The 47709-nt window shown below is 67.5% G+C and carries 42 protein-coding genes; 16 read left to right on the top strand and 26 right to left on the bottom strand.

Going from position 1 to position 47709, the window contains the following annotated elements; all coding sequences use genetic code 11:
- A partial coding sequence (locus tag KDH83_RS08825; protein WP_212314516.1) for a pitrilysin family protein occupies nt 1–2717 on the bottom strand: 2717 nt, incomplete at its 3' end.
- 94 nt (nt 2718–2811) lie between these two features.
- Between KDH83_RS08825 and KDH83_RS08820 the strand changes: the two genes are divergently transcribed.
- From KDH83_RS08820 to KDH83_RS08810, 3 genes are all read left to right on the top strand, one after another.
- Nucleotides 2812–3414, top strand: coding sequence for a GNAT family N-acetyltransferase (locus KDH83_RS08820; RefSeq protein WP_212314513.1), 603 nt, complete (start codon nt 2812–2814; stop codon nt 3412–3414).
- A 251-nt stretch (nt 3415–3665) separates the two neighbouring features.
- Nucleotides 3666–4043, top strand: coding sequence for a hypothetical protein (locus KDH83_RS08815; protein ID WP_212314511.1), 378 nt, complete (start codon nt 3666–3668; stop codon nt 4041–4043).
- A gap of 106 nt (nt 4044–4149) precedes the next feature.
- The gene (locus tag KDH83_RS08810; protein ID WP_212314509.1) at nt 4150–4707 is read left to right on the top strand and encodes a GNAT family N-acetyltransferase; all 558 of its coding nucleotides are present in this window, start codon (nt 4150–4152) and stop codon (nt 4705–4707) included.
- Between the two features lie 36 nt (nt 4708–4743).
- Here KDH83_RS08810 and KDH83_RS08805 read toward each other — a convergent pair whose 3' ends face one another.
- Both KDH83_RS08805 and KDH83_RS08800 read right to left on the bottom strand, forming a co-directional pair.
- Nucleotides 4744–5916: a VWA domain-containing protein gene (locus KDH83_RS08805; protein WP_212314507.1), complete on the bottom strand. Its 1173-nt coding sequence runs from the start codon at nt 5914–5916 to the stop codon at nt 4744–4746.
- A gap of 19 nt (nt 5917–5935) precedes the next feature.
- Nucleotides 5936–6805: a MoxR family ATPase gene (locus KDH83_RS08800; protein ID WP_212314505.1), complete on the bottom strand. Its 870-nt coding sequence runs from the start codon at nt 6803–6805 to the stop codon at nt 5936–5938.
- A gap of 150 nt (nt 6806–6955) precedes the next feature.
- Here KDH83_RS08800 and KDH83_RS08795 point away from each other — a divergent pair, with 150 nt between their 5' ends.
- Together KDH83_RS08795 and KDH83_RS08790 are read left to right on the top strand one after the other, a co-directional pair.
- Complete coding sequence (locus KDH83_RS08795; protein WP_103272869.1) at nt 6956–7309, top strand: cytochrome c; 354 nt, start codon at nt 6956–6958, stop codon at nt 7307–7309.
- Between the two features lie 14 nt (nt 7310–7323).
- Nucleotides 7324–7686: a c-type cytochrome gene (locus KDH83_RS08790; protein WP_212314503.1), complete on the top strand. Its 363-nt coding sequence runs from the start codon at nt 7324–7326 to the stop codon at nt 7684–7686.
- 248 nt (nt 7687–7934) lie between these two features.
- On the opposite strand, the gene KDH83_RS08785 is transcribed toward KDH83_RS08790, so the two are convergent.
- Nucleotides 7935–8360, bottom strand: coding sequence for a DUF1841 family protein (locus KDH83_RS08785; RefSeq protein WP_103272871.1), 426 nt, complete (start codon nt 8358–8360; stop codon nt 7935–7937).
- Between the two features lie 200 nt (nt 8361–8560).
- On the opposite strand from KDH83_RS08785, the gene icd reads away from it, so the two are divergent.
- The 3 genes from icd to KDH83_RS08770 all read left to right on the top strand — a co-directional run bounded on the left by icd (nt 8561) and on the right by KDH83_RS08770 (nt 13181).
- Nucleotides 8561–9817, top strand: coding sequence for an NADP-dependent isocitrate dehydrogenase (icd, locus tag KDH83_RS08780; RefSeq protein ID WP_103272872.1), 1257 nt, complete (start codon nt 8561–8563; stop codon nt 9815–9817).
- Between the two features lie 321 nt (nt 9818–10138).
- Nucleotides 10139–11410 carry an O-antigen ligase family protein gene (locus tag KDH83_RS08775; protein WP_212314501.1) on the top strand — a complete coding sequence of 424 codons (1272 nt, stop codon included), beginning with the start codon at nt 10139–10141 and terminating at the stop codon, nt 11408–11410.
- Between the two features lie 229 nt (nt 11411–11639).
- Nucleotides 11640–13181, top strand: a complete 1542-nt coding sequence (locus tag KDH83_RS08770; RefSeq protein WP_212314499.1) for a methyl-accepting chemotaxis protein — start codon at nt 11640–11642, stop codon at nt 13179–13181.
- Here KDH83_RS08770 and dapA read toward each other — a convergent pair.
- The 9 genes from dapA to kdpF all read right to left on the bottom strand — a co-directional run bounded on the left by dapA (nt 13159) and on the right by kdpF (nt 23805).
- The gene (gene dapA, locus KDH83_RS08765; RefSeq protein WP_212314497.1) at nt 13159–14058 is read right to left on the bottom strand and encodes a 4-hydroxy-tetrahydrodipicolinate synthase; all 900 of its coding nucleotides are present in this window, start codon (nt 14056–14058) and stop codon (nt 13159–13161) included. The two genes, KDH83_RS08770 and dapA, sit on opposite strands and share 23 nt — an antisense overlap.
- 3 nt (nt 14059–14061) lie before the next feature.
- Nucleotides 14062–14331, bottom strand: coding sequence for a hypothetical protein (locus tag KDH83_RS08760; RefSeq protein ID WP_103276339.1), 270 nt, complete (start codon nt 14329–14331; stop codon nt 14062–14064).
- A gap of 201 nt (nt 14332–14532) precedes the next feature.
- The gene (locus KDH83_RS08755) at nt 14533–15294 is read right to left on the bottom strand and encodes a TorF family putative porin (protein WP_212314496.1); all 762 of its coding nucleotides are present in this window, start codon (nt 15292–15294) and stop codon (nt 14533–14535) included.
- 113 nt (nt 15295–15407) lie between these two features.
- Nucleotides 15408–16100, bottom strand: coding sequence for a two-component system response regulator KdpE (kdpE, locus tag KDH83_RS08750; RefSeq protein ID WP_212314490.1), 693 nt, complete (start codon nt 16098–16100; stop codon nt 15408–15410).
- A gap of 12 nt (nt 16101–16112) precedes the next feature.
- Nucleotides 16113–18899: a sensor histidine kinase KdpD gene (locus tag KDH83_RS08745; RefSeq protein WP_212314489.1), complete on the bottom strand. Its 2787-nt coding sequence runs from the start codon at nt 18897–18899 to the stop codon at nt 16113–16115.
- A gap of 57 nt (nt 18900–18956) precedes the next feature.
- A complete protein-coding gene (gene kdpC, locus KDH83_RS08740) occupies nt 18957–19568 on the bottom strand; it encodes a potassium-transporting ATPase subunit KdpC (RefSeq protein ID WP_212314488.1) in 612 nt (203 codons plus the stop codon).
- Between the two features lie 25 nt (nt 19569–19593).
- Nucleotides 19594–21753, bottom strand: a complete 2160-nt coding sequence (gene kdpB, locus KDH83_RS08735) for a potassium-transporting ATPase subunit KdpB (protein ID WP_212314487.1) — start codon at nt 21751–21753, stop codon at nt 19594–19596.
- A 166-nt stretch (nt 21754–21919) separates the two neighbouring features.
- Nucleotides 21920–23716: a potassium-transporting ATPase subunit KdpA gene (gene kdpA / locus KDH83_RS08730; RefSeq protein ID WP_212314485.1), complete on the bottom strand. Its 1797-nt coding sequence runs from the start codon at nt 23714–23716 to the stop codon at nt 21920–21922.
- Complete coding sequence (gene kdpF / locus KDH83_RS08725; protein WP_103272882.1) at nt 23716–23805, bottom strand: K(+)-transporting ATPase subunit F; 90 nt, start codon at nt 23803–23805, stop codon at nt 23716–23718. Before kdpF ends, kdpA begins: the two co-directional genes overlap by 1 nt.
- Before the next feature lie 743 nt (nt 23806–24548).
- Between kdpF and KDH83_RS08720 the strand changes: the two genes are divergently transcribed.
- Together KDH83_RS08720 and KDH83_RS08715 are read left to right on the top strand one after the other, a co-directional pair.
- Complete coding sequence (locus KDH83_RS08720) at nt 24549–24821, top strand: sodium/substrate symporter small subunit (protein ID WP_212314483.1); 273 nt, start codon at nt 24549–24551, stop codon at nt 24819–24821.
- Nucleotides 24821–26911 (top strand): sodium:solute symporter family protein, encoded by a 2091-nt coding sequence (locus KDH83_RS08715; RefSeq protein ID WP_212314481.1) that lies wholly within the window; start codon nt 24821–24823, stop codon nt 26909–26911. The genes KDH83_RS08720 and KDH83_RS08715 overlap by 1 nt, the downstream gene beginning before the upstream one ends.
- A gap of 184 nt (nt 26912–27095) precedes the next feature.
- Here KDH83_RS08715 and KDH83_RS08710 read toward each other — a convergent pair whose 3' ends face one another.
- Genes KDH83_RS08710 through trxB form a run of 3 tightly spaced genes read right to left on the bottom strand, consistent with a single transcriptional unit; the run spans nt 27096 to nt 29076 of the window.
- Nucleotides 27096–27425 carry an SMR family transporter gene (locus KDH83_RS08710; RefSeq protein WP_212314478.1) on the bottom strand — a complete coding sequence of 110 codons (330 nt, stop codon included), beginning with the start codon at nt 27423–27425 and terminating at the stop codon, nt 27096–27098.
- A complete protein-coding gene (locus KDH83_RS08705; protein WP_212314472.1) occupies nt 27422–28105 on the bottom strand; it encodes a Smr/MutS family protein in 684 nt (227 codons plus the stop codon). The genes KDH83_RS08710 and KDH83_RS08705 overlap by 4 nt, the downstream gene beginning before the upstream one ends.
- Complete coding sequence (gene trxB, locus KDH83_RS08700) at nt 28105–29076, bottom strand: thioredoxin-disulfide reductase (RefSeq protein ID WP_212314463.1); 972 nt, start codon at nt 29074–29076, stop codon at nt 28105–28107. Before trxB ends, KDH83_RS08705 begins: the two co-directional genes overlap by 1 nt.
- Nucleotides 29077–29118: 42 nt before the next feature.
- On the opposite strand from trxB, the gene KDH83_RS08695 reads away from it, so the two are divergent.
- Nucleotides 29119–31497: a DNA translocase FtsK gene (locus KDH83_RS08695; RefSeq protein ID WP_212314462.1), complete on the top strand. Its 2379-nt coding sequence runs from the start codon at nt 29119–29121 to the stop codon at nt 31495–31497.
- On the top strand, nt 31497–32132 hold the full coding sequence (gene lolA, locus KDH83_RS08690; RefSeq protein WP_212314520.1) for an outer membrane lipoprotein chaperone LolA: 636 nt from the start codon (nt 31497–31499) through the stop codon (nt 32130–32132). The genes KDH83_RS08695 and lolA overlap by 1 nt, the downstream gene beginning before the upstream one ends.
- Nucleotides 32133–32333: 201 nt before the next feature.
- Here the strand turns inward: lolA and KDH83_RS08685 are convergent, their stop codons facing one another.
- The 9 genes from KDH83_RS08685 to KDH83_RS08645 all read right to left on the bottom strand — a co-directional run bounded on the left by KDH83_RS08685 (nt 32334) and on the right by KDH83_RS08645 (nt 42220).
- A complete protein-coding gene (locus tag KDH83_RS08685) occupies nt 32334–32744 on the bottom strand; it encodes a RidA family protein (RefSeq protein ID WP_212314459.1) in 411 nt (136 codons plus the stop codon).
- A gap of 14 nt (nt 32745–32758) precedes the next feature.
- Nucleotides 32759–34234 (bottom strand): D-aminoacylase, encoded by a 1476-nt coding sequence (locus KDH83_RS08680; RefSeq protein ID WP_212314456.1) that lies wholly within the window; start codon nt 34232–34234, stop codon nt 32759–32761.
- Nucleotides 34235–34248: 14 nt separating this feature from the next.
- Nucleotides 34249–35124 carry a MurR/RpiR family transcriptional regulator gene (locus KDH83_RS08675; protein ID WP_103272892.1) on the bottom strand — a complete coding sequence of 292 codons (876 nt, stop codon included), beginning with the start codon at nt 35122–35124 and terminating at the stop codon, nt 34249–34251.
- A gap of 29 nt (nt 35125–35153) precedes the next feature.
- Complete coding sequence (locus KDH83_RS08670; protein WP_249204952.1) at nt 35154–36215, bottom strand: ABC transporter ATP-binding protein; 1062 nt, start codon at nt 36213–36215, stop codon at nt 35154–35156.
- Complete coding sequence (locus tag KDH83_RS08665) at nt 36212–37219, bottom strand: ABC transporter ATP-binding protein (RefSeq protein WP_103272893.1); 1008 nt, start codon at nt 37217–37219, stop codon at nt 36212–36214. The genes KDH83_RS08670 and KDH83_RS08665 overlap by 4 nt, the downstream gene beginning before the upstream one ends.
- 2 nt (nt 37220–37221) lie before the next feature.
- Complete coding sequence (locus tag KDH83_RS08660) at nt 37222–38094, bottom strand: ABC transporter permease (RefSeq protein WP_212314455.1); 873 nt, start codon at nt 38092–38094, stop codon at nt 37222–37224.
- A gap of 156 nt (nt 38095–38250) precedes the next feature.
- On the bottom strand, nt 38251–39192 hold the full coding sequence (locus KDH83_RS08655; protein ID WP_212314454.1) for an ABC transporter permease: 942 nt from the start codon (nt 39190–39192) through the stop codon (nt 38251–38253).
- A gap of 88 nt (nt 39193–39280) precedes the next feature.
- A complete protein-coding gene (locus tag KDH83_RS08650; protein ID WP_212314452.1) occupies nt 39281–40840 on the bottom strand; it encodes an ABC transporter substrate-binding protein in 1560 nt (519 codons plus the stop codon).
- A gap of 108 nt (nt 40841–40948) precedes the next feature.
- Nucleotides 40949–42220 carry an amino acid deaminase gene (locus KDH83_RS08645; protein WP_212314450.1) on the bottom strand — a complete coding sequence of 424 codons (1272 nt, stop codon included), beginning with the start codon at nt 42218–42220 and terminating at the stop codon, nt 40949–40951.
- Between the two features lie 216 nt (nt 42221–42436).
- On the opposite strand from KDH83_RS08645, the gene KDH83_RS08640 reads away from it, so the two are divergent.
- The 4 genes from KDH83_RS08640 to KDH83_RS08625 all read left to right on the top strand — a co-directional run bounded on the left by KDH83_RS08640 (nt 42437) and on the right by KDH83_RS08625 (nt 46642).
- Nucleotides 42437–43228 (top strand): deaminated glutathione amidase, encoded by a 792-nt coding sequence (locus KDH83_RS08640; protein WP_212314448.1) that lies wholly within the window; start codon nt 42437–42439, stop codon nt 43226–43228.
- 126 nt (nt 43229–43354) lie between these two features.
- Nucleotides 43355–44695, top strand: coding sequence for a replication-associated recombination protein A (locus tag KDH83_RS08635; protein WP_212314443.1), 1341 nt, complete (start codon nt 43355–43357; stop codon nt 44693–44695).
- 45 nt (nt 44696–44740) lie between these two features.
- A complete protein-coding gene (gene serS / locus KDH83_RS08630; protein WP_212314441.1) occupies nt 44741–46087 on the top strand; it encodes a serine--tRNA ligase in 1347 nt (448 codons plus the stop codon).
- Between the two features lie 306 nt (nt 46088–46393).
- Complete coding sequence (locus KDH83_RS08625; protein ID WP_212314439.1) at nt 46394–46642, top strand: hypothetical protein; 249 nt, start codon at nt 46394–46396, stop codon at nt 46640–46642.
- 274 nt (nt 46643–46916) lie between these two features.
- Here the strand turns inward: KDH83_RS08625 and KDH83_RS08620 are convergent, their stop codons facing one another.
- Nucleotides 46917–47255 (bottom strand): virulence factor, encoded by a 339-nt coding sequence (locus KDH83_RS08620; RefSeq protein WP_212314437.1) that lies wholly within the window; start codon nt 47253–47255, stop codon nt 46917–46919.
- Nucleotides 47256–47709 lie beyond the last annotated feature (454 nt).

The following is a 47709-nucleotide window of genomic DNA, read 5'->3' as shown; positions in this document are numbered from 1 at the left end:
GTGCTGAAGGCGTCCGGGCGCAGGTACTTGCGCATGGCCGCGTTCACCACGTCGGGCGTCAGCGCGGAGATCTTCTTGTCCATGTCGGCCGACCAGGCGAAGGTGCGTCCGCGCTCCAGGTAGTCCAGCCACACGCCGGCCACCACGTCATCCTGCGCGCGGGCGAGGTTGCGGTAGTTCAGCAGGGCGGTGATGCCGTCGGAGATCTCCTTGTCCGAGAAGCCGTCCTTCAGCACGCGGGCCAGTTCCTCGCCCACCGCCTTTTCCAGGCGCTCGCGGTTCTGCGGCGCGTAGATGGCGTAGATGCTCCACGAGGCGTTCGGCTCGAACGCCGACACCGACAGCGAGCTGCGCACGTTGTAGGACAGGCCTTCGGTTTCGCGCACGCGGTTCCACAGGCGCGAGGTTTCCGAGGCGCCGAACAGGTAGTTGGCCAGGTACAGCGCCGCGTAGTCGGCGTCGCTGTCCTGCAGCTTCAGCGGCATGCGCGACAGGTAGAAGGCGTTGGCCTTGTCGGGCGTCTCGATGTCGAAGCGCTGCGCGGCGATCTCGCGGTACGGATTGGCCACGCGCTCATAGGCGGGCGCGCGTTTCCAGCCGGCCAGGCCGGCCTTGATGGCCTTCTCGATGGCTTCGGGCTGGAAGTCGCCCACGGCCGAGTACTCGATGTTGCCGGCGCCGTAGAACCTGGCGTGGAATTTCGCCAGGGCATCGCGGTTCAGGCCGCTGGCGCTGGCCAGCGCTTCGTCGAAGGTCGGCACGTAACGCAGGTCATCGGCGGGCCACGGATTGTCCTGGCGGGCCAGGGCGCGCGAGGCCAGCGCCGAGGGCTCGGTCATGGCGTTGCGGATCGAGGTTTCGAGCTGGCGCTGGTACTCCTCCAGCTGGTCCTTCGGGAAGTTGGCGTTGCGGACGATGTCCAGCGCCAGCGTGGTCAGCTCGGGCAGGTTCTCGCCCTTGGTGGACATGGCGATGCGCAGCGTGGTGCCCGAGCCCGAGAAGCCCAGCTCGGCCTGCAGCCTGTCCAGGCGATCCTGGATGTCCTGGCGCGAGAGCTTGGCCGTGCCGCGGTTGAGCTGGTCAGCCACGGCGGCGGCATTGACGCGCTGGCCGCGCAGGTCCTGCGCGGTACCGAACTGAATCTGCATCTGCGCCTGCACGCGGTTGCCGCGCGTGGCCTTGGGCAACAGCGCCAGCTGCACGGGGCCGTTGGGCAGGTCCAGCTTCTTGCGCAGCGTCAGCTTGTCGATGTTGGCGGGCGAGGGATCGAAGGCCGACGCGCTCTTGAAGTCCGGGTCGCCCTTGTAGTCCTTGAAGACCTCGCTCAGGTCCACGCGCTGCGTCTGCGGCGCGCGCTGCGGCTTTTCGGTGGGCAGGTAGCGGCCCTCGATGCGGTTGCTCTGCACCAGGTAGGACGTGGCCGCCTTCTGCACTTCGCCCAGCGTGGCCTTGCGGGCGCGGTCGCGCTGCAGGAAGAACAGGCGCCAATCGCCGGCGGCGATGGCTTCGGACAGCGCCACGCCGACCTGCTCGGGATCGCTGTACACCTGTTCCCACGAGGTCAGCCACTTGCTGCGCGCGCGTTCCAGTTCCTGCGCGGTGAAGGGCTTCTTGTCCAGCGTTTCGAGCGTGGCGGTCAGCGTCTTGAGCGCCGCGTCCATGTTCTTGCCTGGCGACAGCTGCGCGCCGAACATGGCCAGGCCGGGATCGAGCTGCTCCATGGTGAAGCCGAACACGCCCGAGGCCATCTTGGTGGGCACCAGCGCGTGGTACAGGCGGCCGGAAGGCGTATCGGCCAGGATGGTGGCGGCCAGGTCCAGCGGCACGAAGTCGGCGCTGCCCGCGGCGGGGATGTGATACATGGCCGCGACCAGCGGCGTGCCGCCCGTGCGGCGCAGCGTCACCGAGCGTTCGCCGTCCTGCACCGGCTCCACCGTGTACTCGCGCGGCAGCGCGCGTTCGGGCTTGGGCAGCTTGCCCAGCGTTTCCTCGATGTCGGCGAGCGTGGCCTGCGGGTCGAACTTGCCGGCCACGATCAGCACGGCGTTGTCGGGCTGGTAGTACTGATGATAGAAGGCGCGCAGCTGGCCGATGTCGACGTTTTCCACGTCGGAGCGCGCGCCGATGGTGTTCTTGCCGTAGCTGTGCCACTGGAACGCGGCCGCCTGCATCTTCTGCATCAGGATGCGGGACGGGCTGTTCTCGCCGCTTTCCATTTCATTGCGGACCACGGTCATTTCCGAGTCCAGGTCTTCCTTGGCGATCAGCGAGTTGACCATGGCATCGGCCTGCCAGCCCAGGTACCACTTGAGCGTCTCGGGGTTGGCGGCGAAGCTGGCGAAGTAGTTGGTGCGGTCGCCGGAGGTCGAGCCGTTGGCCTGCAGGCCGCGGCGCGAGAACTCGCCCATCGCGTTGCGCGTGGTGGACGTGCCCTTGAACAGCATGTGCTCCAGCAGGTGGGCCATGCCGGTCTGGCCGTAGTTCTCGTTGCGCGAGCCGACCAGGTAGGTCATGTTGACGGTGGTGGACGGCTTGGATTCGTCCGGCACCAGCAGCACCCGCAGGCCGTTGCCGAGGCGGTACTCGGTGATGCCTTCGATCGAGGCGGCCTCCGTGACGCCGGCCGGCAGGCTGGCGGCGCCGGCCTGGAAGGCCAGGAAGGAGGTGAACAGCAGCGTGCCCAATGGGCGCGGCAGCTTCGACAGGGACAGGCGCATGGCGAATCATTCCTTTGTCATGGCAGAATCCGTTGGAGTGTATACGGTGCGATAGGTTCAGGCTGTTCCGGGCCGCGCATCCAAGGAATCCCGCATGTCCCTGTCTCTGGAAATCGAAACGCCGCGCCTGCTGCTGCGACAATGGCGCGCCGCCGACCGCCAGTCTTTCGCTGAGCTGAACGCCGATCCGCAAGTCACTGAATTCCTGGTGCCGTTGGACGCCGCGCAGAGCGACGCGCTGGCGGACCGGCTGGCGGCCGAAATCGATGAGCATGGCTGGGGCGTCTGGGCGGTCGAAGCGCCGGGCGTGGCGCCGTTTATCGGTTTCGTCGGCATCCGGCCGCTGTCGTCCGCACTGCCTTTCGCGCCTGGCATCGAGATCGCCTGGCGGCTGGCGCGCCCATACTGGGGGCGCGGCTATGCGGCCGAGGCCGCGCAGGCCGCGCTGAGGGTGGGTTTCGAGCAGTTGCGCGCGCCCGAGATCGTCGCGTTCACGGTGGTGGAAAACCGGCGCTCGCGCGCGGTGATGGCGAAGCTGGGCATGCGCGAGGATCCCGTCCCGTTCCGGCATCCCGCCTTGGCCGAGGACCATCCGCTCAGCCTGCATGTCCTGTATCGGTTGCGGCAGCAGGACTGGCGCGCGGCGTCCGATCGCGATGGTGATGGGGACCGCTACGCGCCGGTCGCGGCCGCATAACGGTCCGCGCGGCGCGCGGTCATACCGTGTTGCGATGCAGCAAGCAGGCGCGGCGCGGTGGATTTGAAGACCGCCCGGTCACGGGTGTAAGCTGTCCGCACCGTATCACCTGTTGCAGACGGGGTGCGCGACAGCCGCTTAGCAGGTTTCCCGTCCAACGCCAGACGCCGCTGGTTCATCGCGGCGCCGGTGCTTGTGTTCGCGCCTTCGCCGCCGGCATCCTGCCGGCGCATCTTTCGGAGGAACGACCCATGCTGACCGAGATCGTCACGCGTGCCTTGTCCCAACTGACCGGCCGGCCCATGAGCGGCGAGCTGATCAAAGGACAGTTTCAATACGCCTATGCCAGCGACGACGGCCAATTCGTAGCCATACTCACCCATGACATGACGACCTACGTGGTCGACCTGAGCGCGCGCCGCTACTTCGCCGAATGCGGCGGCTCGCCCAGGGGATTCGCCGGCCATGTGCTGGAAATGGAGGGATCGGCCGCGCGCCGGCATCCCTGGCCCGCCGCCAACGACCTGTTCGACCTGGACATGGACGCGGACGAACTGGCCTGGCGCAATTGCCCGGGCCTGCGCTCCGCTGGCGCGGCGGGAGGATCAGTGGAGAGCCGCGCCGCCTGACAGAGTGGCCAGAAGCGGCAGCATCTGCTTGAACCGGCGTCTCGCGCCGGTTTTTTTTCGCGCCGCGCTGGCATCGCGAGACGTGGGCCATCGCTACAATCAGCGCATGAACCCGTCCGCCGAATTCCAAGCGCCCGAGGGCGCCACGCTGGTCGACTGCACGCTCGAGCGCCATGCCGACCAGATCCTCGCCATCTTCAACGATGCCATCGCCACGTCCACCGCGCTGTACGACTACAAGCCCAGGCCGCGCGAGTCCATGGATGCCTGGTTCCAGGCCAAGCAAAAGGGCGGCTTTCCGGTGATCGGCTACGAGAACGCGGCGGGCGAGCTGATGGGCTTCGCCAGCTACGGCACGTTCCGCGCGTGGCCCGCGTACAAGTATTCGGTGGAGCACTCGGTCTATGTGGACGGCCGCCATCGCGGACTGGGATTGGGCGAGGCGCTGATGCGCGCGCTGATCGCCCGCGCGCGCGAGCGCGACGTGCATGTGCTGGTCGGCGGCATCGACGCGGCCAACCAGGGCAGCATCCGCCTGCACGAAAAGCTGGGCTTCAAGCACGCGGGCACGCTGCGCGAGGCGGGCTTCAAGTTCGGTCGCTGGCTGGATCTGGCGTTCTACCAGCTGACGCTGGATACGCCCGCGAACCCGGTCGACGGCTGACGGGTTGAACCCGCCCGGACGCGCGGCGCGGGCGGACTACTTCGACAGGATGCGCATGGCCTGTTCCAGGCCGGCGACGGTCACGGGGTACATGCGGTCCTGCATGATGTCGCGCAGCAGCGCGATGGACTGGCGGTATTGCCAGGACGCGGTGGGTTCCGGATTGAGCCAGACCGACTTGGGCCAGGCGTCCAGCAGCCGCCGCAGCCACAGCGCGCCGGGCTCGGCGTTGTAGTGCTCGACCGAGCCGCCCGGCTGCAGGATCTCGTATGGGCTCATGGTGGCGTCGCCGACGATGATGAGCCGCCAGTCCGGGTTGTACTTGCGCAGCACGTCCCAGGTGTCGAAACGCTCGTTGTTGCGGCGCCGGTTGCTCTGCCACAGGCTTTCGTACGGGCAGTTGTGGAAGTAGTAGACGTCCAGGTTGCGGAACTCGCTGCGCGCGGCGGAAAACAGTTCCTCCACGCGCGTGATGTGGTCGTCCATGCTGCCGCCCACGTCCAGCAGCATCAGCACCTTCACCGTGTTGTGGCGTTCCGGCACCATGCGCAGGTCCAGGTGGCCGGCGTTGCGCGCGGTGCTGGCGATGGTGTCGTCCAGGTCCAGCTCCAGCTCGGCGCCTTCGCGCGCGAAGCGCCGCAGCCGGCGCAGCGCCACCTTGAAGTTGCGGGTGCCGAGTTCGACCTGGTCGTCGTAGTCGCGGAACTGGCGCATGTCCCAGACCTTGACCGCGCTGCGGTTGCCGGCCGAGTCGCCGCCCACGCGGATGCCCTCGGGATGGTAGCCGCCATTGCCGAACGGCGAGGTGCCGCCCGTGCCGACCCACTTGTTGCCGCCGGCGTGGCGTTCCTTCTGTTCTTCGAGCCGCTGCTTGAACAGCTCCATCAGCTTGTCCCAGCCGTGCTTCTGGATGGCGGCCTTTTCCTCGGGCGTCAGGCTCTTTTCAAACTGCTTGATCAGCCAGTCCGCCGGCACCTCGCGGCCTTCGGGCAGCGCGGCCGCGATGCCCTTGTAGTACGCGCCGAAGGCCTTGTCGTAGCGGTCGTACAGCGATTCATCCTTCACCAGCGTGGCGCGCGCCAGGAAGTAGAAATCGTCCAGCGTCGGCGGCATCAGGTCCTGGCGCAGCGCATTCACCAGCGTCAGGTACTCGTTGACCGAGACGGGCAGCTTGTGCGCCCGCAGGTGGTAGAAGAAATCGATCAGCATGGCGGGGCCGGCGCAAGGCTTAGCGGCGCTGTCCGCGGGTCATGGCGGCCAGGCGGTCGAGCAGGTGCATGTCCTGCTCGTTCTTGAGCAGCGCGCCGGCCATCAGCGGCACGGCCGCGGCCGCGTGCGCGTCGATCTCGGCGGCGGTGGCGTCTTCGGCCAGCAGCAGGCGCAGCCAGTCCAGCAGTTCGGACGTCGACGGCTTCTTCTTCAGGCCCGGCGCCTCGCGCAGCGCGAAGAAATTGTCCAGCGCGGCGCGCAGCACGTCCTGCTTCAGTTCCGGGAAATGCACGGCCACGATCTCGCGCATGGTCTCGCGGTCGGGGAAGCGGATGTAGTGGAAGAAGCAGCGGCGCAGGAACGCGTCGGGCAGGTCCTTCTCGTTGTTCGACGTGATGATCACCAGCGGGCGATGGCGCGCGGCGATGGTCTGGCGCGTTTCGTACACATGGAATTCCATGCGGTCCAGTTCGCGCAGCAGGTCGTTGGGGAATTCGATGTCGGCCTTGTCGATCTCGTCGATCAGCACCACCACGGGCTCCGGCGCTTCAAAGGCCTGCCACAGCGTGCCCTGCACGATGTAGTTGCGGATGTCGCGGACCTTCTCGTCGCCGAGCTGCGAGTCGCGCAGGCGCGACACCGCGTCGTATTCATACAGGCCCTGGTGCGCCTTGGTGGTGGACTTCACGTGCCATTGCAGCAGCGGCCGGCCCAGCGCGCGGGCGACTTCCTCGGCCAGCATGGTCTTGCCGGTGCCGGGCTCGCCCTTGATCAGCAACGGTCGCTGCAAGGTCAGTGCGGCGTTGACCGCCAGCTTGAGATCGTCGGTGGCGACGTAGGTATCGGTGCCCTCGAAGCGCGCGGGCGTTGCGGAATGAGCTGCGGACATGGGGTTTTGCCGGATGGGATTGACGGGGATCAATACGCTTTCAAAGGTATTAATTCATGGCAATTATCGTACAATCGGGCAGTTTTGCAGCCGGGTTCGCCCCGCGAAGTGTTTGCCCTGTCCCTAGCCATATCAAGAAGAGTCATTCCAATGAAGTTGCGAACCTCTCTGAAGTGCACGGTTTCCGTGTTGGCCGCGATGGCATCCTGTGCGATCGCCGGCCAGGCAGTCGCTGCCGACGCAGCCCCGGTCGGCAATATCCAGAACGCCCGCGATAAAGTCTCCATGTGCATCGGTTGCCATGGCATTGAAGGCTACAAGGCGACGTTCCCCGAGCTGTACCACGTACCCAAGATTGCTGGCCAGAACGCCAAGTACATCGAAACGGCCCTCAACGAGTACAAGAAAGGCGCGCGCAGCCATCCCACGATGGACGCCGTTGCCGGCAGCCTGTCCGACCAGGACATCGCCGACCTCGCCGCTTACTACTCGAATCTCAAATAAGAGGGGGCCACACCATGAATCGCACCATGCTTGCCCTCGCGGGCGCAACCCTGGCCATGGCGGGCGCCGCTGCCCAGGCGCAAGACCTGGCGGCTGGCAAGGCCGTGTTCGACAAGTTCAACTGCGCGTCCTGCCACGGCGCCGACGCCAAGACCGCGGTGGACCCGGCCTATCCGACGCTGGCCGGCCAGCACGCCGACTACCTGGTCCATGCGCTGAAGGCCTACAAGCGCGGCGCCTCGGGCAGCGCGGCCACGGCCAATGTGCGCAAGAATCCCATCATGGGCGCGTTCGCCGCCCAGCTGTCCGACCAGGACATCAACAACGTCGCCGCCTGGCTCTCGTCTCAGCCCAGCGATCTGGGCGTGCGGAAGTAGGACCACCCCCGAAGCGCTGCGCGCTTCCCCCTCTAGGGGGCATGCCTACGGACCGGCGGAGCCGGATCCGTGGCATCGCGCTCTTGGGGCGCCTGCGTTTTGCGGGGGCGCTGTGCTGTGGCTGCACGGTTGGTCTTGCGTTGCCTTGAGAGGGTGGCCTTGCTATGTTGGGGCATCGGACCCCGTTCGTGGGGTGTGAGCAGGCGTCGGATTGCAACGCCCGTTGCGTTGGCTGTTTGCGCCGGGCCTCAGCGTTCGGCGCGCTGGCGGATCAGTTCCACGTAGCTGTCGCTGTCCAGCGGCTTGCCCAGCCGTTGCGCTTCCCAGACCACCTGGCCCAGGCATTCCATGATTTCGTGGGCGGCGTGGTGGGCGTCGCTGCGCGAGACCAGCTTCTGATAGGCGCGGCGGATGCCGGGCGGGTGGTCGATGGACAGCTGTTCGGCGATGGCCAGGTGCATCGACAGGTGCAGGAACGGGTTGGTGCGCCCCTTTTCCACCGCGTATTCGGCCGTCATGGCTTCCGGGCTTTCCAGGTCGCCATGGTATTCGGGGTGCTCGATGATCCAGTCCAGGGCCATGATCTCGAGCGGCGTCAGCACCTCGGACGCGCGGTGCTTGCGCCAGGTTTCGATGAAGAATTCGCGGACTTGGTCGCGTGATGGGTTGAACATCTGCAAAAGTGAATAGGCGATAGATGTCCACATTTTAGCGCTCGCGGCCGGGCGGGCCCCGCCGGGCGGGCCATTGCGATATAGAATGGGTTGCCATCCGCTTGCCTCGTGCGTCCAGCGGGCCGCCGCGCCCGGCCGGGAAGCACGACGGGCGTCGCGGCGCGCGCGCAGAATAATCACCCGGAGCAAATGGAGCATTCATGTCCTATCAACATATCAAGGTTCCCGCCGGCGGCCAGAAGATCACGGTCAATGCCGATTTCTCGCTGAATGTGCCTGAGCAGCCCATCGTGCCTTTCATCGAAGGCGATGGCACTGGCGCCGACATCACGCCGGTGATGATCAAGGTCGTCGACGCCGCCGTGCAGAAGGCCTACGGCGGCAAGCGCAAGATCCACTGGATGGAAGTCTATGCGGGCGAAAAGGCCACCAAGGTCTATGGTCCCGACGTCTGGCTGCCCGAGGAAACGCTGGACGTGGTCAAGGACTACGTGGTCTCCATCAAGGGGCCGCTGACCACGCCGGTGGGCGGCGGCATCCGTTCGCTGAACGTGGCCCTGCGCCAGCAGCTGGACCTGTATGTGTGCCTGCGCCCGGTGCGCTACTTCAAGGGCGTGCCCTCGCCGGTGCGCGAACCCGAAAAGACCGACATGGTGATCTTCCGCGAAAACTCGGAAGACATCTATGCCGGCATCGAATACATGGCCGAGAGCGAGCAGGCCAAGGAGCTGATCCAGTTCCTGCAGACCAAGCTCGGCGTGAAGAAGATCCGCTTCCCGGCCACCTCGTCCATCGGCATCAAGCCGGTGTCGCGCGAAGGCACCGAGCGGCTGGTGCGCAAGGCCCTGCAGTACGCCATCGACAATGACCGCGCCTCGGTCACGCTGGTGCACAAGGGCAACATCATGAAGTTCACCGAAGGCGGCTTCCGCGATTGGGGCTACGCCCTGGCGCAGAAGGAATTCGGCGCACAGCTGATCGACGGCGGCCCGTGGTGCAAGTTCAAGAACCCGAAGACGGGCCGCGAGATCATCGTCAAGGACTCGATCGCCGACGCCTTCCTGCAGCAGATCCTGCTGCGCCCGGCCGAGTACGACGTGATCGCCACGCTCAACCTCAACGGCGACTACGTCTCCGACGCGCTGGCGGCGCAGGTGGGCGGCATCGGCATCGCGCCGGGCGCCAACCTGTCCGACTCGGTCGCCATGTTCGAGGCCACGCACGGCACCGCGCCCAAGTACGCGGGCAAGGACTACGTGAACCCGGGTTCCGAAATCCTGTCGGCCGAGATGATGCTGCGCCACATGGGCTGGACCGAGGCCGCCGACCTGATCATCGCCAGCATGGAGAAATCCATCCTGTCCAAGAAGGTCACCTACGACTTCGCCCGCCTGCTGGAGGGCGCGACGCAGGTGTCTTGCTCGGGCTTCGGGCAGGTGATGATCGACAATATGTAAGCCAGCTTGCTGGGCTGACGAAGACGTTGGAGCAAAAGGACCCGCCAGCCAAATGGCTGTGCGGGTCCTTTTGCTCCAGCTCGGAGTACTCATTTGCAATAACGTTAAGAAGTTAAACAGATTTCGCTAATTTATGGCAGGGGCGAAGAATATAATTCGCGCGCAGGACGGAATCACCCTACGGATTCGGTCCCGCCCGCTCCCGGCTGTTCCGCATTCTGTACTGCGCCCGCGCGATGCCCAGGTGCGGGGGACTCTCTTTCTTCCTGATAAACCGCTTAGCTGACTGCTTGCGCCCGTGCGGCGCCATGTTTGATTCCCATGCCTATGTTCTTTTCTCGAAGTGCCGCCTTGTTGGCTCTGCTAGTGCCGGCGCTGGCATTGATTTCGGCTGCAGGAGGTCCCGCGGTTCTGTATCTTGCTGGACTGCTCGCGCTTGTCGCCTGGGCCATGAATGTCGCCCGGCGGTGGCAGTCCTTTGATTTTCAGGACCTAATGCCCATGGTCGTCGCGCTGGGCGCACCCTTTGCCGCGATGCTCGTCAGTTGTCTATGGCTGGGTGTGTGGAGCGGCTCGGAAATCGAAAAGCTGCTGCGCTTTGCACTGGCAATACCGGTGTGCTGGCTGCTGCTGCGGGCGCCGCGCCAGTGGCTGATGCAGGTGCAATGGAGCCTGCTGTTCGCCGCCTATGCGGGTTCGTTGCTGCTGATTGTCATCATGCTTCGTTCGGAAATGGGCAGATACGGCATCGGGGAATTCGGCGGGCGCTACAACGCAGTGGCGTTCGCGGACCTGACCCTGATGTTCGCCACGCTCTCCCTGATGACGCTGCCTTGGCAATTGACCCGCTGGCCCAAAACGGAAGCGGCATTGAAGATCCTGGTAGTGCCGCTGGCGCTGACCGGGGTCTGGCTGTCGCAAACACGCAGCAGTTGGGTGTTGCTGCCGGTATATGGCCTGGTCTTTCTGCTGGGCAGGCGGGCTTGGACGTTGCGCCAAAAGGCCGCCTGCCTTGGCGTGGTTGCTATCGTATTGTGCGTGGCTGCCTTCTCTATCTGGAACGCCAAGCAAAGCCGTTGGAAGGAAGCGGTTTCCGACCTTGCTCTCTATGCACAGAAGGCGGATCGGGATACGTCCGTCGGTACGCGCATCCAGTTGTGGCATGCGTCCTGGTTGATGTTCAAGCAGAATCCGCTGGTTGGCGTCGGAGTGGCGAATTTCCGCTCAGAGTTGGCCAAGCTGGCAGAGCAGGACATCGTCACCAAGACAGTCGCCGCAGATTATGGCGAGCCACACAATGACTTCCTCGGCGCGCTGGCTGGCTATGGGCTGTTGGGCGTTCTGAGCATGCTGGCTCTCTATTTCGTTCCTGCCGTCGTTTTCTGGCGCCGCATGCGCAGCGACGATCCCGTTATCCAGGCGGGAGCTCAGATGGGCATGTTGTTCTGCCTGGGATACGCACTGTTCAGCCTGTCCGAGATGATGTTCCGCAACATGCGCAGCGTACCCATCTATGCGGTGACCGTCGTGCTGCTGTACGCGCTGACCACGGTTCGAAAGGGCAGTATCCCGGCGCCGTCCGCCAGCGCTTGAATTCCGCAGCGTCCTCGCGCTGCTCCGGTCAAAAAACGCAAGGTCTGATCCTTGCGTTTTTTTTCGTCCATCGCCAAAACCCGGACGACATTGACCTGCGTCAATCACGCGATCTCTTCTTGGTGAAAACCCTGGCCCATCCCCGTATTCTGATGAAACGCAACATATAAACCGTCACATTCTGCCGCTGTTGGTTTCATGCGCGGAATGGGCATAGAAGAGAGGGTCTATGAAAAATTCCAGTTTGCGTAGGGAACTGCTGTGGTTCGTATTTGCCATCGGCGCGGCCGTGCTGGCCCTGGGCGCCTGGGACGCCTGGGAGCGGCGGGCCGAGATGGTGGCGCAGCGCAAGACCGAGCTGCGGCATGTGCTGGACCTGGCGTCCAGCATCGTGCAGAACGGCAAGCGAGGCGTGAGGGAGGGGCTCACGCTGGAGCAGGCGCAGCGCAATGTCGCCCAGCGCCTGGCGCAGCTGCGCTATGGCGCCGACGGCTATGTGGGCGCGTTCCGCGATGATTATTCACTGCTGGTGCATCCGGATCCGAAGCTGGTCGGCACCAATGTGCGGGAAACGCGCGACGCCGAGGGCAAGCCGATCTTCGAGGATCTGTATGCGCAGGGCAAGGCCGGCGGCGGCTATGTCGATTACCTGTTCCCACGGCCGGGATCGGACGAGGCCCTGCCCAAGATCAGCTACGCGGTCTATGAACCCGAATGGGGCTGGCTGCTGTTCACCGGTCTGTATGTGGATGACGTGGACGCGGCATTCCGCGCCACGCTGTGGCGCCAGGGCGGCGTGACGCTGGGCTTGCTGGCGGTGGTGCTGCTGGCGGCGCTGCGCTTTTTCCGCACGCACATCATCCGTCCGCTGGACGAGGCGGTGGTCGTGTGCGAGCGGGTGGCGCAGGGCGATCTGTCCAGCATCGTGTCGCGCCATCACCGGGGCGAGATCGGCCGGCTGTTCGACGCCATGGCGCTGATGCAGGAACGCCTCGACGTGGCGGTGCGCACCATCGTGCATTCCACGGGCTCGATCGCCGCGGCCTCGCGCCAGATCGCCGCCGGCAGCATGGACCTGCACGACCGCACCGAGAAGCAGGCGGCGGCGCTGGAGCAGACGGCGGCCAGCGTGGAGCAGATCACGGCCACCGCCAAGCAGAGCGCAGATCACGTACGCGAGGTGAGCGCGCTGGCCGGCGAGTCGGCGCAGTTGGCGCGCCAGGGCAGCGAGGAAACCCAGCACGCCATCGACGCCATGCGCGAGATTTCGCAAAGCTCGCAGCGCATCGACGAGATCATCCGCCTGATCGACGAGATCGCGTTCCAGACCAACATCCTGGCGCTCAACGCCGCGGTCGAGGCGGCGCGCGCGGGCGAGCAGGGCAGGGGTTTCGCCGTGGTGGCGGGCGAAGTGCGGGCGCTGGCGCAGCGCTCGGCGACCGCGGCCAAGGAAATCAAGGGCCTGATCGAGGCGTCCTCCGATTCGGTGGAGCGCGGCAGCCAGCGCGTGGAGCAGGCCAGCGCCACCATGGGCAGCGTGCTGGAATCGGCCCGCAACAGCGCGCCGCTGATGGGCGAGATCGCCACGGCCTCGGCCGAGCAGAGCGTGGGCATCGAGCAGATCAATCAGGCCGTCACGCACCTGGACAGCGTGACGCAGCAGAACGCCTCGCTGGTGGAGGAGTTCGCCGCGTCGGCCGCCACGCTGCACGACCAGGCCGACGACCTGGCCCGCGCCGTGTCGGTGTTCAAGCTGTCTGCAGCCTACTAGGCGTGCACTGGACCACGCTCATGGCCCGCTGCAGCCGCGCGCTCAGTTCGCGGCTGGCGCTGGTCATGGGCGGGCGCAGCTCGTCCGCGATCAGGCCCTGCAGGGCCAGCGCGCGCTTGATCGGCGCCGGATTGGGCTCGGCGAACAACAGCCGGATCAGGCCGCGCAGCGGTTCGAACAGCTCGCGCGCCGCTTCGGCGTGGCCGTCGCGCGCCAGCTGCATGACCTCGACGTAGCGCTCGGGATACAGGTGCGCCGCGGCGGGAATGGCGCCGCGTCCGCCCATCTGGAAGTGATCCAGGAAGGCCAGGTCCTCGCCGCAGAGGACGTCCATCCTGCCGCGCGCGTTGAGCGCGGACAGCAGCGAGGGATTGCATTCCTTGACCGAGCCGAACTGCGGCAGCGCGGCCAGCGTTTCCATGGTCTCCACCGTCATCGCAACGCCCGCGCGCTTGGGGATGTTGTACAGGATGACGGGGCGTTCGGTGGCCCAGGCGATCTGGCGGTAGTGCCACAGAATGCCTTGCTGCGACGGGCACAGGTAGTACGGCGGCGGCACCAGGTAGCCGGCCGGGCTCAGCTTGTCCAGGCGGCGGATGGCCGCCGCAACGCCGCGCGTGTCCACGCCGCCGGCGCCGAACACCAGCGGCAACGCGTGCGGATCGGTGCGGATGGCTTCGATCATGTCGATCTTCTCCGGCAGGCTCAGCAGGTTGCCTTCGCCGGTGGAGCCGAACAGGACCAGGCCGGCGATGCCGGCGTTGCGATAGTAGCGGGCCAGCGCCTGGGCGGCCTCGCAATCCACGTGTCCGGCGCGCATGGGCGTGACCATGGGCAGCCAGATGCCTTCGAAGACGGGGCGGGCGGGCATGTCCATGGCTCAATGCCTCCGCGCGGAACCGGCCAGCAGCACCGGGCCGAATTCGGCGCGCGGCAGGCCGGACATGACCGCGTGCATGATGGCATCGACCTGGTCGCGCGCGCATTGCAGCTGCACGGCGGTCTGGCCGTGCTGGTGATCGACTGCAAGCACGTAGACGCCGATGCGCGCGCCCAGCGCACGATGCAGCGCCAGCCGCAGGTTCAGCGCGTCCAGGCTGTCGATCCGGATGGTCAGCGACACGTCCGCCGGCGCGTGGCGCGGCGGCATCCGGGACGCGGGATTGAAGGCTGGAGAGGCGGCGCGAGCTTGTCGAGGAATCATGGCGTGGGGCCGGGCGGAGCCGGAAAACGTGTTTCCGGGGTACCGGCTTGGGGTGGTTGACGACGCTTCCACTATAGGAAGCGCGTCGTAAATCCTGCCGATAAATGCGGGCGTGGCGCGTAAAAACCGCGTCAACGCCCGGCGGGCTCAGAACGTCTTGGTCAGCGACAGCAGCCCGGTGGCGCGGCCCATGTAGCGGCCCTTGCTGTTGGTGTAGGCGCCACGGTCGGCGTTGGTGTCCAGATAGGCCAGCGACACGGCAAAGCCTTGGCCGAAGTCCTTGGTCAGGCCCAGCTTCCAGTCCGTGTAGGAACCGTTGTCCACGTTGCGCACCGTCTGCCTGCCCACGTGCGCGTTGACGGTCAGGCCCCAGATGCCGGTGTCGAAGTTGCCGGACAGGTCGAAGTACTGGCTGTACTTGCTGTCGGCGGCGCCGAACAGGTTGGTCAGGGCGATGGAGTACTTGAACATCACCGGGCCGTAGCCCAGGCCGGCGTACAGCTCGGTGGTGTCGGGGCTGGTGTAGCCGGACGGGTAGTCGCCGGGATAGTAGTACTGCATCACGCCCAGGTCGAAGGGCACGCTGGGCGTCAGTTCGCCTTTGTAGCCGCCGTAGAAGTCCATTTCCACGGGCGCCGAGACGGCGCTGTTGCTGTCGCCCAGCCAGCTGATGCTGGAGTTCCAGTTGCCCAGGTACAGGCCGCTGGAATGCGCCAGGTCGAAACCGCCCTGGATGGCGGGCTTGTTGTTGGTCTGCATCAGGCCGCGATAGCGGTACTGGCTGGCCAGCGTCACGTTGGCGCTCAACGTGAAATCGGATTGCGTGGATTGCGGGGCGGGCGCCTGCTCGGCATGCGACGGCGCGGCCAGCGCGATCAGCGCCAGGGCGGCCAGGGTGTTGCGGGACATCGGAATGCTCCATGCGTTGAACGGATCGCAACGATAGGAGAAGCCGCATAAACGCCGAGACAAGAGTGGCGCCGCGCGCGTAAAAGCGCCGTCAATGCCGCGCCCGGCGGAGGTCAGCCGGCGAAGCGGTAGCCGACGCCGATCTCGGTCAGCAGGTACGCGGGCTGGGCCGGATCGGCTTCCAGCTTCTGGCGCAGGTGCCCCATGTAGATGCGCAGGTAGTGGTTGCTTTCCACATGCGAGGGACCCCAGACCTCGCGCAGCAGTTCGCGGTGCGTCATGACCTTGCCGCGATGCGCCAGCAGGGCTGCCAGCAGGCGATACTCCATTGCCGTCAGGTGCACATGCAGGCCGTTGCGCTCGACCACGCGCTTGGCGAAATCCACGCGCACGTCGCCGAAGCTGATCTCCGACGCGTTGCCCGCGCCGCCCCGGGCGTGCCGCCGCAGCAGCACGCGCAGCCGCGCCAGCAGCTCGCTGACGCCAAAGGGCTTGGTCAGGTAGTCGTCCGCGCCGGCATCCAGCGCCGCCACCTTGTCGGCCTCGGCGCTGCGCGCCGACAGCACCAGCACCGGCACCTCGGTCCAGCCGCGCAGTTCGCGGATCAGCGTCATGCCGTCCTCGTCGGGCAGGCCCAGGTCCAGCACGATGGCGTCGGGCTGGCGGGTGCCGGCCTCGATCAGGCCGCGCTTGACGGTGTCGGCCTCATGCACCGTGCAGCCCTCGCTTTCCAGGGCCTGGCGCACGAAGCGCCGGATGTAGTCGTCGTCCTCGATGATGAGCACGGTGGGCTGGTAATCGAACATGCGTGGCGGGACTCAGGGAGTTTCGGGTTGGATGGCGGGCGGTTCGCCCAGCGGCAGCGTGAAGACGAATTGCGCGCCGCTGGGCCGGCCCGGCGCGTGCTCGACCCAGATGCGGCCATGGTGGGCGGTGACGATGGCTTCGCACACCGCCAGGCCCAGGCCCACGCCAGGCGTGGCGGATTCGCGTTCGCCGCGGGTGAATTTCTGGAAGATCCGGCGCTCGGCGCCGGCGGCGACGCCGGGGCCATTGTCGCAGACCGCGATGCGCAGTTCCTTGTCCTGCACGGTCGCGCCCAGCTGGATGGCGCTGCCGGCCGGCGTGTACTTGGCTGCGTTCTCCAGCAGATTGCAGAGCACGCGCTCGATCAGCACGCCGTCGCATTCCACCAGAGGCAGCTGGGACAGGCTGGACACCGTCACCTGGTGCGCGGCCAGCGGCTCGCGCATGGCGGCCAGCGCCGCGCCCACCAGTTCCTCGACCGACTGCCATTCCAGCCGCAGCGGCGTGTCGCCGCTTTGCAGCCGGGCCATGTCCAGCAGGTTGGCCACCAGCGCATGCATGCGCTGGGCCTGGTCGCGCATCGCGCGGATGGTGTCCTGCACATCGGCCGGCAGCGCCGCCTGCTGGCGCGCCAGGGTATCGGTCATGCCGACCAGGCTGGTCAGCGGCGTGCGCAGGTCGTGCGACACGGCGGCCAGCAGCGAGTTGCGCAGCTTCTCGGATTCCATGCTGACCAGCGCCTGCTGCGCCACCTCGACATAGTGCAGGCGCTCGAGCGCGATGGCGATCAGCGTGGCGTAGGCCTCGATCTGGCGCCGCGACTCGGGATTGGAGAACAGGCTGCGGCGCGGCGCGGCCAGCGCCAGGACGCCGCGCGTGCGCATGGGGGCCTTCAGCGGCAGGTAGAGCAGCTCGCTGTTGGACAGGGTGGCGGTGCCGGCGCCGGCGGGCTGGCCATGGTCATAGACCCACTGCGCCAGCGCCGATTCCAGCGGCGGCATGTCGTCGGCGGCGGGCGAGGCAAGCTTGAGCCGGTCGTCCAGTCCCTGGATGTACAGCGCGCAGCGCGAGCCGAAGGTGGCATGGACGAACAGGCCGGCCGAGGCCACGATCTGCTCGGGCAGCAGGGCCGACGACAGCTCGCGCGCGAATTCATACAGGCTGCGGGCGTCGGCCTCGCGCTTGACCGAGACCTGGGCCTGCAGGCGCAGCCCGGCGGTGAGCTGGCCGATCAACAGGCCCACGGCCAGCAGCACGCCGAAGGTCAGCAGGTACTGCACGTCCGACACCGCGAAGGACGCCAGCGGCTGCACGAAGAAGAAATCGAACAGGCCCACGCTGACCACCGAGGCCAGCGCCGCCGGCCCGCGTCCGTGCCTGACGGCCACCGCCACCACCGCCAGCAGGAACAGCATGACGATATTGGTCTGGTGCAGCGCCGGAAAGGCCAGCGCCGACAGCGCCGTGGCGATGGCGCAGTAGCACAGCGCCCAGGCGTAGCCGGCCAGGGGGCGGCCGCCGCGTTCGTCGGCCGCCTGGCGCGCGCGCTGGCCCAGGGTCAGCGGGTCGCGTCCCGGCGCGGCGCTGGCCGGCAGCGGCGGCGCGCCCAGCCGGATCACGTCGATCTCCGGGCAGCCGGCGGCCAGCATGTCGGCGAAGCTGTGGCGGCGCCACAGCCAGCCCGGCGACAGGGCCGCGTTGAGCAGGGCGGACGCCGACAGTCGCAACCGCAGCAGGCCGCTGGCGCGGGTGCGGCCGACGACGGCCTTGGTGATGTTGTGGCGGCGCACGTAGCGGACCATGGCTTCGACCATGTCGCCGCCGGCGAGTGTTTCGGCGCGCGCGCCCAGCGTGTCGGCCAGCGCCATCGCGCGCTGTAGCCGCTCCTGGGCGCTTTGTGGCGCGGGCGCGGCGCGCGCCGTGTCGACCGTCACCACGTGCAGGTCGCATTCCAGCTGCTGGCTCAGGCGGTGGGCGCTGCGGATGACGTACTCGGCGTCCTCGTCGGCGCCGATGCAGGCGACCACGGCCTCGCGCGTGCGCCAGACCGGCTCGATCGCGCGGTCGCGGCGGTAGGCCTGCACATCGTCGTCCCCGTGGGCGGCGGTGCGGCGCAGCGCCAGTTCGCGCCGCGCGATCGGGTTGCCCTTGCGGGAGAAGGTGCGGGTGGGGTGGCGCGCCTGCGCGGGCCGGGAGACCTTGCCTTCCTTCAGGCGGCGCAGCAGCTCGTCGGCCGACAGGTCCACCAGGATGACTTCGTCGGCGCCGTCGAAGACCTCGTCGGGCACGGTTTCCCAGACCCGCACGCCGGTGATGCTGCCGACCGCCTCGTTCAGGCTGTCCAGGTGCTGCACGTTCAGCGTGGTCCAGACATCGATGCCGGCGGCCAGCATTTCCTCGATGTCCTGCCAGCGCTTGGCATGGCGCGAGCCGGGCGCGTTCGAGTGCGCCAGCTCGTCCACCAGCGCCAGCGCCGGACGGCGCGCCAGCGCGCCGTCCAGGTCGAACTCCTTGAGCACATGGCCACGATAGGCCACGTCCTTGAGCGGCAGCGTCGGGATGCCGTCCAGCAGGGCGGCGGTCTCGCGGCGGCCATGGGTTTCGACGATGCCGGCCAGCACGTCCACCCCCTGCGTCGCCTGGGCGCGCGCCGCGACCAGCATGGCGTAGGTCTTGCCCACGCCGGCCGAGGCGCCGAAATAGACGCGCAGCTTGCCGCGCACCGCCTGGCGCGCGGCGTCGTCCAGCGTCTTCAGGAGCGCGTCCGGATCGGGACGCTCGTCAGCGGTATCGGCCATGGGCGCGCGGCTTCGAGGATAAAAGGGCTGGCAATACTATACCCAGGCGCACGGCCGTCAGCGCCGGGGCGCCAGCTTGTCCAGCGCCAGGTTGAGCTTGAGCACGTTGACGGCGGGATCGCCCAGCAGGCCGATCCAGGGCTTTTCGGTGTTCGCCGCGACCAGCGCGTCGACTTCGGCGCGCGGCAGGTTGCGCGCGCGCGCCACGCGCGCGGCCTGGTAAACCGCCGCCGCCGGGCTGATGTGCGGGTCCAGCCCGCTGCCCGAGGCGGTGACCAGGTCCACCGGGACCGGCAGCGGATTCTCCGGATCGGCGGCCTTGAGCAGGGCGATGCGGGCCTGGATCGCCTCGGCCAGCGCGGGATTGCGCGGACCCAGGTTCGAACCGCCCGAGCCGGCCGCGTTGTACGGCATGGGCGCGGTGGCCGACGGCCGGCTCCAGAAATACTGCGGCGAGCTGAAGGACTGGCCGATCAGCTCCGAGCCCACCACCTTGTCGCCGTCGCGGATCAGCGAGCCAGCGGCTTCGTGGGGAAAGACGGCGGCGGCGATGCCGTTGGTCAGGAAGGGATAGGCCAGGCCGGTCACCAGCGACAGCGCGGCGAACACGACCAGGGCCGGGCGCAGGATGCCGCCTTGGCGCGGCAGGGCATGGATGGCTTGCTTCATGATGAAATTCTCCTAGTGTTGCGGATCAGACCCAGCCCAGCGCGGCCAGCACCATGTCGACCAGCTTGATGCCGACGAAGGGCACCAGCAGGCCGCCCAGGCCATAGATCAGCAGGTTGCGGCGCAGCAGCACCGCGGCGCCCAGCGGCCGGTAACGCACGCCCTTGAGTGCCAGCGGGATCAGCACCACGATGATCAGCGCGTTGAAGATCACGGCCGACAGGATGGCCGAGGCCGGCGTGGTCAGCGCCATGATGTTCAGCACGTTCAGCTGTGGATAGACGGTGGCGAAGGCGGCCGGGATGATGGCGAAGTACTTGGCCACGTCGTTGGCCACGCTGAAGGTGGTCAGCGCGCCGCGCGTCATCAGCATCTGCTTGCCGATCTCGACGATCTCGATCAGCTTGGTGGGATTGGAGTCCAGGTCCACCATGTTGCCGGCTTCCTTGGCGGCCTGCGTGCCCGAGTTCATGGCCACGGCCACGTCGGCCTGCGCCAGCGCCGGCGCGTCGTTGGTGCCGTCGCCGGTCATGGCCACCAGCCGGCCTTCGCCCTGGTAGGCGCGGATCAGCTTGAGCTTGGCTTCCGGCGTGGCCTCGGCCAGGAAGTCGTCCACGCCGGCCTCGGCCGCGATGGAGGCGGCGGTGAGCTTGTTGTCGCCGGTGATCATCACGGTCTTGATGCCCATGCGGCGCAGCTCGGCGAAGCGCGACTGGATGCCGGGCTTGACGATGTCCTTGAGCTCGACCACGCCCAGTGCGCGGTTGCCGTCGCTGACGAGCAGGGGCGTGCTGCCGCGCCGCGCCACATCCTCGGCCAGGCGCAGCACCGTGTCGGGCACGGAGGCTTCCTGCGCCTGGAGCCAGGCGGCCACGGCGTCGACCGCGCCCTTGCGGATCATGCGTTCGCCGACGTTCACGCCGCTCATGCGCGACTGGGCGGTGAAGGGCACGAATTCGGCGGCGGCCAGGTGCGGCGCGGGCGCGTGGATGGCCTTGTCGGCCAGCGCCACGATGCTGCGTCCTTCGGGCGTTTCGTCGGCCAGCGAGGCCAGGCGGGCGGCGTCGGCCAGCTCGCGCGACGAGACGCCGGGCGCCGGCAGGAAAGTGGAGGCCTGGCGGTTGCCGAAGGTGATGGTGCCGGTCTTGTCCAGCAGCAGCACGTCCACGTCGCCGGCGGCTTCCACCGCGCGGCCGGAGGTGGCGATGACGTTGGCGCCCATCATGCGGCTCATGCCGGCCACGCCGATGGCCGAGAGCAGGCCGCCGATGGTGGTCGGGATCAGGCACACCAGCAGCGCCACCAGCACCGTCACGGTCACCGCCGTGCCGCCGCCGGCGGCCGAGACCGCGTAGATCGAGAACGGCATCAGCGTGACCACCACCAGCAGGAACACCACCGTCAGGCCCACCAGCAGGATGGTCAGCGCCAGTTCGTTGGGCGTCTTCTGGCGCTTGGCGCCTTCGACCATGGAGATCATGCGGTCCAGGAAGCTCTCGCCGGGATCGGCCGCGATGCGCACGAAGATCCAGTCCGACAGCACCCGCGTGCCGCCGGTGACGGACGAGAAGTCGCCGCCGGATTCGCGGATCACGGGCGCGGATTCGCCGGTGATGGCGCTTTCGTCGACGGACGCCACGCCGGCGATCACCTGGCCGTCGCCGGGGATGGTGTCGCCGGCCTCGACCAGCACCACGTCGCCGCGGCGCAGCAGCCCGGAGGGCTGGCTGACGGCCTGGCCGCGCCAGGCGTCGGGCGTGGCGCGGCTGGCGTCGGCGTCCTTGAAGCCCTTGAGCAGGCGCGCGGCTATGGTGGTGCGCAGGCCGCGCAAGGTGGCGGCCTGCTGCTTGCCGCGGCCTTCGGCCAGGGCTTCGGCGAAGTTGGCGAACAGCACGGTGAACCAGAGCCACACCGTGATCGCCAGGATGAAGCCCGCCGGGGCCTCGGCCTGGCCACGCAGCGCCATGATCCACAGGACCGTGGTCAGGATGCTGCCGACGTAGACCACGAACATGACGGGGTTCTTCATCTGCGCGGCCGGCGAGAGCTTGCGCAGGCTGTCCAGCAGCGCCGGACCGACCAGCGCGCTCGACCACATGCCGAACTGGCGTTCATGGGCGCCGCTGGACGCGGCGCGGGCGGCGCCGCCTCCGGCGCCGGTCGTAGAAGTTTCAATCTTGGCCATTTTCATTCCTAGCCGTTGGTGTTCAAGTTGTCTGCGGCGCTGGCGAGCCATCCACAGCATGGAGAAGCTCGCCGCCTCGCGGGGCCGCGCGGATCCGGCTTTGCCGGTCCGCAGCGGCGCCCCCTTGAGGGGGAAGCGCGCAGCGCTTCGGGGGTGGGCTTCATCATTAGCGGAGCAGGTGCTCGGCGACGGGGCCAAGCGCCAGTGCAGGCACGTAAGTCAGCGCGCCCACCAGCAGCACGGCGCCGATCAGCAGCACCACGAACAGCGGGCCGTGGGTCGGCATGCTGCCGGGGCCGGCGGGCAGGCGGCGCTTGGCGGCCAGCGAGCCGGCCATCGCCAGCACGGCGACGATGATGGCGAAGCGGCCGAACCACATCGCCGCGCCCAGCAGCACGTTGTAGAAGGGCGTGTTGGCGGACAGGCCGGCGAAGGCGCTGCCGTTGTTGTTGGCCGCCGAGGTCAGGGCGTACAGGATTTCCGAGAAACCGTGGATGCCCGGATTGAGCACGCCCGCCTGGCCGGCGCTGACCGACACGGCCAGCGCCGTGCCGCCCAGCACCAGCAGCGGCGTGGCCAGGATGACGATGGACACCATCTTCATGTCGTAGGCCTCGATCTTCTTGCCCAGGTATTCCGGCGTGCGGCCGATCATCAGGCCGGCGATGAACACCGCCAGGACGGCGAAGGCCAGCATGCCGTACAGACCGGAGCCGACGCCGCCGTAGACCACCTCGCCCAGCTGCATCTGCAGCATCGGCGTCACGCCGCCCATGGCGTTGAACGAGTCGTGCATGCCGTTGACCGCGCCGCAGGACGCCGCCGTGGTCACGGTCGCGAACAGAGAGGTGGCGGCGATGCCGAAGCGGGTTTCCTTGCCTTCCATGTTGCCGCCGGGCGAGAAGGCCGAGAGTGCGCTGTCCGCGCCGGCCTGCGTCGCCATCGGATTGGCCTGTTGCTCGAAATAGCCGACGTTGATCGCGAAGGCGACGAACAGCGCCGTCATCGCCGCCAGCACCGCGATGCCCTGCTTGCGGCTGCCGACCATCTCGCCGAACGAGAAGCACAGCGCGGCCGGGATGATCAGGATGGCCAGCATTTCCAGGAAGTTCGCCAGCGGCGTGGCGTTCTCATAGGGATGAGCCGAGTTGGCGTTGAAGAAGCCGCCGCCGTTGGTGCCCAGCAGCTTGATGGCTTCCTGCGAGGCCACGGGGCCCATCGCCAGGGTCTGGGTCTGCGTGACCGCCGGGTCGGTGACCGGCTGGCCGGCCGCGTCCAACACAGGCTGGCCCTGCGCGTCCACGCGCGGCTGGTCGTAGTGCAGCGCCTCGACGGTCTGCGCCTCGACATAGGGGCTGAAGTTCTGGATCACGCCCTGGCTGACCAGCGCCAGGGCCAGGATCAGCGACAGTGGCAGCAGCACATACAGCGTGCTGCGGACCATGTCGGTCCAGAAGTTGCCCAGCGTGGCGCTGCAATGGCGCGCCAGCCCGCGAATCAACGCGAACAGCACGGCGATGCCGGTCGCGGCCGACACGAAGTTCTGCACCGTGAGCGCCAGCATCTGCGTCAGGTAGCTCATGGTCGATTCGCCGCCGTAGCCCTGCCAGTTGGTGTTGGCGACGAAGCTGATGGCGGTGTTCAGCGCGGAGTCGGGCGATACCGGGCCCATGCCGGCCGGGTTCAGCGGCAGCATGCCTTGCAGGCGCTGCAATGCGTAGACGGCGATGATGCCGAGGATGTTGAAGGCCAGCACCGCCAGCGCGTAGCGCTTCCAGCCCATCTCGGCCTGCGGATCGATGCCGGACAGCCGGTAGATGATGCGTTCCAGCGGACGGCCCCAGGCGGTCCAGCGGGACTGCCCGTCCTCCATGGCGATGCGGATGTAGCGCCCGAGAAATGGCGCGAGGGCGAGCAGGACTGCCAGATAGAGCACGAGCAGTCCGATGTATTGGGCGTTCATCAGAACTTCTCCGGTTTGAACAGGGCGACCAACAGGTACACGAACAGGGCGGCCGCGGTCAGGCCGCTGAGCCAGTAGAGCCAGCTCATGATTGGTCTCCCGAAGACAGGGCTGCGCACAATCCCAGCAGGGCGTAAGTCAGCCCGGCCATGACGGCGAAGATGGCGATATAGATGGCATCCACGTTCTTTCCTCCCGGGAGCGTCGCTCCCTGCGTGCGTCGGGCCGTGCGCGGCTAAAGGGGATGCGGGCCGCGCAGGCGCAATGACCAATCAGGACAGCGGCAGGTTACGGAGCGGGGGGTAAAAACGGGGTATAGCTTTGGCTGGCGGGTGTAAACGGGATATAAAAACCGGCGCGGACCGCCCCGTGGCGGGGCGTGGCAGCCAGGCGCGCCCGGATGCGGGCGCGGCGGCGCCAGGATGGGGAGGGCGCCGCAAACCGGGTCTTGCGGCAAGGCCGTAAACGGACGCCGGCTCGCGGGTATCCGGAAAAATCCCAAAGGTTGGGACGGGTTGGGTGATTTGCACCATTGTGGTGCCGGTTATATGTAAATGAATGCGCCGAATTAGGGCATTCCCCTAGTGTGACAATCCCGCGTCTGGTGCAGAATCTCGTCCCATGCAGGTGAGGAGACAAGCCCTGCATCATGGGCACGAGACCGGCGGCACCGGTACATAAAAAAAGTAAAGCAGTATCAAAAAAAGCAAAACGCACAACGGCTGGCACCAGGCAGTGCCGGCCGTTGTCGCTTAAAGCGTCCGGAATTGCATGCTCCGGCGCGGCGGGCGCCGCGTTTCGCGATATTCAGGCCAGGTTGTCAAAACTCGCTATGCCCGAATCCCGCGTTCCCCCCGCATTCCCCTCCAGTCCCTATTGGCGCCGCAACTTGCGGCTGATCGCGCTATTGCTCGCGCTCTGGGCCGGGCTGACCTTCATCCCCTCGTATTTCGCCCGCAGCCTGTCCTTCGACTTCCTCAACTGGCCATTCTCGTACTGGATGGCGGCCTATGGCGCGCCGCTGGCCTACCTGATCATCATCGCGGTCTACGCCGGGGTGATGAATCGAGCCGACCGTCGCGCCGAGCGCGAGGGGGACCGCTGATGCCGTTCTTCAGCGGAGACACCCCGCAGGAATTCAGTTTGCGGCTGCGGCGCATCTATGTCTTGTACACGGCCGGTTTCGCGCTGCTGATCCTGCTGATGGCACTGGCCGAGATCCTGGGCATGCCGCGCAACTGGATCGGCTATGTCTTCCTGCTGGTGACCGTGAGCCTGTACGCCGGCATCGGCATCGTCTGCCGCACCTCTGACCAGGTCGAGTACTACGTCGCCGGACGGCGCGTGCCGGCCATCTACAACGGCATGGCCACGGCGGCCGACTGGATGTCGGTGGCGTCCTTCATCGGCGTGGCGGGCACGCTGTACCTGACCGGCTACGGCGGGCTGGCCTACATCATGGGCTGGACCGGCGGCTACGTGCTGGTGGCCATGCTGCTGGCGCCCTATCTGCGCCGCTTCGGCCAGTACACCATCCCCGATTTCATGGGCGCGCGCTACGGCGGCAACCTGCCGCGCCTGGCCGGCGTGGCCTGCGCCATCCTGTGTTCCTTCACCTATCTGGTCGCCCAGATCTACGGCGTGGGCATCATCACCACCCGCATGACCGGCATCTCGTTCGAGCTGGGCATCTTCGTGGCGCTGGGCGGCATGCTGGTCTGTTCCTTCCTGGGCGGCATGCGGGCGGTGACCTGGACCCAGGTCGGGCAGTACATCATCCTGGTGATCGCCTATCTGGTGCCGGTGGTGTGGCTGTCGGTCAAGCACACCGGCACGCCGGTGCCGCAGGTCTCGGCCGGCATCGTGCTGCAGCAGGTGGCCGAGAAGGAAAGCTATCTGCTGAACGACACCGGCGAGATCGAGGTGCGCCGCATCTGGCAGGAGCGGGCCGACGAGATGGGCCAGCGCATCGCCGCGCTGCCCGAGTCCTGGACGCTGGAGAAGGACAAGCTGCGCAGCCGGCTGGCCCAGCTCAACGCCTCCGACGCGCCCATGGTGGAGATCCGCTCGCTGGAGCGCGAACTGGCCTCCTATCCGCCGAATGCCGAGGAGGCGCGCGCGGCCTGGTCGCAGTCCAGGGCCCTGTTCGAGGCGCGCGCCGCGCCGCCCACGCCGCATGCCGAGCCGTTTCCGGCCAAGGACGCGGAAGAGCGCAGCAACATGCGCACCAATTTCCTGGCGCTGGTGCTGTGCCTGATGCTGGGCACCGCCGGCATGCCGCACATCCTGATGCGCTCATACACCACGCCCTCGGTGAGCGAGGCGCGGCGCTCGGTGTGCTGGTCCCTGCTGTTCATCCTGCTGCTGTATTTCATGGCGCCGGCGCTGGCCCTGCTGGTGAAATACGAGGTTTACACGCAGGTGGTCGGCTCCAACTTCCTCAGCCTGCCCAACTGGGTGCACGCCTGGAGCGCGGTCGACAGCAACCTGCTGGACGTGACCGACGTCAACCGCGACGGCATCGTGCAGCTGGGCGAGATCAGCATGGGGGCGGACGTGGTGGTGCTGGCCATGCCGGAGATCGGCGGGCTGCCCTATGTGATTTCCGGGCTGGTGGCCGCTGGCGGGCTGGCCGCTGCGCTGTCCACCGCCGACGGCCTGCTGCTGACCCTGTCGAACTCGCTGTCGCACGACATGTGGTACCGGGTGGTGTCGCCGCGCATGCCGGCGGCGCGGCGCGTGATGGCGTCCAAGATCCTGCTGCTGGCGGTGGCGTTCGGCGCGGCCTGGGTCGCGGCGCGCAAGCCGGCCGACATCCTGTTCATGGTGTCCGCCGCGTTCTCCTTCGCCGCCTCGTCCTTCTTTCCGGCATTGGTCATGGGCGTGTTCTGGCGGCGCGCGAACAAGTGGGGGGCGACGCTGGGCATGGCGGCGGGGCTGCTGGTCACGTTCTCCTACATGACGCATACCCAGCCCTGGCTGCGCGAATGGGTGCTGGGCATCTCGCGCAGCGAGCCGATCACGCTGTGGTGGGGCATCCAGCCCATTGCCGCCGGCGCGTTCGGCGCGCCGGTGGCCTTCCTGACCATCATCGTGGTGTCGCTGCTGACGCCGCCGCCCGACCGGGCCACGCTGGCGCTGGTCGATTACCTGCGCCAGCCGGGCGGAGGCACGCCACCGGCCGGGAACGGTTAGTGTGCTGTCCCGCAGATACGCCCGCACGAAATCCACCCATAGCCGCCATGGCGTCGTTGCAAATCCTCGCGATACCTACGGGTATCGCTGCGGTTTGCGCCTAGCCCTGACGTCTATGGATGAATTTCGTCATGCGGACGTACCTACGGGACAGCACACTAGCGCGGGCAGGCTGGCGTGGGGCTCAGTGGGAAACGGACTTCGAGAAGACGTTCATCACCACCACGCCGGCGATGATGAGGCCCATGCCGATCATTGCCGGCGCGTCCAGGTGCTGCTTGAAGAGCAGCGCGCTGACGATGGAGATGAGCACGATGCCCACGCCCGACCAGATCGCGTAGGCGATGCCGACCGGCACCTCGCGCAGCGTCAGCGACAGGAAATAGAACGACACCACGTAGCCGAACACCGTCACCACCGACGGCAGCAGCCGGGTGAAGCCGTCCGAGCTTTTCAGGGCGCTGGTGGCGACGATCTCGGCCAGGATGGCCACGGCCAGGTACAGCCATTTCATTTGCGTCCTCCCTCGGCCTGGCGCAGCAGCACCAGCAGGGCGCCGGCGCCGCCTTCGCGCTCGGGCGCCTCGGAAAACGCCAGCACCTCGTTCTTCTGCACCAGCCAGGTGCGGGCCTTGTCCTTGAGCACCGGCTCCAGTCCCTCCGAGCCGTAGCCCTTGCCGTGCACGATGCGCACACAGCGGATGCCGTGTTCCTGGCATTCATCCAGGAAGGACAGCAGGGCATGGCGGGCCTGCTCCACCCGCAGGCCGTGCAGGTCGAGTTCGGCGCCCGCGCGCCACTGGCCACGGCGCAGGTTGCGCGCCGTGTCGGGTGCGGCGTCGCCGCGCACGAAGGCGGTGCCGCCCTCGGACAGCAGATGGATGACTTCGCCGCCGTCGGACACGCCGGCGTCGGCGCGGGTCGGGGTCTCGCCCAGCGCGTTGGCGCGGCGCAGGGCCGGCGCGGGCGCCGCCACGGGCTTGTGCTCGACGCGGGCGTCGCGCTTGATCGGGGTGACGGACCGCAGGCTGCGCCGTAGCGCCTCGGCATCGTCGGCGGGATTGGCGGACTCGGCCGCCGGCTTGCGCGCGGCGGCCGCGGCCGAGGCGCGAGCCAGCGTGGCGCGCTGGCGCTCGGCCTCCAGGTCCTTCTTCAGGCGCTTCAGGTCGGCCAGGCCGACTTTGCTGCCTTTCATTACTGGCCTTCGCTCTCCAGCCAGCGCTGGGCATCCAGCGCGGCCATGCAGCCGGTGCCGGCGCTGGTGATGGCCTGGCGGTAGACGTGGTCCTGCACGTCGCCGGCGGCGAACACGCCGGGCACCGAGGTCATGGTGGCCATGCCGGACAGGCCGCTCTTGGTGACGATGTAGCCGTCTTTCATTTCCAACTGGCCCTGGAAGATGCTGGTGTTGGGCTGGTGGCCGATGGCGATGAAGGCGCCGGTGACCTTCAGGTCCTCGGTGGCGCCGGTGTCGACGTGGCGCACGCGCACGCCGGTCACGCCGCTGTCGTCGCCCAGCACTTCTTCCAGCGTATGGAAGACCTTGAGCTCCATGTTGCCGTTCTCGACCTTGGACATCAGCTTGTCGACCAGGATGGGCTCGGCGCGGAACTTGTCGCGGCGGTGGATCAGGGTGACCTTGCGGCAGATGTTCGACAGGTACAGGGCTTCCTCGACGGCGGTGTTGCCGCCGCCCACCACGACCACGTCCTGGTTGCGGTAGAAGAAGCCGTCGCAGGTGGCGCAGCCCGACACGCCGCGGCCCATGAAGGACTCTTCGGACGGCAGGCCCAGGTACTTGGCCGAGGCGCCGGTGGCGATGATGAGCGCGTCGCAGGTGTAGACCTTGCCGCCGTCGCCGTTCAGCGTGAACGGGCGCTTGGACAGGTCGACGCTGGCGATGTGGTCGAACAGCATTTCGGTGTTGAAGCGCTCGGCGTGCTTCTGGAAGCGCTGCATCAGGTCCGGACCCTGCACACCGTCGGCGTCGGCCGGCCAGTTGTCGACATCGGTGGTCGTCATGAGCTGGCCGCCCTGGGCCAGACCTGTAACAAGTACGGGGTTCAGATTGGCGCGCGCGGCATAGACGGCGGCCGTGTAACCGGCGGGGCCGGAACCAAGTATCAAAACTTTAGCGTGCTTGGGCGTGGAGGTAGGCGTGGACATGGGCAGGTATCTTTAGATTGACGCCCAATTATAATGAGCCGCATGCCGCGTATCTCGAATGCCTCTCCACGCGCCTCGCGCAATACCCGCAACGGACCTTCCCCGCTGCAGACACGACTATCCTCGCTGCTGCGCGAGGCCCGCTGGATCCTTTTCGCCGCCCTGGCGGCCTGGCTGACCCTGGTGCTGGCCACCTGGAACGCCGCCGATCCCGGCTGGTCGCACTCGGTGCCCGCCGGCGCGGTGCACAACCGCGGCGGCATGCTGGGCGCCTATCTGGCCGACATCCTGCTCTATCTGTTCGGATTTTCCGCCTGGTGGTGGGTGGTGTTGCTTTTGCACCGCGTCCGGGCCGGCTACCGCCGCCTGGCCAGCCAACTTAAAGTTACCAATGGTAAGCAACCCGAAGTCCTGCCCCGCGTCCACTGGGAAGAGGGCATCGGCTTCTTCCTGCTGATGGTCGGTTCGCTCGGCATGGAGGCCCTGCGCCTGCCCAGCCGCGGCATGCACCTGCCCGGCGCGTCCGAGCACGCCAGCGGCGCGGGCGGCGTCATCGGCCACACCCTGGCCGACCTGATCGGCCGCAGCATCGGCTTCACTGGCAGCACGCTGGCCTTCCTGGTCATGCTGGCCATCGGCCTGAGCCTGTTCTTCTCGTTTTCCTGGCTGAACATCGCCGAGCGGGTCGGCGCCTGGATCGAAGGCATGGTGTTCCGCGTGCGCAGCTCCTATGCCGCGCGCGAGGACCGCAAGGTCGGTGAAGTGGCCAAGGCCGTGCGCACCGAGCAGGTGGTGGCCAAGCAGGAAAAGCTGGTCCATGAGCAGCCCGTGCGCATCGAGCCCGCCATCACCGTGGTGCCCAAGTCCGAGCGCGTGGAAAAGGAAAAGCAGCAGTCGCTGTTCTTCGCCCCGCCGCCGGGCGCCGAGGGCGACCTGCCCGCCATCAGCCTGCTCGATCCGCCGCCGCCCAACCAGGAAACCGTGTCGGCCGAGACCATCGAATTCACCTCGCGCCTGATCGAAAAGAAGCTGGCTGACTTCGGCGTGTCCGTCACCGTGGTGGCGGCGCAGGCCGGCCCGGTCATCACGCGCTACGAGATCGAGCCGGCCACCGGCGTCAAGGGCAGCCAGATCGTCAACCTGGCCAAGGACCTGGCGCGCGCGCTCAGCCTGGTCAGCATCCGGGTGGTGGAAACCATACCCGGCAAGAACCTGATGGGCCTGGAGCTGCCCAACCCGCGCCGCCAGATGGTCAAGCTGTCGGAAATCCTGGGTTCGCAGACCTACCACGCCAGCCACTCGGTGGTGACGATGGCGCTGGGCAAGGACATCGCCGGCAATCCGGTGGTGGCCGACCTGGCCAAGATGCCCCACCTGCTGGTGGCCGGCACCACCGGCTCGGGCAAGTCGGTCGGGATCAACGCCATGATCCTGTCGCTGCTCTACAAGGCCGACGCCTCGCACACCCGCCTGATCCTGATCGACCCGAAGATGCTCGAAATGAGCGTCTACGAAGGCATTCCGCACCTGCTGGCGCCGGTGGTCACGGACATGCGCCAGGCCGGCAACGCGCTGAACTGGTGCGTGGGCGAAATGGAAAAGCGCTACCGCCTGATGAGCAAGATGGGCGTGCGCAACCTGGCCGGCTACAACACCAAGATCCGCGACGCCATCAAGCGCGAGGAACCCATCCCCAATCCGTTCTCGCTGACGCCCGACCAGCCCGAGCCGCTGGCGCCGCTGCCCACCATCGTGGTGGTCATCGACGAGCTGGCCGACCTGATGATGGTGGTGGGCAAGAAGATCGAAGAGCTTATCGCGCGCCTGGCGCAGAAGGCGCGCGCCGCCGGCATCCACCTGATCCTGGCCACCCAGCGCCCCAGCGTGGACGTGATCACCGGCCTGATCAAGGCCAACATCCCGACCCGCATCGCCTTCCAGGTCTCGTCCAAGATCGACTCGCGCACCATTCTTGACCAGATGGGCGCCGAAACCCTGCTGGGCCAGGGCGACATGCTCTACATGCCGCCGGGCACCGGCCTGCCGGTGCGCGTGCACGGCGCCTTCGTCGGCGACGATGAAGTGCACCGCGTGGTCGAGAGCCTCAAGGCCCAGGGCGAGCCGAACTACATCGAAGGCCTGCTCGAGGGCGGCCTGGACGGCGACGGCGCGGAAGGCGCGGGCAGCGTCACCGGCATCGGCGGCGACGCCGAATCGGATCCCATGTACGACCAGGCCTGCGAAGTGGTGCTCAAGCACCGCCGCGCGTCCATCTCGCTGGTGCAGCGCCATCTGCGGATTGGTTACAACCGCGCGGCCCGGTTACTGGAGCAGATGGAGCAATCGGGTATGGTGTCGGCGATGCAGTCCAATGGCAACCGGGACATCCTGGTGCCGGCCGCAGCCCGAGAGGAAGCATGATGAAGATGTTCCAAGGCCTGGCCGCCGCGGCGGCCCTGTGCATGGCTTCGGCCCTGGCATCCGCGCCCGCCGCGGCCGCCAGCGCGCAGGAGCAGCTGCGCGATTTCGTGGGCAAGGTGAACGCGGCCACCGGCTCGTTCTCGCAATACACGGTGAACGCCCAGGGCCGCACCCAGCCGGCGCAGACGGGCACGTTCTCGTTCCAGCGCCCGGGCAAGTTCAAATGGGCGGTGCAGAAACCCTATGAACAGCTGGTGATCTCCGACGGCGCCAAGGTCTATCAATACGATCCGGACCTCTTGCAGGTGACCGATCGCAAGGTCGATGCCGCCATCGGCACCTCGCCCGCCGCGATCCTGTTCGGCTCGGGTTCGCTGGAGCAGTCGTTCGAGGTGTCGGCGCTGCCGTCCAAGGACGGCCTGGATTGGCTGCGCGCCAAGCCGCGCAACGCCGACGCCGGTTTTTCGCGCGTGGACATCGGCCTGAAGGACAACCTGCCGGCGCGCGTCGAGCTGCTGGATTCCTTCGGCCAGACCACGCGCGTGGACCTGTCGGGCATCACGCCGAACCCGTCGATCGGCGCCAAGGAATTCCAGTTCACCGCGCCCAAGGGCGTGGATGTGGTCAAGATGTAAGGCGGCCTAGGTGGATGCAGGCGACGCCACGCCGCCCCAAAAGCAAACGGCCTCACGAAAAATCGTGGGGCCGTTTGCTTTGGCACACTACAAGAATGGAGGCGCGTGCGCCGGCGTCGCTAGCCAGGCCGCGCGGATCCGGCTCCGCCGGTCCGCAGCGGCGCCCCCCTGGGGGGGAAGCGCGCAGCGCTTCGGGGGGGGCTACTTCTTATACGCCACGCAATCGATCTCGACCTTGGCGTCGACCATCAGCGGCGATTGCACGCAGGCGCGCGCCGGCGGGTTTGCGCCGAAGTATTCCTTGAACACCTTGTTGAACGACGGGAAGTCGCGCGCGTCGTCCAGCCACACGCCGCAGCGGACCACGTGCTCGGGGCCGTAGCCGGCTTCCTTCAGGATGGCCAGCACCTGCTGGATGGCCTTGTGCGACTGGGCCACGGTGCCGCCTTCGATGACTTCGCCGTTTTCCATGGGGACCTGGCCCGAGACGTATAGCCAGCCGTCGGCGGCCACGGCGCGCGCGAAGGGCATGTGCGAGCCGCCCTGGCCGGTGCCGCCGGCCACGCCGTAGCGGGTGATGCCGTTGCTGTCGGTGGTGGAGGAATTGCTCATGATGTGCTCCTTGCTTAGAGAGTGGGAGAGGACGCCGCCGCGAAGCTCGCGCGCAGGTCGCCATTGCGCGGCAGCCAGCGGCCGGCGCGTTCGCCGGTGGGCTGCCCGTGTAGATAGGACAGGGCGCCGTTGACCCAGACCGCCTCGATGCCGGCCGCCGCCTGCACCGGATCGGCGAAGGTGGCGCGGTCGATCACGGTGTCCGGATTGAACAGCACCACGTCGGCGTGATAGCCCTCGCGGATCAGGCCGCGTCCGGCCAGGCCGTAGCGCGCGGCCGACAGGCCGGTCATCTTGTGCACCGCCTGGTTCAGAGGGAACAGGCCGGCGTCGCGGCTGTAGTGGCCCAGCACGCGCGGGAAGGCGCCCCACAGTCGCGGATGCGGCATGGGATCGTTGGGCAGGCCGTCCGAGCCCACCATGGTGAGCGGGTGCGACAGCACGCGCCGTACGTCGTCCTCGTGCATGTTGTGATAGACGGCGCCGGCCGGCTGCAGGCGCCTGGCCGCTTCCAGCAGCGTCACGTTCCAGTCGGCGGCGATCTCGGCCAGCTTGCGGCCGGCCTGGTCCGGGTGCGGCACGGACCAGTTGATGATGATGTCGAACTCGTCCGTGACCTGCTTCAGGTCCAGCGTGGACGAGCTGGCGGAATAGGGATAGCAGTCGCAGCCCACGCGCTGCATCTTGCCGGCGTTCTCCAGCTTGAACAGCACTTCCTTCGTGCGGCCCCAGTTGCCGGCGCCGGCACATTTCAGGTGCGACACCACTACCGGCACGCGCGCGTGCAGGGCGATGTCGAACGCTTCCTGCATGGCTTCCAGGATGGCGGCGAACTCCGAGCGCAGGTGCGTGGTGTAGAGCGCGCCGAACTCGTCCAGCGCCTCGGCCAGCAGCTTGACCTCTTCGGTGTCGGCCTCGATGGCCGAGCCGTAGGCCAGGCCGGTGCTCAGGCCGATGGCGCCGTGCGCCAGCGCCTCGCGCAGCTGCTCGCGCATGGCCAGGACCTCGTCGCGGGTGGCGCTGCGGTCCAGCCGGTCCATGTGGTTATTGCGCAGGGCGGTGTGGCCCACCAGCGCCGCCACGTTCACCGCCGGCTGCGCGGCCTCGATGGCGCGGGTGTAGTCGGCGAAGCTGGGATAGCTGAAATCCTCGCGCGCGCCCAGCAGGTTCATGGGATCCGGCGGTTCGCCGCGCAGCGAGACGGGCGAGGCGCTGATGCCGCAATTGCCCACCACCACCGTGGTCACGCCCTGCGAGAGCTTGGGCAGCATGCCCGGCGTGCGGATGACGTTGGTGTCGTCGTGCGTGTGCACGTCGATGAAGCCGGGCGCCAGCGCCAGGCCGTCGCCGTCGACCACGTGCCGCGCCTGGGCGCCGGGCAGCTCGCCGATGGCGGCGATGCGTCCGCCTTCCAGCGCCACGCTGGCGCGGTATTCGGCCTGGCCGCTGCCGTCCAGCACGCGCACGTCGCGTATGAGAGTGTCAAACATCTTCTGTTCCAGGTTCAATCGCCCAGCGGCAGCCGGTTCGGGCCGCCGCGGTAGCCGTCCAGCGCCAGCTTGATGCGGCGCAGGCGTTCACGGTTTTCTTCTTGATGCAGCATGGCCAGCTCGGTGGCCAGCAGGTCGATCGCCAGCATCATGGCGTAGCGCGAGGCCGAAGGCTTGTAGATGAAGTCGGTCTCGTCGGTGCGGATCGGCAGCACCACGTCGGCCATCTCCGCCAGCGGCGAGGTCGCGTCGGTGATGGCGACGATGCGGGCGCGGTACTGCTTGACGATGCGCGCCGCGCCCAGGATCTCGGGCGTCAGGCCCGAGGCCGACAGGATCAGCACCGCGTCGCGCTCGTCCAGTGTGGCGGCGACCATGCGCAGCAGCACCGCGTCGGTGTAGACCGCGATGGGATAGCCCAGCCGCACCAGCCGCGACTGCACTTCCTGCGCCAGCACGGCGGACGCGCCGCCCATGCCGAACACGTAGATCATGCGCGCTTCGTGCGCGATGGCCGTGGCCTGGCCGAACAGCTGCTCGGTGAAGGTCGGCAGGTGCGCGCGCAGCGTGCTTTCGATGTCGGCGTAGATGCGCGCGTAGAACGTGCTTTCCTCGGCCGGCGCGGTGGGGTCCAGGAAGCGGCTGCCCACGGTGCTGGCCTGGGCCAGCTTCATCTTCAGGTCGCGGGTGTCCTCGCAGCCCACCGTGCGGGCGAAGCGCGAGATCGTGGCGATGCTGACGCTGGCCTTGGCGGCCAGCTGGTCGACCGTGGCGCTGGCGCTCCAGATGATGTTGTCCAGGATGGCGTCGGCGACCTTGCGCTCGGTGACGCTCAGGTCGTCGCGCCGGCTGCGTATCTGGAAAACGATGTCGCGGATGTTGTTCTTCATGGGCAGGGTCCTGGATCGGGGGGCGCGTGCTAGGCCGCCAGCTCGGGGTCTCCGAGGCGGATACAGGCCACATGATGCCCCGGTCCGACGTTGACGGCCGGCGGCAGCGGCGCGGCGCAGGCCTCGGTCGCGTGCGGGCAGCGGGTGCGGAACACGCAGCCCGACGGCGGGTTGACCGGGCTGGGGATGTCGCCCTTGAGCAGGATGCGCGAGCGCGGCGCGCGCGGATCGGGCACCGGCGCGGCCGACAGCAGGGCGCGAGTATAGGGGTGGCGCGGCCGGGCGTACACCTCGCTGGTGGGGCCGCGTTCCATCACGCGGCCCAGGTACATCACCACGACTTCGTCGCACAGGTAGTCCACTACCGCCAGGTCGTGGGCCACGAACAGCATGGTCAGGCCCAGGTCGCGCTGCAGGTCCTGCAGCAGGTTCAGCACCTGCGCCTGGACCGACACGTCCAGCGCCGAGACCGGCTCGTCGGCCACGATGAAGTCAGGCTCCACCGCCAGTGCGCGGGCGATGCCGATGCGCTGGCGCTGGCCGCCCGAGAACTCGTGCGGATAGCGGCGCGCGTGATCGGCGTTCAGGCCGACGCGTTCCAGCAGTTCGCCGATGCGGGCCGCGCGGCGGTTCTGCGCCAGCTTGTGCGTGTTCAGCGCCTCGCCCAGGATCTCGGACACCGTCATGCGCGGGTTGAGGCTGGCGTAGGGGTCCTGGAACACGATCTGCATGCGGCGACGCCACGGCAGCATCTGCTTTTCGTTCAGGTTCGTGATGTCCTGGCCGTCGAACAGGATGCGGCCGGCGGTCGGCGCGAACAGGCGCAGCAGCGCGCGGCCGGTGGTGGTCTTGCCCGAGCCGGACTCGCCGACCAGGCCGACGATGGTGTTGCGCGGCACGTCGAAGGTGACGCCGTCCACCGCCTTGACCATGGGCGCGTTGCGCGATTGCGAGGTGGGGAAATGGACCTTCAGTTCCTCGATGCGCACCAGCGGATCGGCGGCGCGGACGGCGGGCTGGCGCGAGCGGCCGGCGGCGGCCGGCTCCAGGGCTGGCGTCGCAGCGTTCTCGTTGTGGGAGAGGGCGTTCATAGCGGGGTCACCTTGATGCAGCGCGCACGGTGCTCGGGCTGCACCGGAATCAGTTCGGGCACGTCGCGCCGGCAGCTGTCGTCGGCCTGCGGGCAGCGCGGCGCGAAGGTACAGCCGGCCGGCAGCGACAGCACGCTGGGCACGTTGCCGGGAATGGCGCGCAGCCGTTCGCCCGAGGCCAGCAGGGCGGCAGTGGGCAGGCAGGACAGCAGTCCGCGGGTGTAGGGATGCGTGGGCTTCTCGAACAGGTCGTAGACGCCGGCGTCCTCGACCACGCGGCCGGCGTACATCACCGCCACGCGGTGCGCGATCTCGGCCACCACGCCCAGGTTGTGGGTGATGAACAGGATGCTCATGTTCATCTCGGCCTGCAGGCGGCGCAGCAGGTCCAGGATCTGCGCCTGCACCGTCACGTCCAGCGCCGTGGTCGGCTCGTCGGCGATCAGCACCGCCGGGTTGCAGGCCAGGGCCAGCGCGATCATCACGCGCTGGCGCATGCCGCCGGACATCTGGTGCGGGTACTCGTTGACACGGCGCTCGGCCGCCGGGATCTCGACGCGCTCCAGCATTTCGCGGGCGCGGCGCAGGGCGTCGGCGCGCGAGCCGCCCTCGTGCAGCAGGATGGCCTCGGCGATCTGGTCGCCCACCGTGTACAGCGGGTTCAGGCTGGTCATGGGCTCCTGGAAGATCATCGCGATCTCGGCACCGCGGATGCGCCGCAGCGTGGCGGGCGTGGCCCGCGCCAGGTCATGCTCCTGGCCCTTGCGGTCGCGGAAGCGGATCTTGCCGGCCTCGATGCGGCCCGCGGGCTTGGGCAGGAGGCCCATGATGGACAGGCTGGTCACGGACTTGCCGGAACCGGACTCGCCCACGATGGCCAGCGTTTCGCCGCGGGCCAGGTCGAAGGTGACGCCGTCCACGGATTTGGCCACGCCGTCGCGGCTGTGGAACCAGGTCTTGAGTCCTTCAACGGACAGCACGACGTCTCGGGTGCTTGCCGACATGATCAAAGCTCCTTGCGCAGGCGCGGGTCCAGCACGTCGCGCAGGCCGTCGCCGACCAGCTGCAGCGACAGCACCGAAAGAATGATGGCGATGCCGGGGAAGATCATGATCCAGTCGGCCGAGCCCATGTACTGCTGGCCGGCGTTGATCATGGTGCCCCAGGTGGGAATGTCGGGCGATACGCCCACGCCCAGGAACGACAGGCCGGCTTCGGCCAGGATCGCGTAGGCGAAGATGAAGGTGCCCTGCACCAGGATGGGCGACACCAGGTTGCGCAGCACGTGCACGCTGATGATGCGCCAGGTCGGCACGCCCAGCGCGCGGGCGGCTTCGACGAAGGGCAGCTCGCGGATCACCAGCGTCGAGGCGCGCACGATGCGCGCCAGGCGCGGCGTGTACACGATGCCCAGCGCGATCACCACGTTGGTCAGCGACGGGCCCAGCGCGGCCACCAGCGAGATGGCCAGCAGGATGTCGGGGAAGGCCATCATGGCGTCGATCACGCGCGAGACGATCTTGTCGGCCGAGCGGAAGAAGCCGGCGACCAGGCCCAGCGCGATGCCCAGCACGCTGGACAGCACCACCACCGAGAAGCCCACCGTCAGCGACAGCCGGCCGCCGTGGATCACGCGGCTGAATACGTCGCGGCCGAAATCGTCGGTGCCGAACCAATGCGCGGCGCCGGGCGCCTTGAGCCGGTTCATGATGGACAGCTTCATGGGGTCGTAGGGGCTGACCCAGGGGGCCAGCAGCGCGGCGCCGATCAGCACGATCAGCACGATCAGGCTGATCAGCACGGTCTTGCGCGAAACCAGCAGGCGCAGCACCTGCCAGCGGTCTACGCCGCCGGGGCTTACGGTTGTTGCGTTCGTCATATCAATTCTCCAAAGCGCGGCGCGTCACCGACAACGTCTGCGCAACTGCGGCCCAATCGGGATGCCGCGGAGCCGGCTTTGCCGGTCCGTTGGCATGCCCCCTCGAGGGGGGCCGCCCAGGTGGGAAGCGCGCAGCGCTGCGGGGGTGGGCCTCCATCAATAGCGGACGCGGGGGTCCACCAGTAGATACAGCAAGTCGATGAACAGATTGATCAGCACGTAGATCGCCGCGATGATCAGCAGCGCGCCCTGAATCACCGGGTAGTCGCGCCGCAGCACCGCCGACACCACCAGGCTGCCCACGCCGGGCAGGCCGAACACGGTCTCGGTCACGACGGCGCCGCTGATCAGCAGCGCCGTGGTCAGGCCCAGCACCGTCAGGATGGGGATGAGCGCGTTGCGCACCGCGTGCTTGAGGATCACCTGGCCTTCCGGCAGGCCCTTGGCGCGGGCGGTGCGAACGTAGTCGTCGCGCAGCACGTCCAGCATGCTGGCGCGGATGAAGCGGGTGATCAGCGCCGAGTTCACCAGGCCCAGCACCACCGCCGGCAGGATCAGGTGCGACAGCCGCGTCGCCAGCGAGGCGTCCGGGCCGCCGTAGCCGGCCACGGGCAGCCAGCCCAGCTTCACCGAGAAGACCTGCATCAGCAACAGTCCCAGCCAGAAGCTGGGCACGCTGGAGGTGAACATCGAGAACGACAGTACCGACTGGTCCAGCGTGGTGCCGCGCTTGACGGCGGACAGGATGCCCACCGGCAGCGCGATGGCGCTGGCGATGATGAGCGACATCAGCGTCAGCAGCAGCGTGGGTTCGGCGCGGTCGGCCAGCGCCGACAGCACCGGCTTGTTCATGAAGATGGATTGCCCCAGGTCGCCCTGGACCAGCTTGCCCAGCCAGCCCACGTACTGCACGGCGAAGGGCTGGTCCAGTCCGAGCTGCGCGCGCAGCGCGTCGATGTCCTGCTGGCTGGCCTGGGGGCCCAGCATGACGGCGGCCGGGTCGCCCGGCGTGATGCGGATGATCACGAACACGATGGTCGCGACGATGAACATCACGGCCACCAGCCCGACCAGCCGGTTCAAGAGATAACGCAACACGATGGTGTCCTAGATCAAGGCGAAAACTCGGGGCATTCCTGCAAGGGGCGGGGCGGCCGCCTGAACGGCCAGCCGCCCTGCGCATTGCTTACTTGGCGCTCTTCCAGGCATTCCAGAAGAACGGCCACGGCGCCGGCTTGGTGCCCTGCAGCGACGGCGAGCGCGCGCCCTGGGCGTTGAAGTCCCCGACCTTGATGAAGGGGATCTCGTCATACACGGCCTGCTGCACGTCGGCCCAGCGCTTGACGCGTTCTTCCTGGGTGCGCGCCTGGTTGTACGCGTCCATGACCTGGGCGCGGCGCGGCGTGTCCCACCAGCCCGGCGCGTCCTTGGACGGGAAGTCGATCAGGGCGGGCTCGGGCAGGAACACGCTGTGGGTGATGAAGATGTCCCACACGGCCGGATCCTGGCGGCGCTGCGTCAGCGTGGCCCAGTCCACCACCTGCATGTCCACCGTGAAGCCGGCGGCCTTCAGGTACTCGGCGGCGACCAGCGCCATCTTGTAGTGGAACTCGTACTGCTGGCTGGTCAGGATGCGGATCTTCTTGTCGGCGACGTTGGCGCCGTCCAGCAGCTTCTTGGCGGCGGCGGTGTCGGCCTTGTTGTAGACCTTGCCGCCCAGCGACGTGGCCCAGGGGTAGCCCTCGGGGTACAGGTCGCCGTTGAGCTTGTAGAACTCCTTGTTGCCGAAGGCGGCGAACAGCATGTCCTCTTCGTTCAGCGCCAGCTGCACGGCCTGGCGCACGGCCAGGTTGGACATGATGCCCTGCTTGGTGTTGAGCACCAGGCGCGGCCAGCCGAAAGGCTTGAGCATGACCGGGTCGGAACGGCCGCCCTTGAGCTTGTCCAGCGATTCCACCGGCAGCGAGTCGACGTAGTCGAACTGGCCGGCCACGGCGGCTTCGGTGCGGGTGTTGGCGTTGCTCACCGGCACGAAGCGGATTTCGTCCAGGTACTGCTTGCGGGCGCCGCCGTAGCCGTCGGGCTCGCCTTCGCGCTGCTTGTAGCCGTCGAAGCGCACCAGCTGGATGTACTGGTCCGGCACGCGGGCCTTGAGCTGATAGGGGCCGGTGCCGACGATCTCGGTCAGGACCGGGGCGATCTTGCCCTTGGGCATGATGACGGCGGCGGCATTGTTCATGGCCAGCAGCGCGGTCAGCGGCGAGTAGGGCTGCTTGAGCGTGATGCGGATGGTGTTGGCGTCGGGCGCCTCGATGCTGGAGATGACCTTGGCGGCGCCCTTGCCGCGCGTGGCGGTTTCGGTCCAGCGCTTGAGCGAGGCCAGCACGTCGGACGAATCCATCTTCGAGCCGTCGTGGAAGGTGATGCCCTGGCGCAGCGGAATCGTGTAGACCAGGCCGTCGGCGCTGATCTCGGGCATCTTGTCGGCCAGCAGCGGGGTCAGGTTCCACTGGGCGTCGAAGGTATACAGCGTTTCGAAGAAATGCTGCGTCAGGATCCCGACCAGGTCGGCGGTGCTGCTCATCGGATCCAGCGTCGGCGGTTCGCCGATGGTGGCGACCGATATCGTGCCTCCCTTGACCGGCGTCGGGGCGCTGAAGGCAGGGGCGGACAGGGTGGTCAAGCCGATGGCGCCGGCCAGCAGCAGGCGTTGCAGCCCGCCGCGCCGGGAGGTGCGGAAGTTCATGTCTCTCTCCAGAGGGTCAAAAACAGTTGTCGCGTGATTCAGGAAAGCGCCGGGCCGTCCCAAGTTTTTCCCCCTCGGGGGCCTGGCGCATTACTGCAGGGGCGCTTCTTAGAAAAATGTTTCCGCGACGTCGATGACGCGGAATTGCTCGTCCACCAGCAGGACCTGGCGCCACTTGTCGAACGTCAGGCAGGGATGGGAGATGTCGAAGGCGATCATGTCGCCGACCTGGATGTCGTCGCCTTCGCCGATCTGCATGAAGGCGTGCTGGTCCATCATGGCCGTCAGCTTCCAGTGCGCCGGGGCGGCGCCGGGGGCGGCCTGGCCGGGACGGTAGCGCAGGGCGGGCGTGGGCAGGCCGGCGTCGAAGGCGGCGTCGCGCTTGCCCAGCGCGATGATGGCGCGGCCCGGCTCGGGCAGCGATTGCACGTAGGCCCAGACCTGCAGCGCGGGCTGCAGGCCCGGATCCATCTTGCGGGCCACGGGGTTGTGCGCGTTGATGCGCTCGGCCGCCGAGCGGTAGACGCCCACGTCGTGCGACAGGTAGCAGCCGGGGCGCAGCACCACGTCCAGCGGCGCGCCGATGTCCAGATTCGAGAATTCCTCGGCCACCACGTCGAACCAGGCCGAGCCGGCGCCGGAGATCAGCGCCGGGCCGTTCTTGCGCAGGCGGCCCGCTTCGGCCAGGCCGCGCAGCGCGCCGGTGGCGCGGCGCAGGAAGGCGCGGATGGCCTGTTCTTCCTGCAGCACGCCTTCGTAGACTTCGATGCCGGCCAGGGCCAGCGCGGGCCAGCGGGCGATCTCGTCGGCCACCGCCTGGAATTGCGCGTCGTCGCGCACGCCGGTGCGGCCGCCGGCCGGGCCCAGCTCGATCAGCACGGGCAGCGTCAGGCCCTGTTCGCCGAAGTAGGCGCCCAGGTGGGCGGCATTGGCCGGCGAGTCGATGATGCAGAAATAGGTGAAGTCCGGATCCTGGCGCAGGATGCGGGCGATGATGGCCATGTTGGCGCGGCCCACCAGCTGGTTGGCCATCAGCACGCGGCGGATGCCGTGGTTGTGCGCGGCCTGCACCTGGGGCGCGTTCGCCAGCGTGATGCCCCAGGCGCCGCCGTCGATCTGGCGCTGGAACAGGGCCGGGCTCATGGTGGTCTTGCCGTGCGGCGCCAGCTTGACGCGGTAGGCTTCCATGAAGCGCTGCATCCACTGCAGGTTGTGGCGCACGCGGGCTTCGTACAGTACGGCGGCCGGCAGGCTGACGTCCTCGGCCAGCAGGTTCCAGCCCAGGTCCGCCACGCCGGCGGTGGTACAGGAGGCGGGGAAGGCGCCGAGGCCTTTGCCGTTCACGTCCAGGGGGGCTGCGGGGAAGGAGGAGATGCTCATGGCGCTGGCGGGTCTTGGTGGACAGTCTTGGAAAATATTTACGGGAAATCCGTTTTTTTTCATTATCGTGAAAGAAATTTACAAGCGGGAGCTGGGGGTTTCCCTAAGACGCCCGTCTCGGGGCGGAAGGCGCGACAATGGAGGGCCGCGCAGTCGCGCAGGCATCGCCCGCCAGGGCGGCGCCGCCCGGCCGCCACTCCGTTTCGAGGAAAAACCATGCTGAAAGTCGCCTTGGGCCAGTTCGCCGTCAGCCGCGTCTGGGAAGAAAATGCCCAGGTCTGCGAGGACCTGATGCGGCGCGCCAGCGAGGCCGGCGCCGGCCTGCTGATCCTGCCGGAAGGCATCCTGGCCCGCGATATCACCGACCCGCAGATCGTGCTCAAGGCGGCCCAGCCGCTGGACGGCCCCTTCGTGTCCCGCCTGCTCGCCGCCAGCCGGGGCTCGCGGCTGGCCACCATGTTCTGCGTGCACGTGCCCACGGGCGACGGCCGCGTCTGGAACACCCTGGTCACGTTGCGCGACGGCGAGATCATTTCCGAGTACCGCAAGCTGCACCTGTACGACGCCTTCAACATGAAGGAATCGACCAACGTCACGCCGGGCGACCAGATCCCGCCGCTGCTGGAGATCGACGGCCTGAAAATCGGACTGATGACCTGCTACGACGTACGCTTCCCGGAAATGGCCCGCCGCCTGGCGCTGGACGGCGCCGACCTGCTGGCGCTGCCGGCGGCCTGGGTGCGCGGTTCGCTCAAGGAAAACCACTGGGAAGTGCTGGTGACGGCGCGGGCGCTGGAAAATACCTGCTACATCGCCGCCACGGGCGAGTGCGGCGAGCGCAACATCGGCCGCAGCATGGTGGTGGATCCGCTGGGCGTGGTAACGGCCAGCGCCGGCGAGGGGCCGGCGCTGGTGCTCACCGAGATCGATCCCGAGCGGCTGGCGCACGCGCGCAAGGTGCTGCCCGTGCTGGCCAACCGCCGCTTCGCGGCGCCGGAGCTGGCCTGAGCGCCGCTGGCGGGACGGGCGACGGCGCGCGTCCGGTCCTGAACGGTTCCGGCCGGCCGTGGCAGCATGGCTGCCGTGGTGTAATGCTGTCTTGAAACCCTTGCCTTATTCCCCCATCTGCTGCCAATGAGCAACGATCTCTTCGCGGCCGATCCTGCCCATCGGCCTTACGTGCCCCTGGCCGAGCGCCTGCGTCCGCGCACGCTGGCCGACGTGGTCGGGCAGTCGCACCTGCTGGGTCCGGACAAGCCGCTGCGCGTGGCCTTCGAATCGGGCCGGCCGCATTCCATGATCTTCTGGGGGCCGCCCGGCGTGGGCAAGACCACGCTGGCGCGCCTGATGGCCGATGGCTTCGATGCCCAGTTCATCGCCATTTCCGCAGTGCTGGGCGGCGTCAAGGACATCCGCGACGCCGTCACCGTGGCCCAGGTGGCGCAGGGGCAGGGGCGGCGCACCATCCTGTTCGTGGACGAGGTGCACCGCTTCAACAAGGCGCAGCAGGATGCCTTCCTGCCCTATGTCGAAAGCGGCCTGTTCACCTTCATCGGCGCGACCACCGAGAACCCTTCGTTCGAGGTCAATTCGGCCTTGCTGTCGCGGGCGCGGGTCTACGTGCTGCAATCGCTCACGCCCGAGGAGCTGCAGTTGCTGGTCGACCGCGCCATCGCGGCCTTCAACGACGGCCTGGAGGCCGGCGCCGCCATGCGCGTCGAGCCGGACGCGCGCGAGCAGCTGGCGGCCTGGGCCGACGGCGATGCGCGCCGGCTGATCAGCGCGGTGGAAGTGGTGGCCGAATCGGCCCAGTCCGCCGGACGTGACAGCGTGGACGCGGCCTGGCTGGAAATCGCGCTATCGCAGAACCTGCGGCGTTTCGACAAGGGCGGCGACGCCTTCTACGACCAGATCAGCGCCTTGCACAAGGCGGTGCGCGGCTCCAATCCGGACGCGGCGCTGTACTGGTTCTGCCGCATGATCGACGGCGGCGCCGATCCCAAATACCTGTCGCGCCGGCTGGTGCGCATGGCGGTCGAGGACATCGGCCTGGCCGATCCGCGCGCCACCGACCTGGCCGTCAATGGCGCCGACATCTACGAGCGACTGGGTTCGCCCGAAGGCGAGCTGGCGCTGGCCCAGGCAGTGGTCTACATGGCCTGCGCCGCCAAGTCCAACGCCGTCTACAACGCCTACAACCAGGCCCGCAAGTTCGCGGCCGAGCACGGTAGCGCGCCGGTGCCCATCCACTTGCGCAATGCGCCGACCAAGCTGATGAAGCAGCTGGGCCATGGCAAGGCCTATCGCTACGCCCACGACGAGCCGCATGGCTACGCCGCCGCCGAGCAGTATTTCCCCGATGGATTGAATCCTTCCTTCTACCGGCCGACCGACCGCGGCCTGGAGGCTAAAATCCAGCAAAAGCTGGCATTCCTGCGCGAGCTGGACGCACAGGAACGCGCCAAGAAACGGTAAGGGGCCGCCGGCCCGCTTGCCTTCCGCAACCTCACCGACATCACCATGCTAGACCCGATACTGCTGCGCAAAGACCTGCAAACCGTCGTCGACCGCCTCAAGACCCGCGGCGTGTCCTTCGACACGGAACGGTTCAACGACCTGGAATCCCGCCGCAAGGCCGTCCAGACCGAGACCGAATCCCTGCAAGCCCGCCGCAACGCGCTGGCCAAGCAGATCGGCCAGCTCAAGGCCAAGGGCGAGGACGCCAGCGCCGTCATGGCCGAGTCCCAGGCCGTGCCGGTGCGCCTGAAGCAGCTGGAAGAAGAGCTGGCCGCGCTGCAGCAGCCGCTGAACGAGCTGCTCATGTCGGTGCCCAACCTGCCGCACGCCAGCGCGCCGCTGGGCGAGTCGGCCGACGACAACGTCGAAGTGCGCCGCTGGCTGCCGGCCGCCGCCGGCCCCGACGGCAATCCGCAGCCTCTGGCCTTCGAAGCGCGCGACCACGTCGCCGTGGGCGAGCCGCTGGGCCTGGATTTCGACATGGCCGCCAAGCTGTCCGGCGCGCGCTTCTCGTTCATGCGCGGCCCGATCGCCCGCCTGCACCGCGCGCTGGCCCAGTTCATGCTGGACCTGCAGACCGGCACGCACGGCTACACCGAGTGCTACACGCCCTATATCGTCAATGCCTCGACGCTGTATGGCACGGGCCAGCTGCCCAAGTTCAAGGACGATATGTTCGCCGTGTCCAAGGGCGGCGGCGATGACGATCCCAAGGTCGACGACCAGGGCAAGCCATATGTGCGCGAGGACCAGTACCTGATCTCGACCTCCGAGATCACGCTGACCAGCGTGGCGCGCGATGCCATCCTGGCTGCCGCCGAGCTGCCGCTCAAGCTTACCGCCCATACGCCGTGCTTCCGCTCCGAGGCGGGCAGCGGCGGCCGCGATACGCGCGGCATGATCCGCCAGCACCAGTTCGACAAGGTCGAGATGGTGCAGATCACCGCGCCCGACCAGTCCTACGAGGCGCTGGAAGACATGGTCGGCCACGCCGAGCGCGTGTTGCAGCTGCTGGAACTGCCGTACCGCGTGGTGCTGCTGTGCACCGGCGACATGGGTTTCGGCGCGGCCAAGACCTACGACCTGGAAGTGTGGCTGCCGGCGCAGAACACCTGGCGCGAGATTTCCTCGGTGTCCAACTGCGAGACCTTCCAGGCCCGCCGCATGCAGGCGCGCTTCCGCAACGCCCAGGGCAAGCCCGAGTACGTGCATACGCTGAACGGTTCCGGCCTGGCCGTGGGCCGCGCGCTGGTGGCCGTGCTGGAAAACCACCAGCAGCCGGACGGCAGCGTGCTCGTGCCCAAGGCGCTGCAGCCCTACATGGGCGGCCTGACGGTGCTCAAGCCCTGAGCGCGGGCGGCTGACGCCGGCCTCCTCCGTCCGGCCATCGTCCGGACGCAAGGAAAAATGACGGACTCCCTCGGGAGTCCGTTTTTTTTATGCTCGGAACACGGGCTCGGTTTTGTTCACCCATATGGGCTTGTGCGATATGCGTGCCAGCCATATTCCTGTCGCTTTTGCCGATTAATCTGCGCGGATAAGTGCTTGGTTTAAATGTTAATAATTGTGTAATCCGATATAAGGGCCGGATAGTTGCGGCACAATACGCAGGCGTATACACGCATCATTCACTTATAAATAACAAAGGAGTTATCCATGACTTCAAGAATGATTGGAGATTTTCGCGTGAGATGCTCGGTGACTCAGGAAGAGAGCCAGGGCTACCGCGTGCAGATCTGGACCCGCCGCATTGGCGGCAGCGCGCCGGAAAAATGCTGGACGGTACCCGGACAGGAGCCGTTCGCGACCTTGGACGAAGCGGAGCAGGAAAGCCGCAGTCTGTTCGAGGAAATCAACGGCGTGCGTTTCAACGGTGAACCGGAGTTTGCTCATGCGTCCGCATAATGGTTGGTGGCGGGCGTCGAGCGCACCCCGCCGGTGGATCGATCTGGTCCAGGAGCCGTCGCGTTGGGAAGGCGGCAAGGTTCAGCAGGCGCCTTTGGCGAAGCCGGCCGCTGCCGGCAAGCCGCTACAGGTTCCCGCTGCCTGATTCGCCTATATCGTCGGGCGACCGGACATCGCCCCGACCCCTGGCGCATCAGCTCACGAACGGCGCGGCTGCGCTGCTCGAAAAAAAGGCCACTCGAATGAGTGGCCTTTTGCTTGGCTGCGCGCCGGATCAGCGGCGGTAGCCGTGACCGTGACCCCAGCCGCCATGACGGTAGTAGCCGCCGCGGTCATGCCAGTAGCGGCCGCCGCCGCGGTAGTACACCGGCGCGGGATAGATGACGGGCGGCGCGACATAGACAGGCGCCGGGCGGTAGTAGACGGGCGGGGGCGGCGCGTAGACCGGCGCCGGCGCGACGTACACGGGCGGGGGCGGCGCCACGTAGACTGGAGCGGCCGGGTAGACGACGCCGGGCACGCCGATGGATATGCCCACGTCCACGCGAGCCATGGCCGCGCTGGATATCACCAGGCCGGCGGCGGTCGCGCCAGCGATAAGCCATTTGTTCATGTTGCACCTGCCCGCTGCGTGATGCAGCAAAGTTGAGTAGTTGTCGACGCTATTTTCCCGCCTTTCATCGTGGAATTGGTAAACGCCCCAGGCGCAATGGCGACAATACGCAACTGTCCCCCTGTGTCATGGCGTGGCGACGCTGCATTGCGGCATCCGCTTTCCGCTCTGGTAAACCCGGAGCTGAAATCGACTGAAATGCGGCGGAATCCCGCTGATTCTCGCCATGGAGTTACAGGCGGTCACCATCTGGGAGGCGGGCGTGGCGCGGTCGCGACGGCATGCACGGATCGCGCGCTCAGTTTTCCTGCAGTCCGTCCTGCCGGCGGCGGAATTCCACTACCCAGACCCAGGGGTTGGCCGCCCAGGCATGGGTGCCGTAGCGTTCGCACCAATTGAGCGCGAAGGCGGTCTGCAGGGGCACGCCAGGCAGCAGCGACGATGAATGATAGAG

It is taken from the genome of Achromobacter sp. Marseille-Q0513, from assembly GCF_018195695.1.
Taxonomy (GTDB): domain Bacteria; phylum Pseudomonadota; class Gammaproteobacteria; order Burkholderiales; family Burkholderiaceae_B; genus Achromobacter.
This window is presented reverse-complemented; position numbering and strand designations above follow the sequence as displayed.

What these genes read in the sequence shown, in the direction of transcription:
- KDH83_RS08665 (WP_103272893.1), bottom strand. Translation starts at nt 37,219, where the DNA reads ATGTCGGCAAGCACCCGAGACGTCGTGCTGTCCGTTGAAGGACTCAAG.
- KDH83_RS08710 (WP_212314478.1), bottom strand. Translation starts at nt 27,425, where the DNA reads ATGAAATGGCTGTACCTGGCCGTGGCCATCCTGGCCGAGATCGTCGCC.
- KDH83_RS08685 (WP_212314459.1), bottom strand. Translation starts at nt 32,744, where the DNA reads ATGAGCAATTCCTCCACCACCGACAGCAACGGCATCACCCGCTACGGC.
- KDH83_RS08785 (WP_103272871.1), bottom strand. Translation starts at nt 8,360, where the DNA reads ATGTTCAACCCATCACGCGACCAAGTCCGCGAATTCTTCATCGAAACC.
- KDH83_RS08705 (WP_212314472.1), bottom strand. Translation starts at nt 28,105, where the DNA reads ATGAAAGGCAGCAAAGTCGGCCTGGCCGACCTGAAGCGCCTGAAGAAG.
- KDH83_RS08720 (WP_212314483.1), top strand. Translation starts at nt 24,549, where the DNA reads ATGCCCGAATCCCGCGTTCCCCCCGCATTCCCCTCCAGTCCCTATTGG.
- KDH83_RS08640 (WP_212314448.1), top strand. Translation starts at nt 42,437, where the DNA reads ATGCTGAAAGTCGCCTTGGGCCAGTTCGCCGTCAGCCGCGTCTGGGAA.
- KDH83_RS08795 (WP_103272869.1), top strand. Translation starts at nt 6,956, where the DNA reads ATGAAGTTGCGAACCTCTCTGAAGTGCACGGTTTCCGTGTTGGCCGCG.
- KDH83_RS08715 (WP_212314481.1), top strand. Translation starts at nt 24,821, where the DNA reads ATGCCGTTCTTCAGCGGAGACACCCCGCAGGAATTCAGTTTGCGGCTG.
- kdpF (WP_103272882.1), bottom strand. Translation starts at nt 23,805, where the DNA reads ATGAGCTGGCTCTACTGGCTCAGCGGCCTGACCGCGGCCGCCCTGTTC.
- KDH83_RS08650 (WP_212314452.1), bottom strand. Translation starts at nt 40,840, where the DNA reads ATGAACTTCCGCACCTCCCGGCGCGGCGGGCTGCAACGCCTGCTGCTG.
- KDH83_RS08805 (WP_212314507.1), bottom strand. Translation starts at nt 5,916, where the DNA reads ATGCTGATCGATTTCTTCTACCACCTGCGGGCGCACAAGCTGCCCGTC.
- kdpC (WP_212314488.1), bottom strand. Translation starts at nt 19,568, where the DNA reads ATGAAGCAAGCCATCCATGCCCTGCCGCGCCAAGGCGGCATCCTGCGC.
- trxB (WP_212314463.1), bottom strand. Translation starts at nt 29,076, where the DNA reads ATGTCCACGCCTACCTCCACGCCCAAGCACGCTAAAGTTTTGATACTT.
- KDH83_RS08790 (WP_212314503.1), top strand. Translation starts at nt 7,324, where the DNA reads ATGAATCGCACCATGCTTGCCCTCGCGGGCGCAACCCTGGCCATGGCG.
- KDH83_RS08620 (WP_212314437.1), bottom strand. Translation starts at nt 47,255, where the DNA reads ATGAACAAATGGCTTATCGCTGGCGCGACCGCCGCCGGCCTGGTGATA.
- KDH83_RS08660 (WP_212314455.1), bottom strand. Translation starts at nt 38,094, where the DNA reads ATGACGAACGCAACAACCGTAAGCCCCGGCGGCGTAGACCGCTGGCAG.
- KDH83_RS08625 (WP_212314439.1), top strand. Translation starts at nt 46,394, where the DNA reads ATGACTTCAAGAATGATTGGAGATTTTCGCGTGAGATGCTCGGTGACT.
- KDH83_RS08770 (WP_212314499.1), top strand. Translation starts at nt 11,640, where the DNA reads ATGAAAAATTCCAGTTTGCGTAGGGAACTGCTGTGGTTCGTATTTGCC.
- kdpB (WP_212314487.1), bottom strand. Translation starts at nt 21,753, where the DNA reads ATGGCCAAGATTGAAACTTCTACGACCGGCGCCGGAGGCGGCGCCGCC.
- KDH83_RS08760 (WP_103276339.1), bottom strand. Translation starts at nt 14,331, where the DNA reads ATGCCGCCGCGCCACGCGCCGGCGGACGTGTCGCTGACCATCCGGATC.
- KDH83_RS08675 (WP_103272892.1), bottom strand. Translation starts at nt 35,124, where the DNA reads ATGAAGAACAACATCCGCGACATCGTTTTCCAGATACGCAGCCGGCGC.
- kdpA (WP_212314485.1), bottom strand. Translation starts at nt 23,716, where the DNA reads ATGAACGCCCAATACATCGGACTGCTCGTGCTCTATCTGGCAGTCCTG.
- KDH83_RS08755 (WP_212314496.1), bottom strand. Translation starts at nt 15,294, where the DNA reads ATGTCCCGCAACACCCTGGCCGCCCTGGCGCTGATCGCGCTGGCCGCG.
- lolA (WP_212314520.1), top strand. Translation starts at nt 31,497, where the DNA reads ATGAAGATGTTCCAAGGCCTGGCCGCCGCGGCGGCCCTGTGCATGGCT.
- dapA (WP_212314497.1), bottom strand. Translation starts at nt 14,058, where the DNA reads ATGGACATGCCCGCCCGCCCCGTCTTCGAAGGCATCTGGCTGCCCATG.
- KDH83_RS08645 (WP_212314450.1), bottom strand. Translation starts at nt 42,220, where the DNA reads ATGAGCATCTCCTCCTTCCCCGCAGCCCCCCTGGACGTGAACGGCAAA.
- kdpE (WP_212314490.1), bottom strand. Translation starts at nt 16,100, where the DNA reads ATGTTCGATTACCAGCCCACCGTGCTCATCATCGAGGACGACGACTAC.
- serS (WP_212314441.1), top strand. Translation starts at nt 44,741, where the DNA reads ATGCTAGACCCGATACTGCTGCGCAAAGACCTGCAAACCGTCGTCGAC.
- KDH83_RS08670 (WP_249204952.1), bottom strand. Translation starts at nt 36,215, where the DNA reads ATGAACGCCCTCTCCCACAACGAGAACGCTGCGACGCCAGCCCTGGAG.
- KDH83_RS08680 (WP_212314456.1), bottom strand. Translation starts at nt 34,234, where the DNA reads ATGTTTGACACTCTCATACGCGACGTGCGCGTGCTGGACGGCAGCGGC.
- KDH83_RS08775 (WP_212314501.1), top strand. Translation starts at nt 10,139, where the DNA reads ATGCCTATGTTCTTTTCTCGAAGTGCCGCCTTGTTGGCTCTGCTAGTG.
- KDH83_RS08815 (WP_212314511.1), top strand. Translation starts at nt 3,666, where the DNA reads ATGCTGACCGAGATCGTCACGCGTGCCTTGTCCCAACTGACCGGCCGG.
- icd (WP_103272872.1), top strand. Translation starts at nt 8,561, where the DNA reads ATGTCCTATCAACATATCAAGGTTCCCGCCGGCGGCCAGAAGATCACG.
- KDH83_RS08635 (WP_212314443.1), top strand. Translation starts at nt 43,355, where the DNA reads ATGAGCAACGATCTCTTCGCGGCCGATCCTGCCCATCGGCCTTACGTG.
- KDH83_RS08810 (WP_212314509.1), top strand. Translation starts at nt 4,150, where the DNA reads ATGAACCCGTCCGCCGAATTCCAAGCGCCCGAGGGCGCCACGCTGGTC.
- KDH83_RS08800 (WP_212314505.1), bottom strand. Translation starts at nt 6,805, where the DNA reads ATGTCCGCAGCTCATTCCGCAACGCCCGCGCGCTTCGAGGGCACCGAT.
- KDH83_RS08820 (WP_212314513.1), top strand. Translation starts at nt 2,812, where the DNA reads ATGTCCCTGTCTCTGGAAATCGAAACGCCGCGCCTGCTGCTGCGACAA.
- KDH83_RS08745 (WP_212314489.1), bottom strand. Translation starts at nt 18,899, where the DNA reads ATGGCCGATACCGCTGACGAGCGTCCCGATCCGGACGCGCTCCTGAAG.
- KDH83_RS08695 (WP_212314462.1), top strand. Translation starts at nt 29,119, where the DNA reads ATGCCGCGTATCTCGAATGCCTCTCCACGCGCCTCGCGCAATACCCGC.